Genomic DNA, 43096 nt, shown 5'->3' with positions numbered 1-43096 from the left:
GACTATTCTGGCGGATCCATGGGCTGGTATTTTTCAACCGGAATTTATGGCGTATTTGATTTACCGGGGGTTGGATTAAGCATGGTGCCGTTGCGTTTTTTCCCGAATGACAATGAGGGATTGAACTTTTTGGACAGGCAGCCTGCTCACCTCTAAGCACAGGAACCTTCATCCCCCTCACCGGAGTGCTTTGCCCCATTGAGGAGGTCTGGCAGACCAGAACTACAGGAATAGTAACGATTGTTGCTATTGCCAACCTTCACAGTGGGATCGTTAGTCATATCAAGTTTCTACCGTCACGAAATGAGCCAGAAAGCATTACTTTTCTTCCCTTCACCACGAAACCGAACCCAAGCCATTGATATTCATGCATTTATTAAAAATCAAGCCAACCCTAAGGCAAACTAAAAAAAGCGGTCACTTTGTCTGAAACATTTCCGGACACTTTTGACTGCAACTTTCTGGACACATACCTTGCTCAAAACTCAATAAGCGGACAGTTTCTTTGAACAAAAACTGGGTAAAAATGGCTTAAAATAGCGGGGCTTCGGACAATATTATGAAAATTCAGTGGACACTTTATCTGTTCAGGGACACTCAATTTTTATTGTTGGGATTTTTTTGTATCTACAGTTTACCAAACCATCTGAAGATCATTATGAAAAAATGGATTGTACTGAGCATGATCACATTGCTCACTGGCTGCGCGGGCGCAAATATCAGTTCTCAGATCCGTTCTGGATCGCCTGATGCTGCTATGATGACTCGCTGCACCACCTTCTCAACCGGCAGCACTGACAATATCAACGAAGAAATAGCACAGTATGATGGTTGGAACATGGTGTATATGTCTGAATACACGACAGAAAACAAAACCAGTTCTGAAGCAGTTATGTGTTTTGAAAAGCCTGCAATGAAATAAAAAAGTGAAACAGGCAAATAATGTCGTTTATTTGCCTGCTAATCATGATTCTCTAGACGTTACTACTTTGAAAGACAATTGTCTTGTATAAGGCAAGCCGTCATAGTAAAGCATACAGTCAAACACAATAATAAAAACGACAACTCATGATAAAACAACTGCACAGATTTATTTATCTCACAGCGCTTGTACTTTCCACTGCCGCGTCTGCCAATACGTATCTGATTGGTAAAGGTATGGGCGATATTACCGGCCCAGCCTTTGGTAGCCCAATGTGGGGCTTCTCTAAACCAGGACAAAATACAGAAGGCATTCACACTCGATTGAAATCAAGAGCCTTCATTTTTCGGTAAAGGTTCAGAAGAGTTGATGAAGGGGAAATATCAATAAAGCCTGCTATTCTGCTAGTTTTGTTCTGTACTTTTATGGCTCTTGTTGAAGTTAAATGCATTCATTGTCGTACAACTGATGATATTGTCAGAAATGGGAAAGCCAGATCAGGGCTGCAACGATTTCTTTGCCGCTGTTGCAATAAAACCTTTCAGCTGGACTACCTCTACAACGCTAACCAGCCAGGAACTCACGAACAGATTGTTCAGCTCACGCATAATGGCTCAGGTGTCCGGGATATTAAGCGAGTCCTCAAAATAAGCCGAACCACTGTCATCGCCCACTTAAAAAGCTATCTCCGCCATCAGTAACAGAGCTCCCATTTGAAAACGCAAAGGTTCAGTTGATCTGTGAGATGGATGAGCAGTGGAGCTTTGTTGGGAGCAAGAAGAATCAGCGCTGGCTCTGGTACGCTTGGGAACCTCGGTTCAAACGGATAATTGCACACGCCTTTGGCCGCAGAACGGATTCAACTCTGAAAAAGCTACTCAACCTGCTGAAGCCCTATCGTTTTGAGTTCTACTGTACGGATGATTGACCATCTTATGCGAAACTCTTGCCAGGTGAGAAGCATATTATTGGTAAATATTTTACTCAACGTATAGAACGGCAAAACCTGAATTTCAGAACTCGTCTGAAGCGCTTGTGTCGCAGGTCTATCTGCTTTTCAAGGTCAGAAGAAGTTCACGACAAAGTGATCGGAGAGTTTATCTACCGAGAGCATTATCAACTCTTCTGAACCTTTACCGCAATTAAAAGGGTAACTGTTAGCCCATTTGGAATCTTAACTAATCACAAATTCTGATGTTGATTGAGTGATAAACAATCGGCTCCGATTCCATAGAAGCTTCCAATACTGAGGCTTCATCTACCAGAGCCGGAAGATCAAGAATCTACCCTCGCCTTTCTTCCTTTTACAGCAGGCTTCATCACTACCCAAGCAGAAAAGCCAACCAATGCTGCATTTAGGTCGATACCCGATGTCGCCTGTTCAAAATCATTAGAAAGCAGCGGCTCCAGATTCTCAACTTCTTCTGCCTGCATCTCCGATGCTGGGACACATTCAGATTCAACTTCATCCGTCGTATTATCACAATCACTGTCGAAGATTGGTTCGCTACGCTCTTCTTCTGGCAGTTCATCAGATGCCTTCTGCTCAGTATCTTGCTGGGCTTCTGCTGGGATTTCCTCCTGCTCGGCTTCTATTTCGGTGGAAATCACATCACCAGAACTCAATGAGCGTTGTTGCGACGCTGGGGTTAAGCTGGAAAAAGCATTTTGTGCCTGATCAGAAAACAGTACGGTTTCTAATGCTCTGTTTCTTGCTACCTGCCCGAGGCCAGATTCGGCAAAGAACTGCTGGGCAAAATTACTGAACAGTGCCGTCTGCTCACCACGAATCAAGTCCAATCCACTCTGCGCGAGAGATACAACGAATGTCGCTTGCTCAGAATCCGTATTGGCATCAAAGGTAAAACGACCATAGTCGCCCACAATGACATCTTCACTCAAACTGCCATCAAAGAAGTCACCTTCTGCATGGCCCTGCATACGGTCAAGACCTTCGCCACCAATCAAGGTGTCTGCACCACCGGTAAACAGATCGACAGCTTCAATAATGATATTGGAGGTTGTGCGGGTCACAAGGGTCCCATCACCGCCCATCAGATCATCACCGGCCTTACCGTCCAGATAATCAGCACCAAAACCACCCAGCATAATATCCCGGTCAGAGCCGCCAGTCATACGATCATTGCCGCCAATAGAGGTGCTTCCGGTTCGTGCAGAAAGGTAACGACCTTCAGAGTCACTGACAATACGACCATCATCGCCAATCATGATGCTTTCGCCAGAGGCATTTGTTATCTGATCATTACCAACACCACCAATGGCCTGATCACTGCCATTACCCAGATTGATAATGTCATTCCCACCAGTACTATTGCTGACATCGGTACTGAAGACATCGTTGCGAATACCGCCAACAAAATTAACCTGTCCGCTATCACCGATAACCGTATCGTTACCGTCCCCTGACGTCAGTTCATCGTTGCCAAAGCCACCCAGAATAAGGTCATTGCCTGAACCGGACTCAATCAGATCGTCACCACCAAAGGCAAGGGCTTTGGACTCTGCCCGGGTAATAATCCCGCTGTCATCATAGGCAAGAATGGCATTATCGCCAGCGATATGGTCATTACCGCTACCAGTCGTGATATCATCATCACCCTGGCCACCAAGAATACGGTTGTTGCCGTCTCTGGCATTGATTTCATCATCACCACCCAGTGTGGTTTCAATGGTGACCATTTCACGGAGTATGCCACTGTCGTTGAAAGTAAACCTGGCATTATCACCGGCAATATCATCATTACCCGTTCCAGTATTGATCAGATCACCACCCAAGCCTGCGATGATCAGATTGCGACCACTTCCACTATTGATTGTGTCATTACCTCCGGTCGACGTATCAATGCTGATCAACTCAACTAATACCCCGGTATCGGTGTAACTTAGTGAACCATTGTCCGCTACAACCACATCGTTACCAGTTCCAGTGGTCACCTCATCGTTCTCTGCTCCAGCAATAATCACGTTGTTACCATTGCCTGCAGTGATTGTATCGTCACCACCGGTGCTCGTGTCGATACTGATCAGTTCAGTCAACACACCAGCATCGTTGAAGGTTAACGAGCCGTTGTCGCCAACAATGACATCACTACCAGAACCTGTCGTGATATTGTCACCACCTTGACCAGCAAGAATCCGATTATCACCATCACCTGTCTTAATCGTGTCATTCCCACCCAGTGTGGTATCAAAAGTGGTCATTGAGATAGCAACACCGGCTGCTGTATATGTCAGAGAACCATTGTCACCCAAGACAACATCTGCACCTGAGCCAGTGGTAATTTCATCATTACCAAGCCCACCAAGAATCCGGTTCTCACCTTCACCAGCATCGACGGTATCATCGCCAGTGCTGTGGCTATTACCAGAAGCGGTACTCAGCACCTGCTGGCCATTTCGAAGATCGATCTCACCAACGTCGGACAGAATCCAGTCATTACCCGCCTGACCCTGCACATTATCATTACCAGCACCGGCAATAATCATATCGTTGCCATCATTGCCCTCAATGGTATCTCCAGCGCCTACTGTCGTATCCTTGCTGTAGATACGCACCGCACGATTACCCGTTAAAGCGATACCACCGAGATCACCAATAATGACGTCATGATCGGTTTCAATACCTGTATTGCGATTGCGGGAACCATCACCTATCAATACATCCAGGCCAGAGCCACCAAAGAGGAAGTCATCGCCGGTATGACCAGAAATCTGGTCATTACCACCCAACAGAGCATCAACGGTGGAAACACTGTCCAGCGTGGAAATGTCGGAATCACCATCGGCATAATTCAGCTGACCACTGTCGCCAAAGAGAATATCGTTGCCGTTACCACCCTCAATCTCATCATCACCAAACCCGGCAATCACAATATCATGACCGGCGTTACCAGAGATGATGTCGTTGCCACCCTGGTCACGGTGGCTATTGCTGATCATGACCACCGAGCCAGTAGTTAGAATTCGATTGGTGCCTGCCAATTGGGCAATGCTACCTTTGTCTCCAAGGATAATGTCATCACCGTTACCACCGTCGATAGTGTCATTACCAACCGTCAGCTGGTCTGCCGTATCCAGGTTGTCATTTGACAGGTCAGCAGAATTAACAACGATCAGAATCTGGGTAGACATATCCAGTCGTGTCGATAGATCAAGATTGAATCCTGAGTCGCCATAAATGTGATCATTGCCGTCCATACCAGAGATATTGTCATCTCCGGAGCCGCCGGCAATATGATCATCATAGTGACTGCCAATCAGCGTATCGTTGCCTTGCCCACCGTAAATGACGACGGAGCCACCGGCACCGGAGGCATCAATAACATCACTACCTGGATTGGCAAACTCTCTGCCTTTTTCGGTTTTCTGATCCGATATGGCGTTATAAGCCGAACCATCCTGAACCGAATCCCCCAGAAGCACCAGAACACCATCAGAAGCACTGTTGTCGACTGTCAGGGTATCGTTACCACCACCACCATGTACGACAGTGATTACATTTGATGCGGTACTCTCAATAGTGAGCTCATCATTACCCGTACCCAGCAATAACTCGACAACCTCAACATCGTGATACTCAATGCCGGCTGACATGCCAAGCCCGGTCAGTGTGTCTGCTGTGAGGGTGCCGTTATCATTCTGAATACTGCCATCATTAAAGATATTCAGCGTATCGGTCTGCTCATCTTCATTAAGCTCAATTTCGACAAGCGGCAATGGTCCATCAATTTCAGTTGGCAACATGACCGCCTGGGTCAGCTCACGCTTTTTGCCTTCAGGTGTACCACCTTCGATAATCAGCTTGCCACGGATATCCGACAGCATATGCGGCTGCAGTGGTGGGTTCTGTACCGGCTGACTATCGGTTTCAGGTGCAAAGTCCGGGTTAGCAGTCAGCTTGATATCAATCGGCGTATCCCAATCATCAACACCAAACGTGACACTGTTGGTTGCACTATCAAAACGAGGATCATCACTGGCGAAAATAATCTGTCCATCATTCAACAGGTTAACGGTGACCGTTGCTGTAGGTTGCTTGCTGAGAGCAATCTGATAACCGTCTTCTTTTGTTTCACTAACCAGCGTTGAGCCATCGGTCTGGGTGATAATCACAGACCCACTGTCGTTATCCACCACATCAATATCAACAGAAACGGTATCAGCACCATTAAAACCAGAACCATTTTGATCACTGCCTGCGGTTAATGTAATGTCTGCCCGGTAGAGGTTCTCGACGGCATTATCATCGCTGGCAGTTACCGTAAATTGCCCTGACCAGTTGCTATGATCAAACGTCAATGTATCGGTACTGAACGTCAGCTGGCCAGTCCAGTCTGCAGGAATGATCTCAGCGATAGAAACCGTAACTGTTTCACCCACTTCCGGCTGCACAGACAGGCTCACATCAAACGTGACATCTGCACCACCTTCTATGGCCGTAATATTATTCACCGGGCTGACAATAATGCTGGCCTTGTCATTATCGTTCACCGTCACTTCGACGTTATCGATATCCAGCAGATCAAAATCCGGATTCGTACTGCGTACGCTGTGACTGATTACGTAATCCCGCTGACCTTCCGCAGCGATATCATCCACCGCCTGAATATAGATTCTTGTGGCTTCATCCCAATTCGTTTCCGAGTTATAGGCTATCACCAGAGACTCATAGAAATTCTGACCATCAATGGAGATCTTGACACTATCCGCCTTGCCGCCGGTCTTGTCCTTATCGCTGCCCGATGCCCTGGCTGCCGAGACGGTCACATAAGCGACAGTGGCTTCCGTTGGCTTATCTGCGCTCAGGAACAGGTCGTAGAAGTCTTCAGCACCGCCTTCGCTCACCACCAGCTCACCATCATCACGGTCAACACCAATGGCGCCATTATCTTTATTGGCAACATTGAGAGAGATGCCTTCAACAAACAATTTATTGTAGGCCTCATCATCACTCAGAACACTGTGATTAATAAAGCTGCTGCGCCCTTCAACCGAGTAAGACACTATCGGTTGGGTAACATCGCTGGCCACATTAAAGGTGTCGGCACCCAGCCCACCGATAATCGTAGTCTCCACTTCATCGCTGGTGCTCAGAACATAGAAGGTGTCATCACCTTCAAGTCCATCCACTTCCGCCAGTTCGACACCATCAAAGCTGACGTTTAATCCGGCACCGAAGATGCCGTTTTCGGTGATCATGAAGCTGTCATCGGCTTCCGTACCCAGTACCACTACGGAGTCCGTACCATTACCTCCATCAATTTTCAGCGGTGAGTTAATGCTGTATTGAATATCGTCGGCACCTTCACCACCAAACAATTCCACATCACCACCACCGGCGGTTTCCATGGTGTTCTTTTTCAAGAAGGCACGAACGATGAAGCTGTCATCACCATCTTCGCCATAGAGTTTGGTGATTGCTTTGTTGGAGTAAACTTTGATCTGGTCTTTTCCGTCACCACCATAAACGACCATGGGTAAGCTATTACCTTTACTCAGGAAGCCCAGAGTGGTTTCAGTGGTTTCGATGTCATCGCCGGCAGCGACAGCGCCAGTGGCGGTGTTACGATCAAGACCAAACAACTGGCCTATCTGGAAGTTATCATTACCGGCGCCACCATCCAGCGTTGTAATGGAGCTATTGTCATCACTGAAGAAGCTGTCAGCACCTTCAAGACCGTTGATGGTCAAGCGTGCATTGATATTGCGATCATAATTGATTCGTTCAACCGTTGACGTGTATTCACCACCAGAATCCACATGCATAGCTGCAACGAAATTAGCTCTTAAAAGGAAAGTATCATCCAGAGTCGTACCATTAATGGTCAGGGTGTCAGCGCCATCGGCTGCAGCTCCGGAATCCCGGACATCCAGCACGTAATCTGCATCATCGCCAGTGCGGTTAATGATATAAGTGTCTGTTCCACCTTCTCCATCAAGGACGAATGCATCTTCCGCTGCCCGGCTGACCATACGGTTAACGGTAAGCTCATCGTTACCTGACCCCGTATTTACGTCTACATCACCGTCAATATCCTGAACATCAAACAATACCGTGTCGTCACCCTGTCCGGTATTCAGCAGAATGGTGGTCGCATTCAGGCTGCCATAGAGATTAACGGCACCAGATGTAGAATCGGCACTGCCAAGGTCTGTGTTGATGGTTAGGGTTTGCGCCGCATTTAACTGCCCACCAAGATTCAGCTGAAGTCGGTCACCGACATTTAATGTCAGGTTTCCTAGCTTGGCTTCAACAACTACGTCTTGAATAATCAGGTCGTCACCGGCTGCCGAAGAATCCGATGCAACAAGGTCAATATTGCCTTCGATGGCTATGACCGCTTCATTGATGGTCATCGGGCTTTGTGCTGTCAAACTGATGTGCTGCTGCGCTTTTACACCTGTCAGTTCATCACTGACACCACCCAACGTGAGATGTCCGGTATTGTTCAAGTTTATGCTACCGGTCAGTGCATCTGCTTCCAGGTTATCAATCAATACACGAAGACTGTCGTTAGATCTACCAACACCATCACCAGCAACAATGCGCAATCCGGTGGCAATAATCGTGTCACCGGATGCAACGCTATTAAATACACTGCCATCGACAGTCAGATAGGCATTCTGATCACCACTGCCGCTGTTATCACTGTCAGCCACCAGACTCGCAATATGTAAGTCGCCACGAGTCTCACGGAGATAGGTGCTCTTGCCACTGAGACTGGTTAACTGACCAGAGTTGGTATCAATTTCCAGCTGATTACCCAACTGCCCGATGGTGCCGTTGGCTGCAAACAGGAAGATAGAAACGGCGGAAATATCACTATCACCGGTCAAGCTGATTAGCTCATTATTGTTATCAGAATCGCCATCAATGATGGATTGGGCCGAATTCAACATAACATCAGCCAAAGACGATATCTGGCCAATACTGATGGAACTCTCAACTGCGTTCAGATAAACGTCATTGCCTGTATTGGCAGACACATCACCAGAGAGTTTGATATCCAGATAGTTGTCAGTGATGCCCTGCCGACTGCCAATGCCTCCGCCGGCAATTAACATCAAATCCTGAGCTCGAATATTAATAATGGCGCTGTTGGTATCGTTATAGGCATCCAGAATATCGCCTGCCGCCTGTAATGTAACGGTACCTGCCGTCGTGCTGACTTTTTCTACAATAATATCGGACTGACCAATACCGGCACTTGTTGGCTCAAAAGAAGAGAGTAGACCCGCAGTAAAGGTGAGATGTCCGGTTGCAGCAATATCCTCAAGGTAAAGGTCGCTAATCGCCGTATTGTTACCGGAAATATTGACATTGCCTTCTACCTGCCAAATGTTTACAGAACCCACAGTGTCAACACTGAGTTTTGCAGACTCAGCCACCTGAACCCGGAATGCATCACCTGCCTGAGATTGAATATTACCCCCGGTAATCAGAACCAGATCACCGGCACTGACCACCGCTGCTTCCGCGTGTTGACCATTGTCAATCATGGCACCGGACACATTTAATCGTACCCAGCTACCACCAACAATCCGATCAACAGACAATGCACCACTATGTTCAAGGGCAATTCCCTTCTCTGCTATTGCAGTCAGATTCACATCACCATCAAGGTTCAGATCATCCCATAGCTGAATCGTGACCGAACTGAGCTGCATAACCAACTCACCAGACGCTAAATTCAGAACGCTGGCTGGAGCTACACTGGTCGCACTGACTCGCTCCCATGGTGAGTCAGCTACTTCAAAGTTTTCCTGTGACAACTCAATAGAGGCGACACTGCCTGTGTATTGATAGAGCACCGGAACCCCATCCTGATCGACCCGAACATAATCACCATTATTGATAGTGGATAGCCCATCAATGGCAGCATCAAGGCTTTGAACCGCTACCCAGTTGCCATCACTGTAATCGATATCAAACTGAGAGATATCACCTGCTATTCCGGTGTAGCGGTAGAAGACATAGTCAGTAGCAACCACATCGTTACCCGTTGCTTGAGACAATATCTCTTTTTGATCATCCGCCAGAGCAACGACCCCGCCACTCATATCAATGGTGACACGGTCGTCTGTTTGGCCAAGACCACCAGCAGCGTTAAGAATAATTGCACTACCACTGACCAGTGTTTGAATATTGGCCGCTTCGGCAGACCCCGTACTTCCACCACCCATGATCGGGGTATCCGGATAAAGCTTGGCAACAATGCCAGGGGAAAGAATGCTTTCAAACACGGGTCGGTTGATATTGACCTTCGCCTGAATACGGGATTCAAGTTCACTGATTTTGCCAGAATTGGAATCGACTTCCGCCGCCTGCCATACAGCCAGCTGGTCAAAAGACATATTATATTCAGAAACATCCGTCAGGCTGTTATTCAGTGCTGCAATGCGGTTCTGAGCATCCGCCAATTCATCACCCGATAAGTGCTCAAATAGCGCATCGTATTGATCGTATGCCGACACGTCTGCCAGATAGTCAACGGCGCCATTGTCACGAAGAATATTCCAGTACTGATGGTAAAGCTCGGTGACAGCATCCGCTTCGTTGGTCACCTGAGACTCGGCGTAAAATTGCTGGGCAGCTGACGTATCAAGACTGGAAGCACGAACCTCATCATCATTGGCATCCAGAATATCGCCGTTTATGGTGGTTAACTGCACTCCATAAGGTGAACTGCCATCACCTGTCACCTGAGCAGCAACAATCCGGTTTACATTCAAATCACCAGTGCTTTCGGTCAGGGCAACATTGCCTTGTGCTTCAACGATGATATAACCGGCATCGTTCCGGGTTGAAGAATCAATGGTCAGGTGGCCAATATCACCACCCAGTGCCAGCAACTCAATCACATTGGCAGAAATGGAAACCGCTTCACCGCCGTTTGCTTGGTAAATACCGCCTCCGGCATTTATTTCGACGGAATGGCGGGCAGAAATCTCATCAATATACAGTTTGTTAGAACTGGTCTTACCTTCTCCGGGGTTATCATCCTGCACCACACCGAGATAAACACTGCCAGTGTCTGATACAACACGATGGCCTTTGTCCGTGGTATTACCCTCAAGGATGACACGAACCGTGCCTCTTGCTGCGATATCCGCTTGACTGGTCAGGGCATAAACACCATCACTCATGGTAATAGAGCCATGGGTAGACAGAATATTTAATGTACCTTCATCCGCTATTTTGATTTTGCCGGCCAGGGTAATATCACCCTTACTGGTAATATTCACATCCGGCTGACTATTGCCACCAAGGAAGTTAATGGCAATGTCGTAATCCGCTTTCAGGGAGTGGGTGTAGTAATCTTTCAGCCCTTCAACCACGGTAATTTTGGTATGAACGGTTTTCTTACGTAACCATCCGCCGCCAGTCGTCCAGGTGTCACGATCATAGTCATTGGCACTGCTGTCACCTGCCGTTTGTTCATAAGTGACTTCATAATCACTCTCTGAATAATGCTCATCGGCTGGTAACAGCACCGACTCTGATTCCAGTAATGGTGACTTGTCGGTAAATTCAATAGTTTCCCATTTATAACTGTTGTCTTTTGCCAGCCAATCATCAAAGTCCGTATTACCACCAAACAGATTAAAGCTCTTTTTCTCGTACTTACGAACCGTGGTTTTGGTTTTACTCTGCCCTTCGGTCCATACATAACGGGCACCTTCGTTAACTTCGTAGGAGAACCCATTGGCATTGCTGCTGGTTTTGACATTGCCAATCTGATCGTAATCAATTCGGGCAATTTCTCCAGTAACTGCACTGGCTTCTATCGGTTTTCCTTGATATTCAGTGTGCGTCGCCTGATTGCCATTAAACTGATATTCGTCTTTGGTCAGCTGCTTACTATCAATAATGGTGATTTTGCCTTCACGGTACTGACGATTATCAATATCGTTCATCACCAGCTCGTAACCGCTGTTGTTATTTATATCAACAGAGGCATAACCGCTGGCGGCAACAATCCGCCCATTACCAGTACTGATTACCTGACCGGAAATCACCACTTCACCGCCCGCCGGTACAATATCGTCGATAATAATGGCCTGACGAACCGCATCCCAATAACCGTCCACCGGCACTTTTACACTGTTAGGATTATCAGGGTCCGCGAAACTGATACCGGAAATGGCCTGACCTTTTTTATTGGTTAGATCCACATTATTGGCACCACCACGGAAGTTTTTATCCACGGTCAGGTACACGGTATTCACGCCACTCTGAACCAGACCGTTGACGTTCAGGTATCGAGCAGTCAGCGTGACTTTACCCATGGAGACAATCTGGGAGTTATCTGCCGCAATACTGCTTTCCAACCCGCTGTATCCAGCTTTGAAGAGTGTATAAATCAGGGAGGTATCATTAGCACCCGTAGCAATGGACTGGGTTGTACCGGCTTTGTTATAGACAAAATTCCGCATCAACTGGTAGTTGATATACTGCCGTGGATCTTTATTGGTATGGAACCAGGCATCGGAGTTCAGGGAGAAATCACCCGCCGCAAAGATATTAACGGTCTCAGCACGAATCTGGGTGGATACTTCAATAGACCCTTCCCGGTTATTGATATAAGCACCACCATTTTCATTGACCACATTACCCTGAATGTACATACCCTGAGGTATTTCTGGCAGTGTGAAGTTGCCATACTGGTCCTTTATATTTTGGGGATCAGTATCCTGGAAAATAATAATTTCATTCGGTGAATTTGAGCTGCTGCTCTGGTCATCATTGGATTGAGCTCCACCACGGATGGCAATGGAATTCACATCCTTATAGTTGATCTGAACGGCGCCCGGCGTATAGGTTTTCAGGGAGCCGCCGACCATTTCAACCCGCTGGGTATCCTGCACAATGGCATCATTGACCCGCAGGGCGAAAGGCGTGGTGTTGACGATTTGGATAGTGGCACCTTCCCGGGCATGGAGGTTATCCATATTGCTCTGAGCTGCCAGTGATTCAGCGGTTTTACCATCGATCTGAAGATAAATGGAACCGGGTGCCGCATAGACATCCGGTAAATCCACCATCAGGATATCCAACGCCTGATTGTAGACTTTACTGGTCGCATTTTCGGTATCGGTATAATCCCATGTATCGCTATTAGACGAAGTTGGTTCCCACAACGTGGTATCAGAATAGTCAGCCAGCTCTAGAATACTTTCCTGCTTAATCTTGCTCTTATAGTACTTTCCATCCGGGGCCTTAATGATCTGCTCTGCTTCCACTGTATGCACATAATCAGACAGCCCCAGCTCATCAATTTTTCTATTAATTTCTTCCAGCTGAACCTGATAGCGGGCAATAGCCTCAGCATTGGTGCTGTGATCACGAATCCAGCTTTCCACCTGCGCCTTTTGTTCAAACAGCACAGTGCTTAAATTGGTAAACGTCAGTGTTGGGGAATCCAGTTCCTGAGGCTTCACCACAAAGAACTCACCCGTCATAGCACTGCCCAGAGAAGCCGTTATAGCGCTTTCATAAACCGGATAGCCCTTAGATTCCACAAGGCTGAGACTCAGTTTCGTCCAACGGTTTTTATTGTTGTAATTTTCGTTTTTAAGATCGATTTCAATGCTGTTCTGAGGTGTATACCGGTAATAACTGCCATTATGCTCGATCACCGTATCCTGAGTAATCAGGAAGTTGATGGTGCTGAGGGCAAGCGCTTCCATCACATACACGACATCCTCTGGCAGTTCAGGAACGACAACGTTACCTTCCGCATTATCCACGCCAAACAGCAGCTTTTTGTCGGCCTCGGTCAGGGCATCAATATTAATTTCGCCCTGCGCATTTACTTTGCTGCTGTCACTGAGAATATCCTTAATCTCAGCTAACGGACGAATCTGCAGGAAGGTTTTATTATTAACGCCAGCCGTCGCCCGGGCTGAATCAGCAACCGAGAACTGATTGTTCGAAGTAACGTCGCCATTACGATCAATCTCAAACCCGTAAGGTACACCCGATATCGACAGTGTCAACCCGGACTCTTTTGCCCGCTCGCTACCACCGATGCCTTCACGGGCTTCAATGGTGATATCCGTCATGGACTTGATATCTGCATTGTTACCCAGCGTGATGGTATTGGTTTCTGTTATTTTCGCTTCCGGAACAGGCACCGCCACATTGGCCGAGGATGAAACCGCGGTCAGCTCTACATTGGCACTACTTTCAAGAATATTCAGAACACCCTGACTGCTCTTGCCAGCGTAGAGATAGACGTCTCCTGCCTTGATATTCGCATTGGCAATACTGACATTGTTACGGGCATTGGTATTGGCAATGGCAACGCCGGTTGCGGCACTGGACAGACCAGAAACCGCGAGAATATCCGAACTGGCCCGGTTCTCGGAGTCGGTCTTGGCAGTCATAAATACTTTGCCAGTGACGTTTTCTATAACGGCGCCATCAATATTCACTTCGGCGTCGGAATTGGCATCGACCTTACTGGTGGCCGCATTGATACTGCCAATACCGCTGATGGTTTCCAGAGTAATGCTATCAATCGCAGTGATATCATTCTGCGCTTCAATACGAATGTTTGCTTTGTCGTCGTAACTGCCTTCGGCGATCAGTTCAACATCGTCGGAAAGGTTAATCCGGGCATGGTTATTGAGAATGGTTTGGCTCACCATGGCGGTCACACCGGCAAGATTACCGGAACCTGTCCTAAGTGATTTGCCATTGCTGAACCGGGATTTATCAAAGTGGTTCAGTGCATTGATCGTGATATCGTGAGCCGTAATGGATGACCCATTACCAGAAGATGATGCCGCAGTACTGGCACCCACATTAACGTCAGCATAACTCTTGATATTGATGTTCAAGCCAGCACCGGTACCCGAGGCCACGCCGACGGAATAAGCATCTGCACTGGCATCCACGGTTTGATCAAGGGTACTGCTCAGATCAAATTGATCGGCTTCGATCACAACACCCTTGCCAATATTGGCGACCACTGCCTGATAACTGGTGACATTACTTTCAGCACCCGCACCGGCAACATAACCACCGGAAGCGGCAATGGTTTCCGGCAGTAAATCATCATTGCCGGAAGCCTTAATGGCGATATAGGCTGCGCCCAACCGAGAGCCATCACCAACTTCCACCAACACATCTTCTGCGCCATCAGCACCCTGTTCGATATCCGCAATCATAGCTCCGGCGGCCACCGCACCCACTGCCCCACCGCTGGCATCTGCCCGGGCGTAATTGGTTGCGTTCGCATTAATTACTAATTCATCAACTGCCATCAGTGTTGCGGATTCCGTCACCGCTGAAACGGTGGTCGTGATATCCACATCTGCCCGGTTGGCACTGGCCGCCGCAAGCGCAGCAGCAAAACCAAACGCCTGGGTTTGCCCGATGGTATTATTCGCCAAGGCATCTATATAGATATTCTGAGATGCCAGTTCAGTGTCTTTTACCCGACTGGTAATGGAACTGCGGACATCGTTGCGAACCAGCGCAACGCCAAGGGCGCCACCAATACTGGCGCTAAGCGCAACGTTCGTCACTTCAATGCTTAAATCCGTGGTTTCACTGGCTTTAAGATGGATATCTCCCGCCGAACCAATCACGGCACTACTGCTATCACTGCCGCTGATGGTGGCATTCACCTGATTATTCACCAGGTTGGTAATATCAACACCACCGCCACTGGCGCCCACCAGACCGGCACTGAAGGTAACCGCTGTCGCATCGACGTTTTTCATCAAGGCATTGACATGACTGGTGACATCAATATCATTGCCAGCAAATACCCGATAATCCTGATTGGCAATGGATTGACTGTCGTTTACATTCAGCCAGGCATTCACGGTCATTTCTATGGTGTTATCGATATCGGTAGCTGAGATGGAGACAGAACCACCCAGACCAATCGCTGCCGATACAGCAACTGCCACCGCATCGGCCTTGATCACCTGGCCGTCAGCATCCGCAGTGATGGAAATATCATTACCAGCCACCATGGCTGAGTTGTTCACGTAGGCAGAGGTACTGCCTCCGATGGTATTATTCAGATCAATACCAACTGCTGCTGCACTTAAAGCACCTTTTCCAGCCGCGACAGCCACACTGGCACCATATACGGTACTGTCGATCGTCGACAGTGACTGAGCATCAACAACAATGTTGTTTAATGACGTAAGTCTAGAGTCTTCTATGTAGGCAGAAGTCTGATGATTTGACCCAATGGTATTTTCAGAAAGCGTTACACCGATAGCGGCAGCAGCGCCCACTTTGCCTGCTCCCAGAGAAGCACTGGAAGCGCCAACTACCGAGGTAATTGCAGCGTTATTCACTGCGGTCACGGAAATGTCCTGGTCACCGTAATCAGCCGTTGCGTAAACCAGTTCCCAGTCACCCGAAGGCATTGAACTCTTCACTTCTTCAAGATCTAACAGTGCCCAGTCCGCCTTGAGTGCGGACACTCCCGCAGCATCCAGACCTGCTTCAGCAGCTGTACTATCTGCCAGTGCCTGAGCATCATCCGCACCGGATTTGGCCGCTGCATAAATGGCATTCCAAACATCCGCTTCTTCCTGCAATTGATCAGCAGTTTCCTGAAGCCCTGCGACATTTGCCAACTCAGCCTGCCAGGCGGCAACGGCCTGTTCCGCCGCTTCCGCTTTGGCGACCGCATTGGATGTGTTGGCATTTAATGAGGTTTCCACCGCGGTATCCGCCAGGGCTGCCAGACGATCAGCCTCTGTCTGGGCTGCATCTGCGAGTGCCTGAGCATTATCCGCAGCGGTTTGAGCAGTGTTGGCAAGGCTCTCGTAGTTACTTGCCTCAGCAGCCAGAGCTTCAGCACGCAGTGCAGCGGCTACCGCAATGGCTTTCTCCAGAGAGAGCTCTGTTGCACCATTATTACGATAGGTACCATCAACAAAGTAGAACTGTTCACCGGCAGCAACAGTGGTAAATGGGCCCGCAACACGGCTACCATTTTCATCGTACTGGTAACCGTCTGACTCAAAGTCCGGAGACAAATCCAAGTCAGTGCCAATATAGCGATAAACGCCATCGGCAAACTCCACCAGATCATTGTTCAGTAGCTCTTCAATCAGGCTGCCACCTGCATAATCAGCACGGGGTACCAGCGTAATTTCAGAATCCGTGATAAATGCCTGACTGCTGTTGTTTATAGTATTGGTGCCTTTCACACCCGCAACAGCAAATGCAGCACCCACTTTTCCTGCACCAATCGCTACAGAAGCAGCTTCGGCCTTTAAATCAACAGTTGTACTTTCCAGAGCAGCAACCGTCACACCACCATTTCTGGCTTCAATTGCAAGATCATCAATATTGGCATAGACCTGATTGGTCACAGTATTAATAGCTTGAGCAGCTCCTACCGCCAGGCTAACGCCTGCATCCTTTCCAATGGCAGCACCAACAGAAGCACCAACCACACGGGCATCAATAATGGAGGCATCTGTCGCATTCACAGCGAGGGACTCGGCCAGTATTCTGGGCCGGTTATTATGAACGCCAGCGGCTTTTGCACCCACTATGGAATTAACGGTATTTTCTGCAACAGCGGCAGCCACAGTAACAGATAAGCTGGCATCACTTGCCAGACCAAAGGCCACACTGGCGGAACCTGCCACAGAAGTGATAGAAGCATTGTTAATCGCATCGACAGCAATTTCGCCAGCAGTGATATCTCTGCTGCTATCAATCCAGGCCAGTGTCTCACCATAAATTATGTTGGTTGCCCCAACGCCGGAACCACTGCCCGCTAGTCCCGAGCCGCCAGAGGCAACCACTGCTGCCGAGCCTGCACCAGCATCAGCATTAATATTCATGTTATTGGTAGCACCAACTGTCAGATCGCCATCAATACTAAGAGCACTGTTATCCACGAGAGCTTTGACGCCTTGACGGTCATCACTCGTACCAATAATGTTTTCGGTAATGGCTGCACCGATGGAAATGCCTGCACTGCCACTACCAGAATCTGCCGCTATGGCGGCTGAAACGGCGACTGTTGTTGAGTCAATATCAGAAGTATTGGCTGAGTTGATGGATACATCACCATTACTGAACAGATCACTGTTTTCAACCAGTGCTTCTGTTGATCCACCAATGGTATTGCCTGAATAAGCACCACCACCGCTGAGCGCAATAGAACCTGACGAGCTGAACGCTGCGGCCAGAGATGCCGCGACGGAATGTGTCTTGATGGTGTTATCCGATGAGGCAGACAAAGATACACTGCCGTTTAACTGATCCGCTTTTCCGCCATTGACATGATCAAGCCTGGCTGCTGTCTCAATATCCACCAGACTTTCTGCCAGAGAAACACCAACGGTCAGGCTTCCGCCCACTGAGCCTGCGGCATAACTTCCTGCAAGCGATGCACCCACCGCAGTGCTGGTAATATTTGAGGTATTACTTGCGGTCAAGCTCAAGTCATCAACCAGAACCCAATCACTGCTGGCTGATGCCGAATCAGCCGGTGTGTTATCGATATACGACTCTACCTGACCATAAATAGTATTTTCCGCACTGGCTCCGGAACCACTACCGGCTAGGGCAGACTGACTACTTCCTGTCACTGCTGCTGAGCCAGCACCGGAATCGGCGTCAATGGTCATGTTACCAGTAGCCGAAAGGGTCATATTGCCTTCTGCTTGAACACTGGTGTCTTTAAGATAAGCCAGCACACCATAGCGGTTATTTTTATCACTACCAATAGTGTTGCTGGTCAGGGCTGCACCAATGGATACGGCACCACTGCTACCGCCGGTGCCTGCCGAACCGGCAAGCGTGGCTGCAACCACCAGTGCATCAATATCCGAGGTATTGGAGGCCGTGACAAAAAGATTGCCATCACTGGTAAGATCACTGCTACGAATTACAGCTTCTGTCATGCCGGTAATGGTGTTTCCAGAAGAAGCGCCGGCACCACTGAGGGAAAGTGATCCGGACTGGCCATATGAACCGGCAAGAGATGCTGCAACGGATTTGGACTGAATAGTACCGGTTGAATCGCCAGTAAGGCTGATATTGCCCAGTTTACGATCGGCTGAACCACCACTGACGCCCATCAACCTGGCAGCTGTATTAACATCGATTGTATTTTCAGCCAGAGAAACCCCAATACTGATGGCACCAGAAGTACCTGAAGGTGCATAGCTGATACCCAGAGAAGCGCCTACTGCCGTACTGGTGATATCACTGTCGTCTTTTGCAGTAATGCTGAGATCATCAACCAGAATCGAGTTAGCGTCGACTGCTGTCGTATTATCCACATATGCAAGCACATCGGCGTAGGCACTGTTCTTTGCCTCTGCTCCGGCACCGCTGGCTGTTAGTGCTGAACCACCTGTACTCCCTGCAACTGCAGCGGAGCCTGCACCCGCATCAGCATTGATGGTCATATCACCGGTTGCAGATACTGTCAGGTTACCGCTGGTATCTACCTGACTGTTTTCCAGATAGGCAAGAACACCCAGACGATCATTTTCAGCACCGATTTGGTTGCTGGTGACAGCCGCTCCAATAGAAACTCCGACACTGCCACTACTGGTATCTTTGGCTGCAGCCACGGAAGCGGCTATGACCGTTGCATCAATAGTGGATGTATTGCTGGCCGTCACTGAAATATCACCATTGCTGGTCAAATCACTGTTACGGACAACAGCCGACGTGCTGCCATAAATTGTATTTTCAGAAGAGGCACCACCACCACTCAATCCAACTGCGGACCCAGATGGCGTGGAAAGACTGGCTGCGATAGAAGCCGTTACGGAAGCCGCAGTAATTTCTGAATTGGATGTGGCATTAAGTGACACAGCCCCGACTTTATGTGCATCAGAGCCTACATCAACCCCATCGAGAATCGCTATGGTATTGGTATCTACCTTACTTTCAGCCAGTGATACACCAATGCTCAATCCTACTGCATTGCTGCCAGAGTATGCGCCTGCGACCGTTGCACCCACAACGGTGCTGAGGATATCCGAATCGTCCTTTGCCCGAATCGTTAACTTATCTGCCAGTAAAGGATATCCATCACTGCTGGCCGTCACACCGGATTCAATATCCACCGTCATGCTGTTCGTTGCTGATGCACCAACACCGCTCAGGCCTCCCGCAGAGCCAGAATCGGATTTTGCAAGCGCCACGGAAGCAGCAGTGATGACCGAAGAAATCTTCTGCGTGCTTTCTGCATCAGTACTTACGGTTCCGGAGACGTTTACATTGGAGTTATTGATAAGCGCCCGGATGGAATTGGCTTTGTTATTATTTTCCGGATCACCACCGATGGTATTCTCTGCCAAGCTAACACCAATACTGCCGGAAACCCCGGTTCCTGTAGTTGAGCCTGCATAGGCAAGACTCGCTGAAACCACAGTCGCAGAAATAAAGCCGTTGGCATCGGCATCCAGATAAACGCCAGTATCCGCAGTGGATGCATCCAGGACCGATGACGTTTGCTGAATCGTTGAACCATCAATCAGGGCTTCGGTATCCCCGTAAACTTCATTATTAACACTGGCACCGGCGCCACTTAAATTCACCGTGGTGGTTGCGCCGCTTTGTAAGCCAACGGAGGCGGCAACCACCACACCAATAATATCCGTATTATTCTGAGCCTTGATATCAAGACGGGCGTCGTCCAGATGTTTGCCGGGTAATGTGATGGCGCTACCTTCAGTCACTCGGGCACGGGTATTCATGCGTACCAGATTGCTGCTGATAGCCGCCCCCACCGAAATACCAACCTTGGTATCAAAATCAGGACTCGTTTCTTTTGTCACTGCCGCACCCAAGGCCACTGAAACAATATCAGCCTCGCTGATCGCCTGATGACGGATTTTTCCGGTTTCCGAGGTCAGATCGGTATTACTGATCAGGGCATCGATATCGCTATTAATAGTATTTTCAGCGACAGTGACACCAACAGCGCCATTACCTGCGTAGGCGACACCGAGAGCAATCGCATAAATTTCTGACTCATCCCGCGCTTCAATCTTAGCGCCAAAACCGTCACTGTCTTTGCCTTTCACCGTCAGGCTATCAATGTCGCTTAAATAGGCATCGATATCCGCAGTGACATTATTGATTGATACATTACCAGACAGGGCAATACTACTACTGGCTCCCACCGAACTATTGGCAATACCGGCCAGCGCTGCTGAAAGCGAGGTTGTTACGACAATACTGTCGTTTTTCGCCAGAACATCCAGCGTATCCAGCGACATCGATCCAACATTGTGGGCGCCTGAACGGACAATAAAGGTCGCATCATTTTGCAAGCCAATACCCGCTGCGGCCAAAGCGAATTTTGTAGCGGTTGCACTGGCATAAGTGATTGGAAAAGCGAATACACCGCTGCTTTCTACCGCTTTAAGGGTCAGTTTGTCGGCATTAAAACTTTGAAGGTTCTGCACTTCTGCCGCTGTCGTGTGATCAACAGTATTGAAGATAAATGCACCGGCAGCACTGATACCATAGGCGCTATTTTCCTGCTTCGGCGGCTCACCGCCAGAAGGCTTAACTTTACCTGTTGCCCAAGAAGCACTGACCGCCGTTCCGATGACCAAACCACTGCTGTCCGCCTCAACCCGCGCATCACCGTTCACCGTAATGGTGCCATCACGACTTAATGAATTCCCCTCAGTACCCACCAGCGCTTTGGTGACTTTGGTAATATCACTGATGGCTGCGGATGCACCAATGCCCACTGCTCCGGCGCTGCCCATTGCACCGGCAGCGACAATCAAATCGACTCTGTTATCTGCCACTACTTTCAGCCGTTCTGAGCTGGCATCATCCGCACCAGCCACCAGCGTGACTCCGGATTGAATCTGGGCAATCGCCGTACTGCTGATCACGTTCTGCATATAAAGCCCGGCAATACCCAGGCTTGCGGTTCCTGAACCGCCTGCATAACCGGCACCGACAGCAAATACATCGGCATCGGCGGTCACGGAAACCTTATCGGCATAAATAATGGCACCGTCTTCTATCACCGCCTGACTTTTCGTCGTGACGTTGTTTAAAAAGACACTGGCACCCACACCGTTACCACTTTCAGATGCACCGGCAAGGGCATAAAGCTTTTTCAGAAAACCAATGGAGGTATCCGTCGATGTTTTGTTACCGACATAATCGACGGACTGGTTAATGGTTTGCGAGTTAACGGTCAGGTTTCGCTCAGCGCCCACCCAGGAAGCCGATTGCAGATTCTCAGCGGCGCTGTAAGCCAGTGTTTCACCGGTCGAATCAAAGTTATTTTCCAGAGCACTTCTTTGATTTAGCTGAACACTGCCTTTTATTCGAGCATCCGCTGTTTGTTTGGAATCCAGCAGTGAGAAATTAAGCGCCAGAGAAACCTTGGCTCCCGCAGCTTCGGACTTGATGTCGTTATCCACGAAGTAAAGGTCAGTATCGCCACCGAACAGTTGATAAGGGAAACTTGAATACTGATTACCCAGTAATTCCCAACGGGTGAAATCATTAAAATCTTCAGAGGCCAGGTTAACGTCGCTTTGATCATCCCCTTTGAATTTATACACTGCCTCAAAGAACTGACTGATCTCGGGCTTTTTATCATTATCCGCCCACTGGTAATTGGAGTGATCGAATTGAATTAAATCCCCTTCTTTCAGGGCATAATCACTCAGGATTTCATCCTTACCCACCAGCGTTGGTTTGACATATTTGAAGGTGGTGTCCGGCGCGATAATGCCCGTCAGGTTCTTAGCCGATGCATCAACATTCATTGCACCCAGAACATCCAGTTGGGTATCCCCCTGAATATGAGCCTGAGCATTGTTATCCAGTGAAGCAATGGTGACGGAAACTGCTGCACCAAACGGCACCTGTTTAAATTCACCGCTGCTGGTATCGGTGCCTGCGACGCCTTCTACCTGACTGAGTTGGGATGGACTGCTTGAAGTCGATGATGTCGCCGTTAATAGACGACTCTCTGCACTGGCCAGCACATCAAGACTGCCACCAATCTGAATATTGCTGACCAGACTCTGATCACCCAGGTAGGCATTTACCTGATTACTGTCTTCTGCATAAACCAGCGCAATACCCACTGTCGCTTTGGTTGGTTTGAGGCGGTCAGTGGGTTTAACCTTTTTCTGTAACCATTTGCCGAGAGGCACTTTTTTGTTGAAGGCGACTTTCTGCTTTGCTGCATCTTCGTATTTATCGATGATACTGGGTACACGGTCAACCGTGGCTTCAGCAATGGTTCCCCATTTGCCGCCAACCCTTGCCTGCTCCTGAACCGCATCAACAATGACATCGCCTTTCACCAGCACATCACCAGCCAGCGTTGCATTGGTATTGCCCGACTCGATCTGCACCGCCACACTGGCCGCGACTTTACCCGCATTTCCGGATTCACTGGTGGCCGTCACATGGCTGTAATCCACCGTTGCCGCTTTGATGTTCAGGTTTCCACCAGCCACTATATTGCTGGCGCCGTTTACTGTGACAGAGGAATCGGAATTTAAAATACCCACCGCTGCGCTGCCCGAAAAGCCTTTAACACCGAACAGTGGGCTGGCATCCACATTAAGGAAATTATCTGCACGACTGCCAATGGTAATATCGCCACTGGCAATCAGGGTGCCATTTATATTGACGGTGGATTCAGAGTCCAGAACACCTACCGCTACGGCCAATCCAATGGAAATTGGTGAAGCGGTCACCCTGGCAATAGAGTTTGCTTCAATGGTGATGTTGTCGCCTTTAAGCACAGCTCCGCTTGAAACCGTGACTTTGCTGGTGACATCGGAACGACTGACGCCGGCAATCAACTTCAGGTTTTCGATATCACTCTGCATATCGCTGAGAAAATCGATACCCAAATCAAAGATGCCACCATCATTATTCATATCCTTTTCAGGATTGGACTCGGCGCGGGCAATAATGTTGATGTCTTTACCATCAATGGTGACATCACCAATAGTGACCGTCGCCGTTTGCAGATCAACGTTGTAATAAACCGGCAGAACAGCGAGAGCAGAAGCTGCGCCCTGCTGAAGACTGCCGTAGACAAGATTACGACCATCGATGGCCTGGAGGGTAATATCGCCACTATCCGACAGATCACTGCCAATGGCAGTTATGTCGTTATTCACTGCAATAATGCGAGCTGACAGGGTTACATCCCCCGCCTTGCCAGTCGCATTATCCGTTATAATACTGCCATTGACGGTTATCTTACCGTTCAATGCCCGGAATTCGAGATCGCCACCCGTCCATTGAACAGAACCATTAATGGTTAAATCATCACTGCTTTCATTAACGGCTGTGTAGTTGTCGCCGGTAATATCTGCCCAGTCAAAGGTACTGATGGCAAAATCTTCGCTGCCTCCGTAAAAGACGACATCATTACTCTGAGCACCATCAACCAGTGTGACCGATACTTTTTCACTGCGCCCATTCACATCAAGGCGCAGTTCATTATTGCCAGAACCTGCCTTTAACGCTGCCGCTGTGGTGCCGGCATCAAGTACCAGATCAATGCTGGCAGCACTGGCATCCAGTAACGTAGCACCCGTATTGGCAGTCAATCGAGCGCTTTCAATATGTGCAAGAGTAATACTGGCATCACCATCACTGGTGGTGTCGTCCGCATCCTGCCAGGTCAGAGAATTATCCGTCAGTACCAGTGCAGTCTGAGCACCATTGGTTACTGCAGATACCGTATCACTGCCGCCTTTTCCATTGACGGAGGTATCGCCAGCATCTATCTCCAAGAAATCGTTACCACCGGAACCAATGTAACTGTCAGAACCACCGTTGCCTTTCTGACTAGTAAGTTGCAGTGAAGCCAGCAGGCTTAAACTCAGCCCATTAATTGCAGAGTTGCTGATCGTTCCCGTCAGACCAAGAATATTGAGAATACTGGTAGCGCTGGCATCATAATCAGGAACGGAAATTGCGGAAAGACCGCTTAGCTCAATGCGTCCTTGCTCCTGATTAAAGGTGGCATGGAGTGCGCCGGCTTCCCGGTCATCTGCGCCATTGATCAAGCTGATTAACTCTTCCAGAGTCGCTGCAGTGGTAAGATCGATATCTAAAGCGGTCTGATTATCATCAAGGCTGACACGCATAACGTGCAGTGAAAGCGCCTTCCAACCTTCGATATTATCCAGAGCTGTACTGAGTGAAACACCGGAAAAGCTGCTGGCATCAAAAGCATCATCACCCGCACCACCGACAAGGCCACTGGATTCAAAGCCTTGATGAGTGATAGTGACGCTGCCAATAAGTAACTGATGATTATCCAGATCAATGACGTGACCAATGGATTCGTTGCTTAAATCAGCAACCAGAGTGTCAGAACCCTTGCCACCATCAAGATTATCAGCACTCTTCGAAGTGACAAAAATGGTGTCACTGCCGTCACCGGCATCAATCGTATTAACATCCTGAGCACCGGTTATACGGTCACTGCCGCCAAAGGTGCTGACAATAGAACGACCTTCGAAAGTGGACAGGTCAACATGATCTTCCCTCTCACTGCCAGAAAGCGACAATGTATCGTTACTGCCAAAATTATTCAGGGTATCTAACGACTGACTTCCAGAGGTCACCGACGCAGTAACACCTGCGATATTAGCGGTTAAAGATGTAGCAATAGCCTGCCCGGCATAAATACCTGAGAATTCAAACTGCCAGCTCCCGTCCCCATTTTCAGTGACCGCCACCTGACCAAACTGGAGCCCCATGGCTTTTTCAATGGCGCGAACCATATCCAGGCCACTTGCGTCCCAGAGGATCGTATCCGTCGTGTACGAACCGGCGATATCGGTAATGGTGAGTGTAAAACCATCACCGGTAGGGGTATCGGGTAATCCAATCGTCCAGACCTCAGAAGCACCTTTACCAAGATCCAATTGATAATGACCGCCAGAGCCTGTGATCGTGGCCCTGCCGGCAAAATCTTCTTCCAACACATCATCACCGGCGCCACCGGTGATGACATCAGCCCCAGCCAGACCGGTTAAAGTATCGCCATGGTCAGACGCTTTAAGCACATCATCAAATTCGGTGCCGACCAATGTGATGTCGTATTCACTGGCACCACTGGCATCCAGCGTTTTACCGGCACCATTTTCTGCAAGGGCTTTCAGGTAGACACTCTCAATTCCATCAAGTGTATCTACTTCATTGTCATCGTCGTTTGCTTTAAGGGTATTCCCTGCCAGAACAAAGTCCGCCGCGCGAACTTCGATAACTTCATCGTACCCAGCACCACCGGTTAACTGATCAACGCCCAACCCACCGATCAAGATATCGTCTTTTACACCACCGATCAGCGTGTCATCACCCGCACCACCATCAAGATAGACCTGTAGAGTAGACTCCGAAAAATCTAAGCGATTATTACCATCGGTTCCGGTGGCCATTAACAAATCTACATCCAGCGTTTCCATGATTGCACTGCCGGTAAAAGACCATGTTCCATTACTTGAGTCTTCTGCCCATGTACCGGACTGATATTCAAAAACAGTCACCGTTACATTCTTAGCGGGGTCATTTTCATCAGGCACCTGCTTCGTAGTGACGTTTAAATTCAAGTCACCCTCACTAGCCTGATAAAGCACCGAATCAAATCCACCGTTACCGGTAACCGTGTCGCCCTTGCCACCAATAAACAGGTTATTGTTGCTATCGCCGGTCAGAGTATCGCTAAGAGAAGACCCAACCAGGGTATTAACGCCTGAGATCTCATCAAAACCTGTCGCCGTTCCGGCATCCAGATTCACGACGACACCGCTTGTATACTGGCTATAGTCGAGATAATCCGAGCCACTGCCGCCTAATAAATCAAAACCGGAAAAGGATATTTTAATGGAGGAGGCGGTCTGGAGAATGCTGCCCTCAGTATTGTCCAGAGTTGACAACACTCCCTTCCCTTCCTCATCGATCAGCCAATGATAGTCATCATTGATCGCAGCTAATTCATGACGGGATTCATCTGTTTGAGTGGCTTGAAGCGTTTCAATATCAAGAAACTCGACGATACCACTGGTTCCCATAGAACCTTCATTGTCACCGCTGATCTGCCAGGCACTGCTGGTAACATCACTGCCCGCTGCAACGGTGTCATTACCACCTTTACCGTCAAACTGAACGACAAACGACTGTTCTCCCAGATCGAGGAATGATTGGTCAACTGTAAAACTGTCGGCGCCGTCAGAACCCACCACCGTAATCGTGCTACCGGCGGCAATATCGCTGATACTTTTCTTACCTAATACCGAGTCATTGTCGTCAACCAGACGAAGATATTGTTGTTCGTTTTCAGTAACGACTTGCAGCGTAACACTCGCATCCTGCTCTAACTGCAGCGCATTATCCTGCAGGGCAGCAATAGGATCAGCGGATAACAGCAGTCGGGGTTCCAGCTGCTCCAGCGTAAAGAAATCTTCAAGCCTTTTACGGCGTTCATGCAGCCGTTCCTGTCGGAACATTTTTTCAAACAGACGGTTTAATTTAGGAAATAAGCGTTTACCTGCCGCTTCAGCAACATCGGTCTTGTAGGTTTTGCCGTCTTGGGATTGCTTATCCATGAACCGATCCATTGTTATTATTCTGAAATCCGTTACTTTCAAAGTCTGGTCATGACATCCCAGAAAGGAGAAAGCGTTATAAATTCATTATTTTGTTGTAAAGGCACTCTTTATTGCATCTCAATCGCATCTCTATCACATCGAAACTTTTCACAATGCATTTACAGCAAAATGCACGGCATAAGCCGTGCGTATCAAAACACCAAAATCACTGCTAACCGTATCAGTGGACACCCGCCTCAGCAGCCTGTGCCGCACTAGGCACTTCCGATGAATCGGTTAAATCCTCTGAAGAAATAACTTGTCTGGGCAAACGCTCGATCACCTTATTCAAGTTACTCATGGAATGCAGATGTCGATAAATCAGCTCCAGCCCATCGTTGGCCATCAGGGCAGATAACTCTTCCGCTGCAATACCTTTTAGCTTTTCACGGTTCACCACTTTAAAGCCGGTCAACGTGCGCTCTTCCTGACCGGGCAGAGTAAATTTTGCACCCATATCTTCCAAAACACCCAGTTCATTCAGTTTCCTACAGAATTGCTGCGTGCGCTGATGTTGAGCCTGATAGTCTTTCAGAAAACTCAGCACTTTATCCAAATACTGTGTTTGCTCACCTTCCGCATCAAACAAACGCTCGCCACGACCTTCCTGATTGCAACCTGCATAGGCTTCGTCCAGACAGAGCGTCAGTGTTTTGCCTTCATCGGACGTAGCAAAAACAAACGGATACCGTCGGATAAATGCAGGCACATAGCCGACTTTCCACTGCCCCTGCTCATCCACATAAGCGTTCTCACCTTCACGAACCCCCATCACAACAACCGGTACAATGTCGTCACCGTTACCGGCAAAAACAATGGCATAATCTTCAGCTGCCTTTGGAAACTCCACGGCCATCAAAGGCACTGAATTCACTTTGCGGGCAAAATCATAGTTATTCTCAGCTTTGATAGACCAGCCTGCGTGGCGCTTTTTATTGACCGCCTCTACCTGTCCATAAATCAAAAGTTGAACAGTCATAGGTTTTCCCTCTCGTTAGAATTATGTTTTTCAGCCTTCAAAACTCGTTAGCAAATCGATATTCGTTGACATTCCCCGACCATTCAACAGCCGGTTGATACCAACAATATCCGCCTCTGAAAGATTCCCTGCCGCCCTCTTCAAGCGAAGATGATTCATCAAATAGTCATAACGGGCTGCAGAAAAGTCGCTGCGGGCAATAAATAATTCCCGTTCGCTATCCAGCACACTGCCACTGGAAATCACACCAGATTCAAAGGCAGTACGTTTGCCTTCTGCCGCTTTCTCATAAGTTTCTACGGACTTTTGAAGTGCATTCACTTTACTGATGGAGCTAACAATACCGGTATAAGCCGCTTGAGTTTCCCGGGTCACCTGCCGACGTGCGAGTTCAAGTTCATCCTGAGCTTTGTAATGCCGATTGATGGATTCACGAACTTTGGAGGAAACCGCACCACCGGAATAGATGGGCATAGACATTTGAAAGAGCACATCGCGGGAGTCTACTTCACTACCGCCACCAAACAGTGAACCACCGGTTTCTCGCGAACTCTGTGTTAACACCAGATCAAACGTCGGATAATGACCACCTTTTTGACGGCGCACTTCCTGCCAAGCCACATCCACAGCCCCTTGCCTGGACAATACTGCTGGATTATTCGCCTGAGCAGCATCAACCCAATTGGAGATGGATGCCGGATCAGGACGCTTAAGCGCAATATCAACACCCAAAGCGTCTAATGTATCTGGCAACTGTCCGATAATTTCTCTCAACCCTTGCAGGGCATCATTGAGATTATTGGCTGTTTCAATCTGCCGGGCCTTTGCCTGCATAAAACGAGCCTCTGCATCCAGTAAATCAGTACTGTTCGCCAGACCATTGGCAAACTTACGATCAACCAGTTGATAGTGCTTTTCCAGGGCTTTTACTTCCGCCTCAATTGCCTGAGAGCTGTCGCTTTCTCTCATGACCGTAAAGTATGCCGCTGAGACTCTCATCACCAGATCTTGTCGAACACTTTCAAGATCAGCAGCCACTTTACGAACCTCGGCTTTAGCTTGCTTGAAATAGGCCCAGTTGCTGTAACTGTAGAGGGACTGAGTCAGAGAAAGGCTCATTTCATCGGTGGGGAAGCTAGTATTGCCTTTGGCGAACACGGTGTTATCGGAACTGACAATATCCTGCTTGGATTTTGTTTTGCTGTAATCAAACTGAAGACTGGGCAAGAGAACCGCACGAGCCTGCGTGTAAATCTCTTTGGAGGCTGCATTTTCAAACATCCCAGCTCGGTAAACCGGGTCTTTCTCCAGAGCCTGCTGATATATCTCAAGTAAATCTGCTGCCTGAGCATACATGGGCACTGTCGTAAAACAGGCAAAGGCAAGAGTCAGCCTTATTATCACAGCAGCTTTGCTGCCACGTGAAATGGTCACAAACTCCTCCTTGAGCAATGACACCGACATTGATAATTCATGTAGGTATATACGTACTTGCTTTTTATTGATATTTTATTTGCAACTTGATTAGAGAATAAATGACAACCAGTTTCAAGCAAAAATATGCAGTAGTTAACAAAAAAGAGCACGCTCACTTTCGCTTCTGACCATTATAAAAAAGAATAAAGCAGTCATAATCTATGCAAATGGACGAACAAGCAGTGATGGATACAGAGTCGCCCATATCAGCAGATACACAACGACTCAACAGAAAGCCATCCGATGACTACTATCATCAATGGCTTTCTGGACAAAGCCATCTCATCGATGGACTGCACTGTGCGTTTATTCAGGTGCCCATTAATAACATCGATATGACTGCCGCGGTCTGGCAACCCGAATCTAATTTCTTTAGCACACTGAACGCCCTCACTCAGAAACCCAATATCTGGCACCAACCTCAAATCAGCACACTGGCCAGTGATGGCAAAAAATCTGAAGTATTTGCTTTGCTCTATCCAATAACTGACGACAACGATGAACCAGTTGCACTGGTTGCCATGGCGATTCAAGCCGACTCTCAGCAAGCACTGCAAAAAGCCATGGCCAGCCTGCAATGGAGTTCAGCCGGACTGGAAGTCATTAATTACCAGCACCGTCTGGAAAACCTGACCAAAGCACAAGAAGAAATGACCGCCCGGGTAGGTATTCTGGCAAACGTGTTAGCTGAACCGGATTATTCCACCGCATGCATGGGGCTGGTGACTGAACTGGCGACACTGTTTCACTGTGACCGGGTTAGTCTTGGGGAATACCATCAACAACGTTCAACATTGAAGTTTCTTTCACACAGTACCCAGTTTGGTAAACGGATGAATCTGGTGCGCTCTATCGAGCAGGTGATGGATGAATGCATTGATCAAAGACAACCCATTCGTTTTCCTGATGGGAATAACAGTCCGCTCATTATGATTGCTCATAAAAAACTATCGGAGCTTCAGAGTGATGCCTGTGTTCTCTCACTGCCCATATACTCAGAGGGTATTGTAACAGGTGCCATTGTTATGGAAGGCGCTGTGCATGAGACCATTACCGAAGAACATATGCAGCTGTGCCAAAGTATCGTCAGCCTGGTAACGCCCTCCTTAAACGACAAGCGTCTTAATGATCGACCTTTATGGCGCAAAATAGTCGACAGTGGCATAACTCAGATCCAACGTTTAACCGGCCCTAAGTATCCCGGTAGAAAACTGCTGGCTTTAGCGTTGTTAATTTTCACCCTTTTCTTCACCTTCGCAACAGGTACTTATCGTCTATCCACACAGGCGCGCATTGAAAGCGCCGCTCAACAAGCTATTGTAGCGCCCTACGATGGTTATATAGAAAGCACCCACGCCCGAGCCGGTGACAACGTTGATGCTGGTGATGTTCTGATCAGCCTGGATGATCGTGACCTCCGCCTCGAACGACTAAAATGGCTCTCCGAACAAGCCAAACTGAACCGGCAATATCAGGAAGCCCTGGCTTTCAGGGATCGGGCAAAAATCAATATCATTACCGCCCAACAGCAGCAGGCTGAAGCACAGCTGGCACTGGTGGACAGTCAATTAGAACGGGCAAACCTGACAGCGCCTTTTAACGGTCTGGTGATCAGTGGCGACCTTGATCAGCGACTGGGCAGCTCGGTCACAAAAGGTGAGATTTTATTATCCGTTTCAGAGCTGGATCGTTATCGCATCAAAATGCTGGTGCCGGAAAACCGCATCAGTGATGCCAACGTCGAACAAAACGGCACACTTCATCTATCAGCTCTTCCAGAAACACCCTTTGATTTTACACTGAGCAAAATCACCCCGTTAACCGAAGCCGTCGATGGTGCCACTTACTTCATTGTTGAAGGCGAAATACACTCTGAGACAGGACTAATCCAGCCCGGCATGGAAGGCATTGGCAAGATCACCATCGATGAGCGTAACCTACTGGGAATCTGGCTCAGGGAAACCCGGGAATGGTTGCAACTCAAGTTATGGTCCTGGTGGGGTTAGAAGCGTATGTCAGGATCACTGTTCAGTAGCTCATGGTATAAAGTAGCAGACCTGCGGGTTCGCCTGCGCAAGCATGCCCATATTCATCGCCATGTATATCGAGAAAAAGTCTGGTATGTGCTTCAGGATCATGTGACAGGCCAGTTCCACCGTTTCAAACCTGCCGCTTACCAAATGATTGCCCTGATGGATGGCACACGAACCCTGCAGCAAATCTGGGAAATTGCCTGCGATGAGCTCGGCGACAACCTGCCCTCGCAGGATGAAGTAATTCAGTTGGTCGGACAATTAAACAAAGCCAATGTCGTACAGACAGACAAACTCCCGGATATCGAACTGCTTCAGAAACAAAGGACTCAGGCCATACGCAGCAAATGGCTGCAACAGATTAAATCCCCTCTCAGCATTCGTATTCCACTGGTAGACCCTGAAGCTTTTCTAGCAAAAACAGCGCCTATCGCATTGGGCATCTTCAGTCGTTTAGGCATCATGCTCTGGTTATTAACGGTGTTGCTGGCTGGCGTATTGGCCGTCACTCACTGGGAAGCATTGACTGAAAACCTCAGTGACCGCCTTCTGGCCACTGAAAATTTGCTGCTAATGGCGCTGGTGTATCCCGTGGTAAAACTGGTACATGAATTGGGGCATGCTTACGCCGTTAAACGCTGGGGAGGAGAAGTTCATGAGATGGGCGTTATGCTGCTGGTCATGTTCCCTGTCCCCTATGTCGATGCTTCTGCTGCCTCCTCTTTCCATAATAAGCATCAACGAATGATCGTGGGAGCGGTGGGCATTCTCGGTGAACTGCTGATGTCTGCCATTGCGATGATTGTATGGGTGAATGTTGAACCGGGTGTCGTCAGAGCACTGGCATTTAATGTGATGTTAATTGGTGGTTTTTCCACGTTGCTTTTTAATGGCAACCCACTGTTGCGTTTCGATGCTTATTATGTGCTGGCGGATTATCTGGAAATCCCGAATCTTGCCAGCCGTGGCAATGCTCAATTGGGCTATCTGGTCAAACAGTACCTGTTGGGTGTTCAAGGCCTTAAGTCTGTTGCCCAGAGTCGTGCAGAATCGATCTGGCTGGTGTCATATTCCGTATTATCTTACATTTACCGCCTATTCGTTATGGTGGCCATATCGTTACTGGTTGCCTCCAAATACTTCTTTATCGGTATTTTACTGGCCTGCTGGTCAATCTGGAGCAGCCTGTTGGCCCCTGTTGTTAAGCTGATATCCAAACCTATATCCGATCCTGGGCTATGGCATAAAAGAAAAAGTATTTATCTGTATTCCACTGTCGTACTTGGATTTATTGTCTGCCTGTTAATGATCATTCCTCTGCCCTATAAAACCTACAGTCAGGGTGTCGTTTATATTCCGAAGGAGTCCATTATCCGGGCTCCGGTGAACGGATTTATTCAACATCAGTTAGTTTCATCGGGTGCAATGGTTGCTGCTGGTCAACCCATCATCACCATGAGCGCAGCCGATCTGACGGCCAGAGAGAAGGTGTTATCCGCCCAGTACACAGAAGCACAAATGAGATATCAGGCCGCTATTAATGATAGAAGTCAGGCTGACATTCTTTCTCAGGAAGTAAACCTTATTAATAATGAATTACAGGAAACCAGAACTCGCATCAAAGCACTCTCTATTACTGGCAACACCGAGGGAGAACTGGTCGTTATTGATCGCTCTGGCATTGAAGGGAAATATTTTCAGCGGGGTGACGTATTGGGCTACATCGTCAATTACCACAAGCTACCACTGACCACGGTTATTTCCGAGAGTGACATTGATCAGGTCAGAAACCATACCCGGGGAGTTTCCCTCAAGTTCGCATCAAGTCCTGAGCAGGAATATACATCCGGAATTGTCCGTCACCATCCCGCATCTTCCCATCGTCTACCGAGCCATACGCTAACCACCGATGGTGGCGGCCTGATTGCCCTGGCACCGGATCGAGAATACGAGCTTCAAAGTTATCAGGGCTACTTCCGGGTAGATCTTGAAGCAGAAGGAATACCTCGTCAGCGTTTTGATGAGCGCCTTCATATTCTTTTTGAGCATGCGCCTGAACCCATCTTCTGGCGCTGGTATCGTGATGTGCGCCGACTATTTCTGAGGCAGTTTGATGTTTAAGCTGCCACGACGCCTTCCCGCTTCTACACTGGATCGTCCTCAAAAAGCGATATCAGAACAACGCCCAGCGGCCAGAGTATGGCATTGGCTAACGTCAATGGTTGTACGACCATTCAAAGCACAGGTTTGGATGTATTACCCGTTACTCTGGAAGATTAAAGGATATCAGTCGTCGTTTTCTGCGCTTTCTGATCAGGCCCTGGACAATGAAATCCTCAGTCTGAAAAACACCCTTCACCATAAGGGGCTTAACCACACATTGGTTTGCCGGGCTTTTGCCCTGGTAAGGGAAATTTCTGGCCGGGAACTGGGCATGCACCATTTTGAATCCCAGCTACTGGGAGGGCTGGCAATTATCTATGGCAATATTGGCCAGATGCAGACGGGTGAAGGCAAAACCCTGACCGCCACATTGCCCATTGCTACCGCAGCACTTGCAGGCATTCCTTCCCACCTGGTCACCGTCAATGACTACTTAACCCGTCGCGATGCGGAACTAATGGCGCCTGTCTATCAACGACTGGGGCTAAGTGTTGGAATGATTACCCAGGATCTTCCAATCGATGAACGACAGAGTCAGTACTCAAAAGATATTGTGTACTGCACCAACAATGAACTGGCTTTTGATTACCTGAAAGACAGCATTATTCTAAAAGGAAAAAACCACTCACTTAACCTCCATGCCCAGCGACTGTTAACCACCTCCGATAGTAACCAGCAATCTGAGATCGATAGACTCATGCTTCGCGGACTACACTTCGCTGTTGTCGATGAGGCCGACAGCGTTCTACTCGATGAAGCCTGCACACCACTGATTATATCCGGCGAAGAAAAACCAATCGCAGCACAGCAGGAAGTGTACGCTCAAGCGATGGCACTCATTCCTCAGCTTATTGAAGACGAAGACTATAAGGTCTGGAAACAACGCCGACAGATTGAAATCACACCCTCCGGTGAAAACAAAGCACGCCTGATAACCCGTGATGCCGGTGTTCTCTGGAAAGGTCGAGTCAGAAGACTTGAGCTATTCAGGCAGGCGTTAACTGCATGGCATCTTTTCGGAAAAGACAAACATTACCTGATTGATGACAGCGGTGATAAAGCCAAGGTGATCATCATTGATGAACACACCGGACGAATGATGCCGGACCGAACCTGGGAACAGGGTCTTCATCAGTTGATCGAAATAAAAGAAAACTGCCCTTTATCAGCCCCGAGAGAAACCTTGGCCAGCATCAGTTTTCAAAACTTCTTCCGACACTTTCACCACCTGTCCGGCATGACCGGAACCACCAGTAACGTCCGAAGTGAACTGTGGCGGGTATACAACCTGCCTGTGGTTGATATTCCAACCCATAAATCCAGTCGCAGGCAGTCCCTGACCTATCAGATTTTTCAAAAAGAAGAGCAGAAATGGCAATCGGTGGTTTCCCGGGTCAGAACACTGAGTGAACAAGGGCGTCCGGTATTGATAGGCACGTTGTCTCTGGCATGCTCTGAGCGGCTAAGTGAGTATATGGATAGAGCGCATATTAAACATCAGGTGCTTAACGCCAGACAAGATCAGCACGAAGCCAATATCATTGCCAATGCTGGCGATAAGGGTCGTGTCACTATCGCTACCAGCATGGCTGGACGGGGAACCGATATAAAAATAAATGAAACCACCAATCAGCTGGGCGGTCTGCACGTCATTATTACCGGCCTCCATGAATCGTCACGTATTGACCGGCAACTGATTGGTCGCTGTGCCAGACAGGGTGACAAAGGCAGCTATGAGTTTCAGTTATGCCTTGAAGATCCTCTATTCACAACTCATTGGACAAAAACACTGAAGCGCCTTTTTTCTTGGCCTGTTCCCCCGTCAATAAAAAGCTGGATAGCATTAATGGTTATGCGGCACTGTCAGAATGAATGCGAATATAAGAATGAACGCGCACGTAAACACTTGCTTCGCAGTGATGACGTTCAGAGGGAACTCCTTTCCTTTACCGATATTAAGGTATAGCCACTATGACCATCCGTAAGCGTCACTTTATCAATACTCTTTTTCCTGTTGTATTTCTGTCGTCTGTTCAAACTGTGATGGCTACAAACAGCACAGGGCATTTTGAACAGCTTAGCTGTCTTCTTGAACCCAGTAAAAGCTCAGAATTAAGCAGTGAAGTCCCAGGAATTATCCGAGAACTGAAAGTACAGCGTGGTGATACCGTAAAAAAGGGGCAGGTGCTGATGACCCTAAAATCCGCCGTAGAACAGGCCGCACTTAACACCGCCAGAGCCCGCCTCGATTTTGCTGAACGCAAACTACAACGAAATAAAGCGTTATATAAAGACAAACTGATCTCAGATCATGAGCAGGATGAATTATTGACCGAAAAACGACTCGCCAAACTTCAAGCTGAGGAGGCTCTGATTCGTCTTCACCAGAGAGAAATTAAAAGCCCATTTTCCGGTGTCATTACCGACGTAGACAAAGAACCCGGTGAGTATATAGACGACACTCATTTTCTGCAGATTGTCAATTTGGAAACACTGCACGCACAGGTCATTTTTCCGGCAAACCTTTATGGCGAGATCAACAAGGATATGAACGTCATGCTGTTCACCCAAGGTTCTGAGCAGGTCTACCCAGGCCTCATTAAGGCCATTGACCCAATCATTGATGCCGCCAGTGATACGTTTGAGATAACCGTGGAAATTGATAATGAGAAGCAAAACCTCATTGCAGGATCACGCTGTCGTATCGAGTTTACGAATAATCCATAGAAGGTAAAGTTGAAATAAGTAATAGGATACCAAGGTGACAGAAGAAGATTTATTTCAAACACCTGAGGCGCGAACATTCTACCAGCAATGTAAAAGCGTTCAGTCGACTTTCCAGCAGGAAAGATCCATTAAACTCAAACCGGGTCAAATCACTGATAGAAGAGTATTGATGGGGATTGAAAAAAATCAGAAAACACCTCAGGAATGGCATTCATTCTTAACAGCCCTTAAAACGCCGTCGGGCATTATACGTCAGGTGTTTAAGAATATAGACAACGCCAACACCCTGTTATTCGGGATAGAAGAGCTGGATCACCGCCCAACTTTAAAGATATATCTGGAATATTGGGATATGCTCGCCTCCCTTATCCAACAGGGAAAGCATGATCGACAACCCTTTGCCCTGAATCGTGGCTACAAGTGGCAGGTTGGTTCTACAGATGACTGGCAAGAAGATATTTACTGGTGTTACCCGTTACTAACATTGCCAGAGATGCATAAGCGACTGGCAAATATTGCAGGTTTTAACAGCCCCATTCTTAAATACTTACTGGAACCTCTCGTCTCTCACAGTCGCTATATACAGGGAAAACCACTTATCTATTTGGAGATTGCGAGTGAACACAACCCACGGCGATCTTTTGATATTAATTGTTATAGCGGGGAATTCACCGTATCAGACGTGCTGCCTTACCTGCTAGAACTTGCAAAACATTGGAATGTACAGCAAGACTTACACCAACGGCTGTCAGTATTCAGCCAACACTGCCTCGGTCATATTTCTGGCGGCATTGGACGCGATGAGCAACCGTTTCTGACCATATATATTGAAGAACGACCTTTATAAAACACAAGTTCTGAAGAAGCCATGTATTTTGAAGTGCTCATGGTAGAATGGCGTGATGAGATTGGTACGTAATGGTGATGTTTTTTCCCGAAGAATGCCAAAGCGATTACTGATAACTAATGCGCCACAGGCTTTAGCAATATCCCGATAAACTGTATTTATATGCTCCCCTTCTTTCTATGAAAAAAAGTCACATCACAACTCAAGCTCAGGTAAGACAAAACGGTCTGCACAAGCGTAACCTGCATCAGGGGCGGTATGATTTCCCACGTTTAATTGATGCACTACCGGAGCTGGCACAGTATGTAGTAACAAACCCAGTTGGCGAACCTACTGTCCATTTTGATGATCCTATTGCAGTAAAATCTTTAAACAAAGCATTACTCGCCGCCTATTATGGAATCAGGCACTGGGACATTCCCAAAGGTTATTTATGCCCACCCATTCCTGGGCGCGCAGACTATATCCACCGCCTCGCCGACTTACTGACTAAAGAAGCAAAGGACCTGAACCACAAATTAATAAAAGCTTTAGATGTCGGTGTCGGAGCCAACTGTATTTACCCCATTATCGGTGCAACTCAATATGGCTGGCACTGTGTTGGTAGCGATGTTGACCCAGTGTCCGTTGAGAATGCCAACCTGATAGCCCAATCAAACCCTGTTCTGCGAGGGAAAGTTCACTGTCGTTTACAATCGAACAGTCGTCATATTTTCAAAGGCATCATTCAGCCTAATGAATATTATGATGTGACCTCCTGCAACCCACCCTTTCACAGTTCACTTGAGGAAGCACAAAAAGGCACTAGCCGTAAGCTAGCAAATTTAAGTGCCAATAAAGCCAAGCGTGGTTCTAGCTCTAGTACTAGTAAAACGGATAAAACAGGCAATAGTACCCCGCTGAATTTTGGCGGTCAGAAAGCAGAGTTATGGTGCCCAGGGGGAGAAGCAGAATTTGTGAAAACGATGGCCTATGAAAGCCAGACTTTTTCTGATCAAGTGTTGTGGTTTACCACGTTGATTTCAAAAAAGGATAATGTGCGCTGGCTTCGAAAGCAGCTTGATAAAGTCGGCGCAAAAGTAATCACTGTCGTTGAAATGACCCAGGGACAAAAAACAAGCCGTTTTGTTGCGTGGAGTTTTAAAAACGATGAACAACGTACGGCCTGGTTGGCTCAGAAATCCAATCAATCCTGAGTCTGGAGGGTTTCACTAACCCTCATGGACGCACTGAACAACCTGTGCCAGCTCCATTATTTTGCAGTCATACAAGATCAAAGAGCTGACACCACCAGAGTCTATTGTTTCAAAATCACTTCAGTGTCTTCTGCCACTCAGAGCTTTCAAACCACTTGCCATAGATTTTGTCGTAGGTACCATCCCCCTGAATCTGAGTCAGGAAGTTGTTCAGCCAGTTAACAAAATCTGGATCACCTTTACGCACACCCCAGGCCAGAGGCTCATAGGTAAATGGTGTATCAAGATGGATCAACTGATCAGGGTGCTGGCTGGCATAGACTGCATTAAACGGCAGATCGTAGATAAATGCGTCGACCTTATTGTTCGCTACTTCAATGGCACCGTCCGCTTCCGTTTCATACATTCTCTGCTTGGCTTTGCTCAACATACGCTTAGTTGCAATATCTCCGGTGGTACCCAAACGAGAAACTACCGTGTATTTTGGATCGTTCAAATCCTTGTACGACTTAACTTTGTCTTTTAGGCCTTTGCGCAAAAGCACACTCTGACCAACGACAATGTACGGATTGGCAAAGTTAATCTGCAGATTACGTTCAGACGTCAGCGTCATGCCTGACATAATGATATCGAACTTATCAGTTACCAACGCTGGAATAATGCCGTCCCATGCTGTGTTGACAATCTCCAACTCAACACCCATGGCTTTCGCCATCTGACGGGCAATATCCACATCAAAGCCGACTATTTTCCCTTGTTTGTTGGTCATTTCAAAGGGCATGTAACCGGCATCCAGCCCCACTCGAAGCACACCGCGATCAATAACTTGATTCAGCGTAGACTGTTCCCAAATATCGTTATACGACGCAAACAGTGAAGAACTGAAGGCAAGTACAAATGCCAGCATAGCGGTTATTTTTTTCATCTTCTCTCCTTTTGGCGGCCAGTATTTAGAAGCTGTCGCCTGATTTATTATTGTTATACCCAGCCCCCTGCCCTTTTTGATATAAGTCATTAAGATGGAAGGGAGTGAGACTGTTACTGCCTTGTCGCTTTGCCAGTTAGAATCGCAGCGACATACAACTAACGCCACCGTCCACTTTTTGAAACTCAGACGTATTCACTTCAATGACTTCATAGCCAAGTGCAGCAATTTTCTCCCGGGTAACAGGGTACCCTGATGGCATAATCACTTTGCCGTTTACCCAAATACAATTGGCAGCATAGGACTCTTCAGCAGGCACCACTATCAAGTTGTACTTTTGAAACTCTGGCTTCGTCACAAACTCGCCGGCGACCAATAGATTGTCATTTTCAAGATAGGCCAGCCCTGTCTTCAAATGCAGAACCTCTTCGAGGCTCACAATCGTACCGGTCATGCCATGGGCTTCAAGAATATTTATTAGCTGCAGCGCACCGTCTTCATTGGTTCTGGCCGATTGTCCGATGTAATAATGGCTTCCTACCTGCATCACATCGCCAGCATCTAATGTACCCGGTGCCTTAATCCATTCAACTTGTTGATAAAAACGTTGGATAGCAGGCGCGATCAGCTCTGCTTCATTTCGGCGACTCTCCGCACCAGGACGTGTGATAATCGCGCAGTGGGGTGTACATAAAACAGCATCCTCGACAAACACAGAATCCGGGTAATCATTCTCGGGCGGTAACATGGTGATCTCAACACCACAAGACTGCAATGCCCGGATATAGTGGTTATGCTGCTCCATGGCTTTGTGGTAATCAGGTTGTCCCAAGCCCGCTTCGCTGAGTCCATCCACCAAAGCAGGACAGGGAGTACGAGTGATAACGTGCTTAAACATGGTTTCTGCCTTATTGATATTATGATGCTGCACTTTCATTTTTACATCGTCGTATATTCAAGATACATGCCAAAATACAGAGTGCTTTTCCAGTTGATCTATGAACTCTCCCCCCCTTTTTTACCTATATAAAGCTTAACTCTGGATCTACCGAGCACTTTGAGTAATCATCTACATAAAGAACCGACGATATTTCGACAGGCGACGATTTATCAACACCCTTAAACTGTATGTAGTGATCAAGTGTTCTAACAATAATGTCGAAAAGTGGTATAGGTGTTTTATGGAAGAACTGAACTGGTTGGTATCCTGCGTCAAAAAGGTCTTTGATACTCTCGAGCAACCAGTCACGATGGTCGATCGTGATGGACACTTCATCTACTACAACCAAGCCAGTGCCCGAATGGATGGCACAGACCCGGAAAGCATCCTGGGGAAACACGTGCTGGAAGTGTGCCCCTGGTTAAGCGCAGAAGAGAGTTCATTGCTTCGTTGCATTGCAGAAGCGGCACAATTCACGGATCAATATCAGGCATACATTGGCTCAGCAGGGCTACGAATGCACTATATGCACAGCTCTATGCCGTTGTTTGGAAAAAATAGCAATATCATCGGCGCCATTGAAATTGGCCGCTCGTTAAAAGAAAAACCTTTCAGTGATGTCGCCAACGATTTGCCAGACATTATCACTGAAGATCCAGAAATGAATCGGCAAATCCGGGCAGTTGACATTTATGGCGCCAGCGAATTGCCGCTGTTGATTTATGGTGAAACCGGCACTGGCAAAGAGTTATTTGCCAGAAGAGCTCATGCCATCAGCTCCCGCAATCGACACCCTATGATTTGCCTTAATTGCGCAGCCATTCCCGAGACATTACTGGAAAGTACGCTATTTGGTACTAAACGAGGTGCTTATACCGGAGCAGAAAACCACAAGGGATTATTGGCATTAGCCGACAATGGAACACTGTTTCTTGATGAACTGAACTCCATGTCTGTCGAGCTACAAAGTAAGCTGCTACGAGTGCTTCAGGATGGCAGCTATCGCCCACTGGGTAGCCATCGTGATCAGAAAACGAATTTTCGATTAATTGCAGCTATCAATGAACTGCCTTCTGATGCCATTGAAAAAGGTAAGCTACGGGAAGATCTTTATTACCGAATTGCTGTCGGCCTTATTGCAATACCGCCTTTACGACAGCGTGCCTGCGATATAGCCGCCATTGCCAGACGATTCACCGTAAAGTACGGCCCTGAACTGAACCCTTCAATTACCTGCCTTGGCGATTCTGCAGTACAGCATTTAGAGGCGCATGACTGGCCGGGTAATGTACGTGAGCTGGAAAATGTTATACGACGAAGCCTGCTACTTTCCGAAGGCAATACGACCCTGATTAATATAGAAATGATAACGAACTCCCCGACCAAACAAACCGCCACTAAAGAAATGACACGTTTGAATAAACAAAGCTCCTTAAAAGAGCATCTGTCTGAATACGAAACAAGTTTGATACAAAACACGCTTCAGCAACAGGAATTCAATCTTTCCGCCGTAGCTCGTGTTCTTGACATACCACGAACCACATTAATTTCGCGCATGAAAAAACTGGGAATCCGATGAGTTGGGCATCATTTCTAATAGTCACTGAGCTTTGATAATTCGACATTGATCGTCAGCCATCGTCCTTACCGCTGCAATAGCTACACATTGACACTCGAAATATTCAACTAAGGAATAGTCCCTGAATAACTTCCCGATTTCAGCAGGTACAGGGCATGGCGACATAGTTCCATTTTGGCAAGAATTTATCGAACTGAATGGCCATGTTCTTTTTGAAGTCAGTGGCATATTTACGCCCGGTTTCGAACACTTTGTCGATAATTCTTACAACCACTTTCAGCCCTTTGGTCGTTTCTGTTTTTTCTATGTAGTGCTTTGCCATCTCAACGGATTCCAGAGGAACACCTTTGCAGGCACGGGTGATATGCGGGAATACGCGATGCTCAATAGGGTTGTATTTCGAACAATACGACGGGTAATGAGCGATACGAATTCTCAAGTTCAGCCTGTTTGAAAGTGCCTGCAAATCCTCTTTGAAAAGATACGACGAAGCACTGTTACTGCCACCTCCATCACACAACATCAGCAGGTCGCCAACATTGTTATAGTCCACTTGACCTTGTTCTCGCCACCACAATTCGATGCTTTCGCAAGCAAACTCACTAGTATCGCAACTGGTATTCAGGTGTACTGATGCTTCGTTTTTCCGCACATCATAGATGC

Annotated in this window: 15 protein-coding genes and 1 pseudogene; 10 read left to right on the top strand and 6 right to left on the bottom strand. The window is 47.8% G+C overall.

Features of this window, described 5'->3' with window-relative positions:
• Nucleotides 1-658 precede the first annotated feature (658 nt).
• The 3 genes and pseudogenes from AKL11_RS20475 (at nucleotide 659) to AKL11_RS24790 (ending at nucleotide 2051) form a co-directional block, all read left to right on the top strand.
• Nucleotides 659-922 (top strand): hypothetical protein, encoded by a 264-nt coding sequence (locus tag AKL11_RS20475; protein WP_067521448.1) that lies wholly within the window; start codon nucleotides 659-661, stop codon nucleotides 920-922.
• A 146-nt stretch (nucleotides 923-1068) separates the two neighbouring features.
• Nucleotides 1069-1275 (top strand): neutral/alkaline non-lysosomal ceramidase N-terminal domain-containing protein, encoded by a 207-nt coding sequence (locus AKL11_RS20470; protein WP_067521349.1) that lies wholly within the window; start codon nucleotides 1069-1071, stop codon nucleotides 1273-1275.
• Nucleotides 1276-1347: 72 nt separating this feature from the next.
• Nucleotides 1348-2051: pseudogene (locus AKL11_RS24790) on the top strand (IS1 family transposase).
• A gap of 146 nt (nucleotides 2052-2197) precedes the next feature.
• Here the strand turns inward: AKL11_RS24790 and AKL11_RS20460 are convergent.
• The 3 genes from AKL11_RS20460 to AKL11_RS20450 form a co-directional block, all read right to left on the bottom strand.
• Complete coding sequence (locus AKL11_RS20460; RefSeq protein ID WP_172807344.1) at nucleotides 2198-27526, bottom strand: LEPR-XLL domain-containing protein; 25329 nt, start codon at nucleotides 27524-27526, stop codon at nucleotides 2198-2200.
• 223 nt (nucleotides 27527-27749) lie between these two features.
• Nucleotides 27750-28547, bottom strand: coding sequence for a SapC family protein (locus AKL11_RS20455; RefSeq protein ID WP_067521341.1), 798 nt, complete (start codon nucleotides 28545-28547; stop codon nucleotides 27750-27752).
• 30 nt (nucleotides 28548-28577) lie between these two features.
• Nucleotides 28578-29981 carry a TolC family outer membrane protein gene (locus tag AKL11_RS20450; protein ID WP_245673468.1) on the bottom strand — a complete coding sequence of 468 codons (1404 nt, stop codon included), beginning with the start codon at nucleotides 29979-29981 and terminating at the stop codon, nucleotides 28578-28580.
• A gap of 203 nt (nucleotides 29982-30184) precedes the next feature.
• Here AKL11_RS20450 and AKL11_RS20445 point away from each other — a divergent pair, with 203 nt between their 5' ends.
• From AKL11_RS20445 to rlmF, 6 genes are all read left to right on the top strand, one after another.
• The gene (locus AKL11_RS20445) at nucleotides 30185-32029 is read left to right on the top strand and encodes a GAF domain-containing protein (RefSeq protein WP_245673466.1); all 1845 of its coding nucleotides are present in this window, start codon (nucleotides 30185-30187) and stop codon (nucleotides 32027-32029) included.
• 6 nt (nucleotides 32030-32035) lie between these two features.
• A complete protein-coding gene (locus AKL11_RS20440) occupies nucleotides 32036-34177 on the top strand; it encodes an efflux RND transporter periplasmic adaptor subunit (protein WP_067521338.1) in 2142 nt (713 codons plus the stop codon).
• Complete coding sequence (locus AKL11_RS20435) at nucleotides 34170-36185, top strand: preprotein translocase subunit SecA (RefSeq protein ID WP_067521335.1); 2016 nt, start codon at nucleotides 34170-34172, stop codon at nucleotides 36183-36185. The genes AKL11_RS20440 and AKL11_RS20435 overlap by 8 nt, the downstream gene beginning before the upstream one ends.
• A gap of 5 nt (nucleotides 36186-36190) precedes the next feature.
• Nucleotides 36191-36946, top strand: a complete 756-nt coding sequence (locus AKL11_RS20430; RefSeq protein ID WP_172807343.1) for an efflux RND transporter periplasmic adaptor subunit — start codon at nucleotides 36191-36193, stop codon at nucleotides 36944-36946.
• Between the two features lie 34 nt (nucleotides 36947-36980).
• Entirely contained in the window at nucleotides 36981-37793 is an 813-nt protein-coding gene (locus AKL11_RS20425; RefSeq protein WP_067521330.1) for a hypothetical protein, read from the top strand.
• A 179-nt stretch (nucleotides 37794-37972) separates the two neighbouring features.
• Nucleotides 37973-38989 carry a 23S rRNA (adenine(1618)-N(6))-methyltransferase RlmF gene (rlmF, locus tag AKL11_RS20420; RefSeq protein WP_095210570.1) on the top strand — a complete coding sequence of 339 codons (1017 nt, stop codon included), beginning with the start codon at nucleotides 37973-37975 and terminating at the stop codon, nucleotides 38987-38989.
• 115 nt (nucleotides 38990-39104) lie between these two features.
• Here the strand turns inward: rlmF and AKL11_RS20415 are convergent, their stop codons facing one another.
• Together AKL11_RS20415 and ddaH are read right to left on the bottom strand one after the other, a co-directional pair.
• Nucleotides 39105-39914: a transporter substrate-binding domain-containing protein gene (locus tag AKL11_RS20415; protein WP_067521327.1), complete on the bottom strand. Its 810-nt coding sequence runs from the start codon at nucleotides 39912-39914 to the stop codon at nucleotides 39105-39107.
• Between the two features lie 136 nt (nucleotides 39915-40050).
• Complete coding sequence (gene ddaH / locus AKL11_RS20410; protein WP_067521434.1) at nucleotides 40051-40812, bottom strand: dimethylargininase; 762 nt, start codon at nucleotides 40810-40812, stop codon at nucleotides 40051-40053.
• A 283-nt stretch (nucleotides 40813-41095) separates the two neighbouring features.
• On the opposite strand from ddaH, the gene AKL11_RS20405 reads away from it, so the two are divergent.
• Entirely contained in the window at nucleotides 41096-42433 is a 1338-nt protein-coding gene (locus AKL11_RS20405) for a sigma-54 interaction domain-containing protein (protein ID WP_067521323.1), read from the top strand.
• A 139-nt stretch (nucleotides 42434-42572) separates the two neighbouring features.
• Here the strand turns inward: AKL11_RS20405 and AKL11_RS20400 are convergent.
• The coding region (locus AKL11_RS20400; protein ID WP_157673692.1) for an ISAzo13 family transposase at nucleotides 42573-43096 on the bottom strand (524 nt) is incomplete at its 5' end.

Source organism: Endozoicomonas ascidiicola, from assembly GCF_001646945.1.
Classification (GTDB): domain Bacteria; phylum Pseudomonadota; class Gammaproteobacteria; order Pseudomonadales; family Endozoicomonadaceae; genus Endozoicomonas; species Endozoicomonas ascidiicola.
Note: the sequence above shows the minus strand (reverse complement) of the source record. Positions and strands in the feature narration are given on the sequence as shown.

Excerpts from the sequence above, each read along its gene's own strand:
- AKL11_RS20435 (WP_067521335.1), top strand. The coding sequence starts at position 34,170 with ATGTTTAAGCTGCCACGACGCCTTCCCGCTTCTACACTGGATCGTCCT.
- AKL11_RS20445 (WP_245673466.1), top strand. The coding sequence starts at position 30,185 with ATGCAAATGGACGAACAAGCAGTGATGGATACAGAGTCGCCCATATCA.
- ddaH (WP_067521434.1), bottom strand. The coding sequence starts at position 40,812 with ATGTTTAAGCACGTTATCACTCGTACTCCCTGTCCTGCTTTGGTGGAT.
- AKL11_RS20430 (WP_172807343.1), top strand. The coding sequence starts at position 36,191 with ATGACCATCCGTAAGCGTCACTTTATCAATACTCTTTTTCCTGTTGTA.
- AKL11_RS20415 (WP_067521327.1), bottom strand. The coding sequence starts at position 39,914 with ATGAAAAAAATAACCGCTATGCTGGCATTTGTACTTGCCTTCAGTTCT.
- AKL11_RS20470 (WP_067521349.1), top strand. The coding sequence starts at position 1,069 with ATGATAAAACAACTGCACAGATTTATTTATCTCACAGCGCTTGTACTT.
- AKL11_RS20440 (WP_067521338.1), top strand. The coding sequence starts at position 32,036 with ATGTCAGGATCACTGTTCAGTAGCTCATGGTATAAAGTAGCAGACCTG.
- AKL11_RS20460 (WP_172807344.1), bottom strand. The coding sequence starts at position 27,526 with ATGGATAAGCAATCCCAAGACGGCAAAACCTACAAGACCGATGTTGCT.
- AKL11_RS20455 (WP_067521341.1), bottom strand. The coding sequence starts at position 28,547 with ATGACTGTTCAACTTTTGATTTATGGACAGGTAGAGGCGGTCAATAAA.
- AKL11_RS20475 (WP_067521448.1), top strand. The coding sequence starts at position 659 with ATGAAAAAATGGATTGTACTGAGCATGATCACATTGCTCACTGGCTGC.
- rlmF (WP_095210570.1), top strand. The coding sequence starts at position 37,973 with ATGAAAAAAAGTCACATCACAACTCAAGCTCAGGTAAGACAAAACGGT.
- AKL11_RS20405 (WP_067521323.1), top strand. The coding sequence starts at position 41,096 with ATGGAAGAACTGAACTGGTTGGTATCCTGCGTCAAAAAGGTCTTTGAT.